Source organism: Rhodopirellula islandica (genome assembly GCF_001027925.1).
Lineage (GTDB): Bacteria > Planctomycetota > Planctomycetia > Pirellulales > Pirellulaceae > Rhodopirellula > Rhodopirellula islandica.
Window position 1 is genome coordinate 173,015 of sequence record NZ_LECT01000031.1, and the last position, 57,671, is coordinate 230,685.

Here is a 57,671-nt window from a genome sequence, read left to right on the forward strand (position 1 = left end):
AGCAGCGACCAAATTCCCGCGGGAGTGGTCGGACCCAAGCGGCTCGTTCACGATCCAAGCGATGTTGCAATCGGTCGATCAGGCATCGGTTTCGCTGTTGCGGTTGGACACTCGACAAGTGATTTCGGTGCCGCTGGAGAAACTCAGTGACGAGGACGTTGAGTTCGCTCGCACCTTTGGTGTGCGGGATCAGGGATCTTGATCGCGGTGTCACCTGGTTTGTCTTCTCGCACGCCCTGCCATTGTTCACGGTTTGTCTTTGATTCCCAAACCGTGCTGCAGCACCATTTTTCGGGAATAGGCCAGGATTTCAACACCGATCTCGGTGACGATGACGCGGCCTTTGGCGAGCCAAGAACTGGCGAAGGCCCACACCGCGATCCATTCGGCCCAGAACAAAAAGTTGTACCCGTTCAGCCAGTCCTTCCAGTCTTGTGGGAGCAGCACCATGTAACCGCCCATGGCAAACGTGATGAACAGAATCACCAAGCCGCTGGTTCGAAAAGCGAACGATCGTTCGAACAAATGGGACTCCGCTTCTCGCTGGGAATCACGGGGAAAGTGGTACAGGGAATAGAACGCCAGGGTGACAAAGAAAACACCGCCACTGATGGTGTGAACGTAGCCCACCAGTGATTTCTGAATCAACGGATCGCTGCCATAGTCCAGAGGAAAGAGTGCGATGCCAATGGCGGCAGCCGAACCGATGTTGGCAGTCCAGTTTTCAATTCGGTCGTACCCGCGATAGCAGAAAAGGAAAATGCCGATCGCACAGAGCGTTCCCACGAACACGTCTCGTAGCGGCGTGTGATAGTAGCTGCTCATGTTCTCTTGGATATCGATGCCCAACAGCATCCCTCCAGGACCAAGCAGCAATGGCAGCAGCAAACCGCTCCATCCAATCGCCCGGCGGATGTCCAGGTACGACAGGACCAAGTGATCCATCATGGTGCCGGATGAGTCGCCCGGGTGGGACGTTGAGTTGGGAAGGCTCATTGGTCTGATGTCGCCATTTGGGCGGTCGTTGAGGGGACATGGAGTCATCGGCGGTTGTCCCAATCTCTTGGCAACCGCGATTTGTTTCCAGGGGACGATTGTGAGCATGCATTCGGTGAATGGGAGGATCGGAAACCAAACCGTCATCAATTTTGCTTACAATGTTGAACCACGATGCATCCGGCTCACCAGTCAAACGTTGGCGGATGCCTCGCCGAGTCGGCTTGAAGGCTGATTCTGGTTTCCCACCCAACCCGCCCGCCTCTTTGATCGATTGATCCTGGACGCTTCGAAATCGAAGCATCCAAGACCGCCCACCGATCGTCACTGCCCCCGCTTTCGTTTCGCATGCTCGTTTGCGGTGTGATTTGGAAAGTGTTGTGTGATGAAAGGATGGGAGATTCGATCCAACCAAGGATTTCGCCATGAATAAGCGTTCTCAGCATCCTGATGTGCAGTCTTCTTTGCCCGCGCAACCAAACCTTCGGAGGCGTGATCGTCGTTTGTTTTTGAAGGCGGGGGCGGCCCTGGGGGCGACCGTCGCGGCTCGTCCTGTGCTCGCCGAAACATCGGCCAAGAAGTCGCCCAACGAAGTCATCCGAGTTGGGATCATGGGGGTCAACAATCGCGGTGCCGCGTTGGCCAAAGGGTTCATCAAAGACCCCGGATCTGATGTGGTCGCGATTTGCGACGTGGATTCGAGGGCGTCCGAGAAGGTGGCGGCTTCCGCTGCAGACAGCCAAGGCCATCGCCCCCAGACTTTCGTTGACGTTCGAAAGATGCTCGATGAAGGCAACATCGATGCCTTGGTGGTGGCCGCGCCCAACCACTGGCACGCGCCCGCGACGATTTTAGGATGTGCGGCGGGGAAGCATGTCTATGTTGAAAAACCATGCAGCCAGACTGCGGAAGAAGGCGTCTTGGCGGTGCAGGCGGCACGGAAGCACAACCGAGTGGTCCAGATGGGGTCACAGCGTCGCAGTTGGCCGGCCGTCATGCAGGCCATTGATCTCGTCCATTCGGGAGGCATCGGCAAGGTTTCCTATTCACGCAGTTGGTACAACAACCGACGTCCATCGATCGGGCATGGCAAGACGGCCGCTGCACCGGATTGGTTGAACTGGGATCTGTGGCAAGGGCCCGCTCCGCGACGCGAATACGTGGACAATCTGATTCACTACAACTGGCACTGGCGTTGGCACTGGGGCAACGGTGAACTGGGGAACAATGGCATCCATGTCTTGGATTTGGCTCGTTGGGGATTGGATGTCACCACACCCAGTCGAGTGCGGGCGGGCGGAGGCAAGTACCGTCATGACGACGATCAAGAAACACCCGACACGATGATGGTGACGTACGATTTTCCCGAAGGAAAAACGGCCACCTGGGAAGGGCTCAGTTGGTCGCCCTTGGGGCCTCATGACGCAGCGGTGGGAGTCAGTTTTCACGGCAGCGAAGGTTCCATCATCGTCCGGGGCAACGGTTTCACTCGGTTCGATGACCGCAATAAAGAAATCGAAACCGTTAACGGTGAAGGTGGCGACACCAGCCACCTTGCCGATTTCTTGGACGCCATCCGCACCGGGCGACGCCCCAATGCGGACATTCAGGAAGCCCATCGGAGCACGTTGCTTTGTCACCTTGGCAACATGGCCTACCGCAGTTCGTCGGAGTTGGAAATTGACCCGGCCAGCGGCAAACCGCTCGGCAACCCCGAGGCATTGGCGTTGTGGGGACGAGAGTATGAACCCGGCTGGGAGCCAAAGGTCTGAGTCGCTGCGGTTGGCTCGGCTTCGTCAATTCAACTGGTTTTTCTTCTTTGTTTTCTGAGTGGTTCTATGCGTGCTGGTGTGGTTGGTTTTGCAATGTTTCTTTGCTTGAGTGCTTTGTCTTCTGTCTCGGTGGTGTCGGCGGAGGAACCGGTTCGAATTGGCATCATTGGTTTGGACACGTCCCATTCGCCAGCGTTTGCGAAAGAGTTCAACGCCGAACGCTCGGGCGATGATCCGTTGGCTGGTTTTCGCGTCGTTGCCGCCTATCCCTACGGAAGCAAAACGATCGAGTCCAGCAGCAGCCGAATCCCCGGCTACACCGAGCAGCTGAAGTCGATGGGAATTGAGATTGTTGATTCAATCAGCGATCTGTTGTCCAAGGTGGACTGCGTGTTGCTCGAAACCAACGACGGGACGCTGCATCACGAACAAGCGTTGCAGGTCTTCGCGGCCGGGAAGCCGGTGTTCATCGACAAACCCGTTGGGGCGAACCTGGCCGAAACGATTGCCATTTACGAAGCGGCGAAGCACTACAAGGTGCCGATGTTCTCGAGTTCTTCGCTGCGTTACAGCCACGGCGCCCAAGCCATCCGTGGTGGTTCCGTGGGCAAGGTGCTGGGGTGCAGCGCACACAGCCCGTGCAAGATCGAGCCGTCACACGTGGACTTGTATTGGTATGGGATCCATGGCGTCGAAACCCTTTACACCTGCATGGGCGTGGGGTGCGAGACGGTTTCCCACACTTCGACGGAGGACTTTGAATTTGCAGTCGGCCGTTGGAATGACGGACGAATCGGAACGTTTCGAGGGATCCGAGCCGGCAGCTCCGGCTACGGCGGAATGGTCTACGGAGAAAAGGCCATTCAGGAAATTGGAAAGTACGACGGTTACCGCCCCTTGCTCGTCGAGATCGCCAAATTCTTCCGCACCGGCGAATCGCCGATCGAATCCGCGGAAACGATCGAGCTGTACGCCTTCATGCAAGCCGCTTTCGAAAGCAAACGCCAAGGTGGCATTCCGGTCGCGATTGAGACCGTGATGCAAGCGGCCCAAGTCAAAGCCGGCGAGCTGAACCAGTCGCTCTCTGAGTGAAGCGGATGGACGCCTCCTAAGCCTGGCATCGCTGGGATCGATCACTGGCGTCTGGAATGAGAGTAGAACATTTGTCCCCAAATGTTTGCGTGGTCGGTCGCTGTCGTCGAGCCATGTGACGCGAACGGTTGGAGATGGGCTTGGTTGCCATGAGGCTTGGCGTTTGAGAGTTGCCCGAAGGAACAGTTGAGGACAACGGTTCGACTCTGACGTCGCTCACCCACCTGTCGCCAAACGAAGTGCCGTGCAGTTCTTACGTGCTGTTCCAGTAACGTCTTAAGAACCCCGCCCGACGAAGGAGTTCGCGCGGTTAGATTTCACCCTCCCTTTGGGAGGGTCGGCCCACTTCGGGCCGGGGAGGGGCACGCGCTGGATCCAATGCTGAGCCCTCCCCTCGCCTCGCTCGACCCTCCCAGAGGGAGGGTGATGATAAACGCTTGGCAACACAGCACTTAAGAGCTGCACCGCCTCCAGTGTTCCGAGGAGGTCCAGTGACTCGCTCTGCCCTCGCGAATTCGCAGGCGGCACTCGCCACAACGGCAAGTCGTGGTGCCCGGAAACCCGTGACAAGAAAAGTTATGCCGTTTGGGTGGTGATCAGGCTCCTCATGCAGGGATTTGTTTAAAAGTGTCTCTTGTCCCGGGGGCCCCTTTGTGGGTGGCTTACCTCAAGAGGGGTTTGGCCCCTTCTTTTAGGTGTTTTTGGCAAAACAATCGACACCAAGGTTTGATAGTGGTGTTCAAGTGAATATAAACTATGTGAAAAATTCGCATATGCAAACGGCGAGAATTGTTTCGCTCGGTTGATAATATTTCCAAACAGCACTATTGAACCCAAGGAATGTTTACATGTTAAGTAAAAGCCCTTCTCGCCGCGGCTTCACGCTGGTCGAGTTGCTCGTCGTGATCGCCATCATCGGCGTTCTGGTCGGGTTGTTGTTGCCTGCCGTTCAGGCCGCTCGCGAAGCCGCACGACGGATGAGTTGCAGCAACAATTTCAAGCAACTCGGTCTGGCGATGCACAATTACCACAGCGCCTACAACGGGGCTCCGATGCATGGTGTGGGAACCGACGCCGGGGATGGCAGCCACAACTGGTGGACCAGCTACACGACCCACAACTACTGGCGATTGAACGCTTTGGTGGGGATGACCCCTTTCATGGAGCAGCAAGCTTTGTGGGAGCAGATCACCAACCCGAACTCGGAGCGAACCGACGGCAACACGGGAGCAGCGATTGGCGTGGTAACCAATCCTTGGCCTCCGATGGGACCAGCCCCTGACAATGTCCAGTACAAACCTTGGGCCACGGAGCTCCCGACTCTGCGTTGTCCGAGCGATCCAGGCGAAGGTTTGCCCAGCCTTGGTCGGACGAACTATGCGATGTCGATGGGTGACTCGTTTTGGTGGTCGATGGAAGGAAAGTTGCGTCCAGCCAATCCAGGCAATGCCAGCACCTATGCCCAAAATTCACGTGCTGCCAACCGCGGTTTCTTTGTAATGCATTCGCAAACGAAGTTCCGTGATGTGCTGGATGGCCTGTCCAACACGATCGCAATGGCTGAGATCGCGACGGACTTGGGGGACGGCGACAATCGGACCCGTGGGAAAGTGCATACCGGCGGTCAGGGTGCTCAAGCGTCGATGCGTGACAATCCCAAGCTTTGCATCGAAGACACGTCGCCGATGATTGATCCAACCCGTCCACAGTTTTGGGTCAACAGCGGGTTGGAAAGCGTTCTCAAGGGCCGTGGTTACCGTTGGGCAGATTCCCAGAACGCTCAATCGAACGTTCACACCATCTTGCCACCCAACGCACCACTGTGTGTCGCTCATGACTCCAATGGTGCCTCGCTGATGACCGCCTCTAGTCGTCACCAGGGTGGGGTGCATGTGTTGATGGGCGACGGTGCCGTGAAGTTCATCACTTCTTCAATCGAAGCCGGGAACCAGAACAGTCCAGTGGTTCACCTCGGCGGCAACGCTGCCAACCTCAATCAGCCTGGGTCAAAAAGCCCATTCGGATTGTGGGGCTCATTGGGATCCCGTGCATCACGCGAAGTGATCGACGGCGAATTCTAAGGTCGTTCGACACCCATCATTGAATTGCTGCAAACGCCACGTTGAGTTCCAACGTGGCGTTTTCTTTTGGGACAACTCGGTTGTGAGCGGGTTACTGAGTGGCTTCCATGCCTTCATTCGCAGACTTTTCTTCTTCAGCGATCATTCGTTCGTACTCGGCAATGGCGTCGAGGTCCGTGGAATCCACGACCGAGGCTGGTTCGTCGGAGCCACAACCGGGCAATGCACAGGCGCCGAAGGCGACCAAAGAGGCAAAGCAAACGCCTTGAAAAACTTGTTTCATCGATTTGTACCGAAAGGTTGAATGGGGAGATCAATCGATGACCAACTTAGCAGAGTCAATTGAAATTGAGAATTGTCCTCACCCGCTCGGAGGTAGTGCCGTTTTCTGGTGCTGGGTTTTGGGCCGTTTCTGCAGCAACCACCAATCACAACCCGAAGCATGAGCGAGGGACGCCCCCAACTCCCACGACGGCCCCATCCGGGGCGACCGTTTGTTTTCCGGCATCGGTCTCTCGGGGCTTCCGCCCCGAGCTAAGCACGACGGCCCCATCCGGGGCGAAACCCAGACGCCAGCCATCATTTATTTTTCGAACGTCCCATGCAGCAACCCCCGGCTACCATCTGGAATCCCTGCCGGGATGAAGAAAGTAGAAGTCGGAAGAAAAATTGCATTCGCTATCAGAACGCCAATAGCAAACATTTCGCAGCCCAGGCTAACGCCCGAACGGCGCACGGGATTGATCCCACACATTCCTACTCAAGCCCGGATGGAGTCAATCTGGCGAGCATCTCGCTTCTTCGGACCGAGTCGATCCCGAGTCCCAAAGGCTTCGAGCATGGTGTTGTAAACGTCGATTCCCTCGGCCCCGACATCCATGATTTGACCGGTTTTGAATCGACCATTGGCACCGGTGATGCAGTGGAAGACGCCAGACAGCTCTCGCTTCACATCATTGTGACGCCCATCACCTGACTCCGTCGAAATCGTGATCAGTGAATTCTCCAGGATGGTGCGTCCGTTTGGTTCTCGGCAATCCTCCCTGTCCAAAGCACTCAGGAAGTAAGCGACCTCCCGCATCTTCATATGAGCGTGGGCACGGAGGGCCTCGTTTTGTTTCTTCTCATTGAACTTGTGCCACCATTCGTGGCTGCAACCTCGGTCCCCGCTGGCGTTCTGCTGCCCAGCGTCGTCAAATTCCCACCGTTTTTCACCGTCGTACTCATAATCGCCGGTGAGCCGAATGCGTTCGCCAGCGGCGAGGAATGTCAGGGCTCCAAAGCGAACGCGATCCATTTGCACGGCCAACGCATAAACGTCGGACAGCAGCCGCCATTCGGAGGACAGCTCCTCCAGCGTGATGTCGATGCCCTGCCCGCCAGGATCAGCAGGCCCGCCGTGTGGAATGGCCGAACGCGGTGGCACCTGCAGACCATTCTCTTGCTGGTGCTGCATCGCAAAAGCTCGCTGCTCAAACTCCCGGATCCGGTCCAAGTGGTCCGCCACACGTGATCGGGAGGAGACCCCCAGCGGCGAGTTCGCACCCGTGTAATGTCGATAGTCTTCGACGACGGTGTCCAGCACACTTCGCTTCAATCTCTCACTTCGATCACTGCCGCCCACGGCGACGCCACCGAACACTCGATCAAACAATTCGCGAGGCTTTTCCTGGATCGTCGCGGCAACAGTGCCGTCCATGTTGTAACTGTGCACATAGCGTCCGACGCGAGACCTGCGAAAGAAGGTTCCTCCGACCAAGGTTGGCACCATTCCCTTTGGCAACCCATCGGGATAGTGCGTTCGACGGATCACTTGGTCAATCGATGGACCGCCCGACTTCGCTTCGCCGTCCGGCGGTTCAGCGGTGAACGCGGCAGTGGCACCGTCGTAGTGAGCGTTGATGCCTTTCTCATCACAGCGGACTTGGTCGACACCACGCATGATGAGCAACTTTTTGCTGAGCGGCTGCAGCGGTTCGAGAACGCCTTGAAAACCTTCCGTTTGCAGGGGCGCCGGGATGCCGAGACCGAAGAACACGTTGAATGCACGAACTGGAGTCTCTGGCGTTGCCGTCGCCGCCCTGGCGGTCGAGGCCAGCATCTCCTCCAACAGAGGCAGTCCGACCGTCGCCGCCCCAACGCTACGAAGCATCGTGCGGCGATGAATGAGCTTGTTCTTCATGACGGTTCCGATTGAAAACGAGGGAACGAGGTGGGGCGGAGATTCCCTGGTCACAGCTGTTCGTGACCGGGGTGACAGTTGTGTCATGGCTCGTCTGGCGATCGAGCTTCCTGAACCAGATCACTCATCACCACAGCCGTGATCAAATCGGTGTAACGCCCGCCAGCGGTGGAGGCGGCCTGATGAATCCGCTGAACTTCAGTTGCGTCTCGGGCTCCCAATGGCCGCCCCAAAGCGAACTGCGTCACCTTCCAAGTCAGCGTCTGGCGAACACGGTCGCTGCTCGACAAGAGTTTCATCAACTCGGCCGGAGTCTCGTATTTTTGCGGCTTGGCCTTGCCGGGGATTACCAGTTGCCCGTCCGAACGCAGAGCGTTGCCAAATTCATCTTGGCGATGAAATGCCCCCAGGCCATCAAACGGTTCCAAGCCAAATGCCAGGGGCTCGAACTTGATGTGGCAGCCTCCGCACGATTCGCTGCGAATGCGATCTTCCGCCACATCGCGGTGAGTCACGCCGGGCTTGGGAGGAACTGGCGTCGTATCGACACCCGGCGGGGGAGCCCCCATCACGCCTCGGAGCAGGTCTCTCATCACAAACAAGCCGCGTGTGACCATCGATGCATCATCGCCACCGATCGTCAGCACACTGCCTTGCGTCAGCAATCCACCGCGAGCAGGCTGGTCCGAGAGATCGTAGCGACGCAGGCCATCGCCCTGAGGCTTCAACCCATAGTGCTTTGCCAATCGAGGCGTGGCGTAGGTGAACTGAGCGTCGAACAGTTCGTTCAGCGGCCGCCCCTGCTTCCAGACAACCTCTTCAAAATACGCCAGTGTTTCGTCTCGCATGTCGCGGCCCAACTCAGCCGTCCACTGAGGGTACCGCTTCTGGTTGGGCTGCAAATGAGCGAGCCGATTGAGGTTCAACCAGTCCGTCGCAAACTGCTTGGACCGCTCGACCGCTCGGCGGTCCTGCAACATCCTCTCAACTTCCTTGCGGCAGCGTCCTTCGTCTGCCAGCCGACCTTCGCGAGCAGCTTTCAGCAGTTCCGAATCTGGGGGCCCACCCCACAGGATGTAACTCATTCGCGACGCCAATTCGAAATCGCTGACACGTTGACTGCCGCCTCCGCTGGGCTGCTGTTCGATGCGGTAGATGAAGCGTGGCGACTGCAGCATCGCTTCCAGCATCAACCCCACGCCTTGCTCGAAGCTGCCTCCCGCACTCGCCACAGCCGTCAGAACCCCGCTGTAATTGGACACCTCCCGCTCATCCAACGGGCCACGGAACAACCATTCCCCCGTCTTCGCGACCAAGTCTCGTGCAGTCGCATCGGTGTTCAGACTCTGCGATTTGGAAAAACGCTTTGAAAACTCCAGGATGTCCATTTGCTGAACGATCTTTTCCGCCAATTGCGAATAGGCTTCGATGTGCTTCAAATCGACATTCAAGTTGTAGGCCGTGTTGCTGAATCCATCAGCTCGCAGATCCGGAGGCAACATCTGCTTCGCTTCCTTCGAGATATCGACCCCGACCGCACTGCGAACCGTTTCGATGTATTCGGAAGTTGTCAGTCGCTGAACCCAACTGTCACTCGCACCGGGATTGGAGGCGTAGACGGCAGGATCAATCCTGTCGATCGACCAAACCGCTCCACCATCGATCCATCCCTTGACCGACGCCCGCTCGGCGGCAGACAACCCCGGACCCTGCGGCGGCATATCGCCTGATTCAATCTGGTCCCACAGCAAACTCGACTCAGCACTCCCGGGAACGATCACCCTCCCGCTCTCGCCCCCGGCTAACGCGGCGAGTTTGTGCGACAAATCCAGATCGCCTTTTTTCAACGTCGAATCGTGACATTCCAAACACCTGCGTGCCAGCAGTGGGGCGACCTTGGTCGCAAATGTCTGCTCAGCTCGAGCCATTGCCAGTCGCTGAGTTTCGTGTGGATCAACCCCGGCGTTTGGGCCAGCGCGAAAATTTTGCGACACATCGGAACCGCTGAGCGCCCGTGAATAAATCGCAACGAGGTGAAGCTCACCCAGCCAAGGGCGTCCCAAACTTCGCTCATTCACCAGGACCAGCGGGAAGTCACCATCCCAATTGGCAAGCGTTCCGGACACCTTTTTGGAAGCGGTTTGCCTGCCGTCGACATAGAAACGAACGCTTCCGTCACTGGCACGAGTAAAAACGACATGGGCGAGCTTTGTCTCCGCCTTGCCCGTGCCGCTATTCGTTTCAGGAAGCCCGTTGTCACTGGTTGCAGTCGTTCGCAAACGAACCTGGTAGTGATCCGCTTCCTGCCCGAGCGTGAGGTTCCGCTGGACCGAATTGTTTGACAGCGAAACAATGCGAGCCGGCCCTTTTTGAGAGGTGTTGCGGGGTTTGATCCACGCTTCGACTGTCAAAGCGTTGGCACGCTTCGCCTGGCCAACCAACTTCCCAGCCGAGCCGATGGACTCGATTTTGGTCGCTGAACGCACCTCGAGAACACCTTCGCCCCAAGCCACCGCCGAAGCCTTTTCAATCTTCAAGTCCAACGGCTTTCCATTCCCGCTGCGATCCTTGATCGTGTCGCCACGTTCCGCTTCAAAGGTATAGAACGCGGTCAGGCCATTGCTAACTCGAAACGCATCGGCCGCGTGCGATGGCGGTGGATGCATCAGCACAAACACCCCACACACCAACATCACGAAACTCGGTCGTCTCCACTGCATCGCGTTTGCTCATTTGCCATGGGTGCCTGGAACAATTCTCTGGAAGCAACGGAGACACCCAGGTGGATTGCACCCCCTACTGTACAGCGCCACCGAACGGCATGCAGATTGTGCCAATCCCCCCATGGCCGTTGCCTCAATCCATTGTCTTGATCCACTGCCTCACGCAATCCGCTGGATCCCCACCGAACCACGTCATCAACGAGCAAACAGGGCAACTAAGCAGGTACGCAGGGATGATTGGGTTTCACCTTGTGAGCCGTTTGGGCGTTAGCCCCGGTTTTGCGTGGGAACCGTGGCTAACGCCAAACGGCTCACATACCCGATGACACCTGCGTACCTGCTTAGTCGCAGAGCACGACATAAGCGATTGCCTGAGTGCGACATCCGCCCAGGCTTAAATGAATGGCATCAATCTCAGCTTCCTCCGCCAGTTCCGCTGCGATGCCGTGCAGCGTGATCGCCGGCCCCTCACTGGCGTGCGTCGCGATCTCGATCTCCGTCCAACTGACGCCACGCCGGTGGCAACGCAGGGCTTTGAAGACAGCTTGCTTGGCGGCCCAACGACGAGAAAAGTGCCCCGTCGCATCGGGCCGTTGGGCACAGTGGTCAATTTCCGCAGCCGTGAAAACTCGCTCCAGAAATTGCTCCCCGTGCTGCTGAATCATTTGAGCGATTCGAGCGCACTGAACAATCTCGGTCCCGACTGCCACGATTGCCATGACTAACGCAACCCACAATTGCGTCGAGCTCGCTCGACCACGCTGGCTGCAACCTCACGAGCCCGCTTGGCACCTTCGGCCAAAACGTCTCGCACGGTGTCCAGGTCGGCTTCCAACTCTTCCCGCTTGGCTCGTGCCGGGGCGAAGTATTCCTCGCTGACTTCCGCCACGGCTTTTTTGATCTCGCCGTATCCGAAACCGCCCGCGCGATACTTCGCCGCCATCGCTTCGACTTCCGCTGGCGCGGCGAACAATTGATAGAGCTGAAACAGGTGGTCGTCCGTCGGGTCCTTGGGATCTTCCATCGGACGGCTGTCGGTCACGATTCGCATGATTTGCTTGCGAATCTTCTTCACGTCACCGAACAACGGCAGAGTGTTGTTGTAACTCTTGCTCATCTTTTGACCGTCGGTCCCCGGGACCTTTGCCCCGATGTCCAAGGTCTTCGCCTTCGGCAACACAAACGTTTCACCAAACGCGTGATGGAACGAACCCGCCAAGTCACGGCAGACTTCGATGTGCTGAACTTGGTCAACACCAACCGGCACAATCTGCGAATCGTAGGCGAGAATGTCAGCGGCCATCAAAACGGGGTAAGTGAACAACCCAGCGTCAGCGGCCAGCCCCTTGGCTTTCTTTTCTTTGTAGGCGTGACAGCGTTCCAGCAATCCCATCGATGTCCCGGTCATCAGCAACCAAGTCAGTTCGGTCACCTCGGGAATCTCCGACTGCACGAACAGATTGGCTTTCGCCGGATCCAAACCCAACGCCAGCAAATCCAACGCGGCGTTGAGCACGTTTTCACGCAGCACGTCCGGTTCGCGAACCGTGGTCAACGCATGCAAGTCAGCAATGAAGTAAAAGCCCTCATTGGCCTCTTGCAAATCAATGTATTGGCGAATCGCACCAAAGTAGTTTCCCCAGTGGGGCCGACCAGTTGGCTGGATTCCCGAGAGCACTCGCATAAGTCAGTCAAACAAAGAAGAAAATTTGATCAAAGAAAGCAACGTGGAACCTCTCAACTTAACCGAATCCAGCCGATTCGGGAGATCACCCCCCAACAAAGAGTCCTCCGAGACACAAAATTCAAACTCGGTCGGTGCGGTTTGTAGCAGTCGTCGCTGGGCGCACTCCCCTCTCGGACCTCATAAACCTCATTTAAAAAACGGCCCGTCTTGCCAGGTCCAAGATCATTCTGGGGCGCTGTTTTCAGGTGACTCGGTTTCCGGTGACTCGGGTTTCGACCCCGTGCCTGTTTCCAACACAGCCTCCAGCGATTTCAGCATCATCAAACGCGGTTCTGGATCGTCCGTTGGAAAGCCCAACCCGCGCGGGATGAATCCGATTTTGGGATGCAGGGAGTTCGGATTCAGGCCAATCTCATCCAGCGGCCTGTGCTTGAGAATCATGATGGTGGCGGCAGCCAGGTCACGGACCTCGGCACGGACCTGTTTCCCACCGATGAACTCCAATTCCGTCACCGCCCGATCGTCTTCCAGCATCGACCGAACGGCCGCAACGTTGCTTTCGTTGCCAAACCGACTGATCAGCTGCAGCGCCAGGACGGTCTCGTCCATGGATGCATCCGGAAGCCCCAACACGCGTTCCGCCAAAGGCAATGTCCGCTCAAGGCTCTGTTGCATCGACAACCAAAACACCTCCGGCCAACTCGCTCGATCACACCGCTGGATCCACCCCGCCAACAATGTGCGAAACGGCCCGGCAAGCTGTTCGTCTCGAACCAGCTCCGCCGTGACGCTCATCCGCAGCATTCGCAGCAACGCTTCTTCGTGGATATTGGACAACCTCAAGTCGTGATCGTTGAAACACAGCAACATCGCAAACACGTCCGCTCCGGAGGGAAGCTGCGATTCCAGCAATTGACGGTGCTGGATCCTGGCGATCACTTTTTCCAGTGCCTTCATCCGTGCCTCGGTCCCAACGTCGAGCGACTGGACCAAATCCTGATGTCGCAACATCATTTCGATGAACACCTCCCGTAGCCGTGGACCGTCGCCCAAGATTTCCTGGAAGACATCCCACCCTTCGAACGAACCTGGCTGGCCATCCAGAAAAGAATCGATTCGCCCGGCCACGGCACTGCTGACGATTCCCGAGGCCACATTTTCGGCTCGCAAACGAACCTCCAAATCGTCGTGTTCGACGGCAGCGTTTCGCAGTGCCGGCAGAGCATCGTCGCCTAGCATCCTCAAGCCCGCCGTTGCCTGTTCACGAATGGCAAATTCGGGAGCACCGAGTTGAGCGATCAACCCCGCTATCTTGGCTTGCCGAATCGTTTCGTCGTCCACCTCAGGCTCTGCGTCGTTCGGATCCGCCGCGGGGCCTTGGGACTCCTCTTCGGCAAACTCCGCTTCAGCCGGTAAAGCTGCATTGGGAAACACCGCCTGAGCCCGAAACACTTGGGCGATCTTTTCGGGATCCAGCGGGGCTTTTCGAAACGACTTGGTCGACACCGAATCGGTGGTCGTGTCGTTTGGATCGGTGTTCGCGGGCGGAGTCTTCGGGAGCGAGTCCTGGCCTTCGTCGGCTTGGCCCCATGCCCCCACCGGCGACAGCATCAACGCAGCCACCAGTGTCGCAAAAAGGCGAATCCAATCGGTTGTAGCGGGGGCTGAAAACAAAACGTTTGCCTAACGGGAAAGGTTTGCACAAAGAGGAAAGCGAACGACCATCGGGTACCTCGAAGTGTACCAAGAACCTCGTTCCGACAGCAGCGATCCAAGATTTGATTGGGCCACTGCCAAAGCCAACAGGCGGGCCCATTCAAAAGCGTCCCAGGTCGGCAAAAAAATCAGTTGCCCAAAACCTCCCCCGTGGCTAGGCTGAATGCACGTCGTGGAGAAATCGCATCCCCTCCACTCTGACGTTTGTTTAGGGATTTGCGGCCGCTTGCAGCCTCACTGCTAAAAAGCCAACACATGAAACCGATCGCCATCGATCCGGTCGAAATGATCGACCAAACGTCCCGTGCCGCGGGACCTTCTCCCACGGGCTTGTCGCCATCGGGTCTCTCGACTCAGTGCGTGCACGGGAACATTGCCCCGGATGCCCCCTCGCGTCAGCACGCCGAAGGGGCCATCACAACCCCCATTTACTCGGCCTCCACCTTCACCTTTGAATCCACCGACAAACTGTTGGATTTCGTTGAAGGTCGCGACCAGCGCGAAGAATACGGACGCTACGGCAACCCCAACGAACGGCTGGTCGAACAGAAACTGGCAGCACTCGACAACGCCGAAGACGCGGTGGTTTACTCCAGCGGCATGGCGGCAATCGTCGGGTTGCTGATGAGCCGCTTGTCCTCCGGCGACGAAATCATTTTCTTCGATCAGTGCTATCACCGCAGCCGGGAATTCTGTGGCAAGCACCTGGCAAAGTTTGGAGTCGTCACTCGACAGGTTCCCACCGGCGACTTCGCTGCCATGGAAGCCGCGATCACGCCACGCACCAAAATGCTGGTCAGTGAATCGCCCACCAACCCGCACTTGACCTGCGTCGATCTGGAACAGTTTGTCGCGCTCGGCAAAGCCCGTGAAATCGAAACGCTGATCGACGCGACCTTGGCAACTCCAATGAACGTGCGACCGCTTGATCATGGCGTCGACTACGTTTGGCACTCCGCGACCAAGTATTTGGGCGGGCACAACGACTTGCTGGCGGGAGTCATCTCGGGCCGCAAGGAATTGCTCGATCCCATCCGGGCTCTTCGTGGATGTTTGGGCAGCGTCTCCTCTCCTCACAGCATGTACTTGCTGGAACGCGGATTGAAGACGTTCTCACTGCGGATGCAGCGTCACAACGAAAACGGCCAAGCCGTGGCTGAATTTCTTCATCAACATCCCAAGATCGAACGCGTCTATTACCCGGGCCTGCCAAGTCATCCTTCTCACGCGATCGCGAAAAAACAGATGCTGGGCTACGGCGGCTTGATCACCTTCACAGTCAAGGATGCGGACTGGAAAACAACGTCACGCGTCGTCGATGGAGCGAAAATTGCTCGGATCGCCCCCAGCTTGGGCGGCACCGAATCGTTGATCGAACAACCGCTTGTGATGAGCTATTTCAATTACTCACCGGAAGAACGAGCCAGCTTTGGAATCGCCGACAGTATGATTCGTTACTCCTGTGGCATCGAAGATTCAGCGGATTTGATCGCGGATCTGGACCAAGCTTTGGCGGTGATCTGAGATGAACCCATCCAAACCAAACGCCGAATTTCGAACGCGTGCCATCCACGTTGGCAACGAAGTTGATCCATCGACCGGCGCCGTCGTCCCACCCATCCACTTTGCCAGCACATTCCGCCAACCCGGTGCAGGCGAGTGGGGCCAATACGACTACTCACGCAGCGGCAACCCAACTCGAACGGGCCTGCAAACCACACTTGCGTCGCTCGAAAACGCCTGCGGGACACTGGCGTTTTCATCCGGCATGGCTGCCATCCACGCGGTCACCATGCTGTTGGAATCCGGCGACCACGTCGTCGCGGGAACGGACATCTATGGCGGTGCCTACCGGTTGCTGCACCAAATTTGCAATCGCAGCGGCATCGAAGTCTGCCTGGTGGATGTCACCGATTTGAGTGCGATTGAAAACGCCATCACCAATCGGACCAAACTGATTTGGACCGAATCGATCGGAAATCCTCGGATGACGATCTCCGACTTGCCGGCGATCGCTCGGCTGGCCAAATCCAAGGGAATCCTCTCCGGCGTCGACAACACGTTCGGCACCCCGGCGCTGTTGCGCCCTTTGGATTTCGGCATCGACATCGTGATGCACTCCGCGACGAAGTACCTCGGCGGCCACAGCGACTGCCTCGGTGGAACGCTGGCCGTCTCCGATTCTGAACTTCACGACCAACTCTATTTCATTCAGAACGCGACCGGTGCGGTGCTCGATCCAATGAGCAGCTTTCTGATCTCGCGTGGCTTGAAAACATTGGACTTGCGAATTCGCGAGCAGTCGCGAACGGCACTCCGATTGGCAAAGTGGCTGGAAGCTCACCCGCTGGTCCGATCAGTGCTGTATCCCGGCCTGACTTCGCATGACCAGCACAATTTGGCCAGCCAATTGTTCGGGCAGCAGCAACCCGACGAGGAAGAAACTCACTTCGGTGCGATGATCACGTTCGAACTGAACGCATCGCTGAAACAGGTTTCCAAGGTCTGCCAGTCGACCGAATTGTTTCACCTCGCGGTCAGTCTGGGCGCAGTGGAATCCTTGATCGAGCAACCCGCCACAATGTCCCATGCGTCTTACGCTCCTGAAGCACGTGCTGCACATGGAATCACGGATTCGCTGATCCGCCTCTCCGTCGGTCTGGAATCGCCCCGCGATTTGGAAACGGACCTGGAACGGGCGTTCGCCGCGATTTCCTAACCCCCTCCATGGCCGGAGGCGACCTGCCAAGGACCGGATCGACTCGTCCGGAGAAGGAGACGCCAAGCGGGGAAGAGTTCGCTTTGCTCAGCGACTTTCGGCTCCCGTTGCATTAGGATAGGGGGACGATTTCGCCTCCGCTTGCCGCCTTCCTGCCCCAGCCCACCATGCGTTTCCCCGATCTGTTCACCGCGCGTGATGCGTCGCGTGCCGCCGCGTTGCAGTGGATCGCGAGACAGGCTGTCGAGGGACTGACCGCGGGTCGCCACCGATCTCCGCACAAAGGGTCCAGCGTCGAGTTCAAAGAGCACCGCCCCTACGTTCCCGGCGATGAACTGCGGAACATCGATTGGCGTGCGTTCGGCAAAAGCGATCGTCTCTACATTCGCGAATTCGAAGAAGAGACCAATCTACGGTGCACGCTGCTGGTCGACCGCAGCGGCAGCATGCAATACGCCGGCAGCCGAGCGTTGCAACTGACAGACTCCCGGGCCTCCCTGGGCAATCGCAAGCAAGATTATGCGACCGCGATCGCCGCGGCGATCGCTTACATGATGCTCTCCAGCCAAGATGCGGTTGGATTGATGACGTTTGACGACAAGATCAGTGACTCGCTGCCACCGCGAACCATGCCGTCGCACCTCCAAGCCTTGCTTGCGATCTTGGCCAGTGATTCTGGTGGCGGTGAAACGGACTTGGGCACCGTCATCCGCCAAGCGATGCTGAAACTGCCACGACGTTCGCTGGTGGTTCTGATCTCCGATGGCCTTGGTGATCCTGAATCACTCGGCAAATCACTCGCGTCCTTGCGAGCTCAACGACAAGAGGTCGTGTTTCTACAAATCCTCGATCCGGATGAAGTCGACTTCCCCTTCCATGACCGAATCGAATTTCGCGATTTAGAGAACGGCGATCATCGTGAGATCATCGATTCGCGACAGATTCGTTCACGCTACATTGAGTCCCTGAATCGTCACAACGCGACGATCGAAGCAGCCTGCCGTCGCAACCGTGTCGACCATGCCATGATCACCACCGATGTTCCCGTCGTCGACGCGCTCGCGAGGTTCGTGACGCTGCGGCGTGGTGGTGGCATCAGCGGTTCACTGACCTTCCCCGGTTCCGTCTTGGCAAGCTCCCAACCGAATGCCTCGGCGGAGGGCGATTCTTCGAGATGAATTTCCTCAACCTCGGACTCCTCGCCGGCGCACTCGCATTTGTCGTTCCCCTGGCAATCCACTTGTTGTTCCGCAGTCGCTATCGATCGATGGATTGGGGAGCGATGTTCTTGCTTCAGGACGTCGTTGCGAAAAACCGCCGACGCATGCAGTGGCATCAATGGATCCTGCTGGCACTTCGATGTGCGATTCCGATTTTGCTGGCGCTCGCGATGGCTCGTCCATTGCTCTCGTCGGCTCGCGCCTTGCCTGGGTCCGAACCGCTGACGCTGATCCTGTGTGTCGACGACAGTCGCTCCATGCAGGCTGCCGGACGTCACGATCGCGTTCGAAAAGCAGCCACCGGACTGATTGAAAATCTATCACGCGGTGACGAGGTGATTGTGATTCGGGCCAGTCAGCTCACGGCGGCGTTCCAGCGATCCGCCCCTCGCGATGCTTTGGTCGGCTTGTCCGAACTTCCATTCGACGGTCCTCCATCGGACTACGTCCAAGCGTTGGACACTTGCCTGGACGCATGCAAGGAGGCCTCGCATCCGAATCGTCGAATTGTGCTTTGCGGCGACTTTCAATCCAACTGTTTGGCTGCTGGGAATCAATGGATCGATGCGGTCGAAGACGCTCGCGTTCAACTGGATCGCATGACACCGCCACCGCGAGTCGACTTCCTCAACGTTGCTCAAGCCGACGCCATGCTCGACAACTTGGTGGTGGAATCACTCGACGCCAATGCCCCAGCGGTTTTGAAAGATCGATTGGTCAACTTCACCGCAAAGATCCGGAATGATTCAGATCGCTCCGTCAGTCGATTGACCGGACGATGGTTCTACGACGGGCAGACCGTGCAAACCGCAACCCTCGACATCGCTCCTCGCAGTTCATCCACTCTCTCGTTCACGCACACCCCGGAAACAGGTGGCGACCATTCGCTGGCATTCGCCGTCGAACACACGGACGCAATCGCGGCGGACAATCGTCGCAGACTTGCCATCCACGTCCTGCCCCAAATCCGGGTGTGGTTGGTCGATGGAAATCCATCCAACGAACCGTTGCAAAGCGAAACGGACTTCTTGCGTTTGGCACTCAGTCCCTTTGCCTTCGCGAGCGTCAATGAGAGTGCACGAGCAGACCAGAATGCTCGTTCGGATTTGGTTAGCAGCCGAGTCTTTTCGGGTTCGCGATGGTCCCCTGAACTGGCAACCCAAATGGACACCGCCGAACGTCCCGACGTCATCATCTTTGCCAACGTCAAACAGATCGACTCGCGAGATGACTCTGACAACAAGTTGCTCGAACAGTTTCTTGCTCACAATGGAAAGCTCGTCTTCTTCGACGGCGATCAAGTGGCCGCAGACCAGTGGAACAACGTCCCATGGTTGCCAGCCAAACTGGATCGACTCATCACCGCTTCGGACGTCGAAGCCGTCTTGGAGAGCGAGAACTCCGTCACGACGGAAGAACAAGACCGCCTTGGATTCACCATCCAACCGCCGCGTGGCAGACAGAGTGTTTGGGGATCACTGCAAGAGGCCGGCGATGGCATCTGGGAAGAAGTTCGAGTTGGACGGTATCGTCGGTTGCTGATCGAGGATTCTGCCACGGAGTCCACCCAGGTCTTGTTGCGAACATCGGATCAAGCCGTTTTAGCAGTTCGTCGATCCAACGTGATTCAGTTTGCCATTGGCTGCGATACAGAATGGTCCACGCTGCCACTGCGTGCGGTTTACTTGCCGATGATGCAGCAGCTGATACTGGACTTGGTAGGCAGCCAAGAATCCATGAACGTGGTGGCAGGCCAACCGATGCTGGTTCCAGGCCCGACAGCCTCTTGGACGGTGACGTCGCCGGATGGTTCCAGTTCCGAACTCCAATTTCCTCTCGATCCAGCTCCTGAAAACGACGCTCCGAACATCTCATCGGGCGTTTTCAGCGACACCCAAATCGCTGGCATCTATCGTTTTCGGCCGAAGGCCCCAACCACAGAGTCCAGCGATGGCCCCGCCACGACTCTTCTTCGCGTCGCAGAAATCCCCGCCTTTGAATCGGATCTCCGAACGTTGGAACCCAGCCAAATCGAAACCTTCGCGGACCGTCTGCAAGCACGTTTGTTTGACACACCAGAAGACGTGGTGGAGGCGACCGCAACCGATCGATTTGGCCAAGAAATCTGGCGACCGCTGATGTTCTTGGTGCTGCTTGTCCTGATCGCGGAACTCCTCTGGCAACAATTTGCCGGGCGTCCCAAATCGGCCGCCACCGCTTGGAACGCTCCCGCCGCTTCCGCAGGGAGTCATCGATGATGACTGATTGTCCTCGATCGAACCTTGCCAGTTTGCGGTTTTCGTGGGATCTCCCGACTTGGGCAATCCTTGCCATCGCGATCCTCACCGGACTGGCTGCGGCATGGTTGTACCTGAAAGAAACCAGGCAACTGGCAGGCACTGCCGCCTGGGTGCTTCCTGCCCTGCGTTCGACCGCGATCATCCTCACCATTCTGCTCTTGGCTGGCCCGATTTGGCACCACCGCCAAGTCATCGGCCAGCCCGCCAGACTCATTTTCGCGGTTGACCAGTCGTTGAGCATGAGTGAACGAGACTCATCGGACCGTGAGTCCCCTGATCGCTTGCGCCGTTCTGTTGAAATGCTGTTCGGCAAAAATGAAAGCGAGGGTTGGATTCAAACGCTGCAATCGACTCACTTGATCGACGTGATGAGTTTTGACGCCACCGCTCAACCACGATGGAAGTCTTACGATCTCGACTCTGAGAGCGAACGCGAATCGACCGAAATCATCCTGGGTGAAGCCAACGGATCCACCACGAATTTGGCAGCTGCGTTGCGCCCCATGCTGCCGCGGTCAGGCAACAGGGATCCGGCCCAATCCTTCGTCCAGCCCGATGAACCGGCTGGCACCGCGGCCTCCCCACTGGCAGTGGTGCTGATGACCGACGGACGCGACTCCGCCGGCGTGGACGATGCCTCCGATTTGGCTTGGCAACTTTCGCAGTCGGGGTGGCAAGTTCACACGGTTGGTCTGGGCAGCGTCGACGAACCGACCGACATCGGCATCACCAACGTCCTGCATCCCGAGCGAATTGCTGCGGATGGTCGCCTGACGGGAACCATTGTGGCCAAGCACTATGGGGTAACCAACGACACGCTTCAAATCGAACTTCGATCGGGTGAGACGCTGGTTTGGTCCGACAGTTTTGTGGCCACCCAGGACGGACAAACCGAAATCGACTTTGACCTTCCCGTGGAGCCACTCACGAACCGTCTCGCCAACCAAGAAGCCCGAGGCGTGGACCGCGATAGCCTTGTCTTGCCCTTCACCGCATCCATTCGCAGGGCCGATCCCACCGTCCCAACCACCTTGGGCCAACCCGAAAACGATTCCTGGGATTTTCGAATTGCAGCGGCCAGTCGTGACCGTCGGCTATTGATCCTCGACGGCTCATCGCGGTGGGAAACACGTTATCTGCGGAACCTGTTCGCTCGGGATCCCGCTTGGCAAGTGAACACGGTTCTGTTCGGCCCGGGCACGGACTCCCCCCAAATTTCACGGGGGGACAACGACGGAGAGGTGCCGGCCACAACCGAAGACTGGAACCGATTCGACGCAATCGTGTTGGGCGAAGTTCCACCAGAACAATGGACCGAGGCGGACTCCGTTGGCTTGCGAGAATTCGTTCGTCGCGGTGGCGGACTCATCATGCTCAATGGTCGTTACAACCGTCTGTCACGAATCGAGTCGCTGAACGACCTGTTGCCCGTCGAATTCGTCGACCCTGCGGGCTCCTCCGAAAACAACGACCTGCTTCGATACCAACGACAACAACCATCCGTTCAGTCCATTGGCCCCACAGCGACGGGACGTTCTCAACCGGTGATGTTGCTGAGTTCTGAGATCGCGTCCAACGAGCAACTCTGGCGCAGCATGCCGGTCCCGGGCGTGATTCCCGTCACAACGGCTCGGGCGGATGCCGAAGTCTGGGCAGATGCTTTGGTAGAAGCAACTGAGACATCTTCTCCAACCGACAGCCGCGTCCCTTGGTTGGTCACCCGTCTGTTTGGTGCAGGGCGTGTGTTCTTTCTGGCAACGGATCAAACTTGGCGTTGGCGTTACAAGATCGAGAGTCAACTGCACGGCCGTTTCTGGAATCAGATGCTGACCGCCGCGATGCAACCGCCGTACGCCGTGCGGGACGACTATGTTGCGATCGGAACCGACAAAATCGATTACGACTCCGGCCAATCAGCGCTGATCCGGGTCCGGCTGCTCGACAATGAAACACCGTTCGGCGAGGGAGCGTCCCCCAACACCCCGGCGACGGTGGATGCCTTGTTGATTCGCGACGACCAAATCGTTGCCACCCTTCCGATGAACCTTGACGACGAGTCTCGTCGAACGTACTTGGCCCAAACCGATTCTCTGCCGCCCGGTGCCTATCACGTGCGAGTTCGCGCCAGTGGCTATGACGCTTCCGCCTTGAAAGCAACCGCACCGATTTGGGTGGAACCGTCCCGCAAGGGTGAACTGGATCGTGTGGCGGTGGACGAGGACACTCTGAAAGAGATTGCGAGCGCCGGCGGTGGCACCTACGTCCACGAGTCGTCCGCAGAAGAGATGCTGAGCCAGCTGCTGCCGTTGTCTCGCGGCCAAATCATTGAAACCGACACGTTGATGTGGGAATCATGGTGGCTGTTTGTGGCCATCCTGGGACTTCTAGCCGCCGAATGGTGGATGCGTAAAAAGGTGGGATTGGTATGAGCGAACTGCCCTACGGAATGCTGGGCGAACTGCCCAGAACGAACCACCAGGCCCCCAGCGAACTGCTGCCCGCAACTCGCGATGCGCTGCGTGCCTTCGCCAGACGGCGTGCCACACTGCAAGCGTGTCGTGGTGTCGCCGTGGGCGTGACCATGCTGATCACCGCCATGATTGCCCTGGCGTTGATCGACCATTTTGTGCGTCCAAGCACCCTGCCACGCGTCTTGCTGAGTCTGCTTGCGTATGTTGCCGCAGGCTGGGCAGCCTACCGAAACGGAATCGCTTCCGCATTTCAAAGTTCCCCCGCCGAAGTCGCCGGAAGCTTTGAAATCGCTCAAAGCAAACTTCGCGGTCAAATCCTGTCCGCCGTCGAACTCAGTGAAGTCGACCATCTCAATGGCTCGCCTGACTTCAGACGGAAACTGCAATCGCATGTCGCCGATCAGATGGGCGATGTCGAAGTGCGACGCTTGTTGCCCTGGAAACTGATCCAACAAGCCTTGTGGGTGCTGTTCTCCCTGCTCGTCGCCATCACGGCGTTGGGATTGATCCCGACCCTGGAATTGCCACGGCGCTTCGCGCGCGTCCTGCTGCCAATCGCCCCCATCCAACGAGCCTCCCTGACCAAAATCCATTTGCTCCAACCCGCCCCACCATCCGCCATGGTTGCCGAAGGGGATCTCGTCGGCGTGATGGTGGAAGTGGACCGTTTGGGCCGGTCCGATGTCTGGCTTGAAATCCGCGACGAACTGGGACAAGAACGTCAGCGCATGGTCCGACGTTCACACGAAGCCCTCGCGAATCAAACACACGATCAGGCAGCCTTGGACGCACCTCGGCTGCCAACCTATTCGGCAAATCTTCCGGTCCAGCAAACTTCGGTTGAATATCGAATTCTTGCAGGAGATGCGGAGACCCTGTGGTACACGCTGACCCCGCAACCTCGCCCGCGTGCGACTTCGTTTGTCAAAGAGTATCAGTACCCGTCGCACACCAAACTGCCAAACAAAACCGTCACCGAGAACCATGGTGACCTCACCGCGTTCGTCGGAACCAAGGTCACGATGCGAGTGGAATTCGATCAACCCGTTCGAGACGCGGAGATGCGTTTCTCTTCGCGCGGTTCTGGGTTTGCCTTGGCATCCGTTTCCCCCGAGGATCAGCAGTTCGAAATCACCGTTCCGATCTCAACCCCCGGCAGCTATCGCCTGGACGCAACGGGTTCCGACACGGGACTGAACAACCCCTTTTCGCCGAGATACACGATTGACCCCGTGATCGACCGCAGCCCCATCGCGGCGTGGGACGAATCGATTCCGCGTCGACAAATTGCCTCGCCAGCGGCGGTGCTTTCGTTGGTCGGACATTTGGAGGACGACATTCCGATGGACTATGCGATCCAGCAAATCTTGTTGGAAGGTGAAGGGCTGACAGAAACCAAGATTGATTTGAAAGATCCCAGTTCAGTCGTTCGCGTGGATCTGAACTGGGACCTGGCTCGTTTTGATGGACGCGAAAATGCGGATGCAAAATTGCCGTCCGGCAGTCGCTTGAAGACTCGACTGATCGCCGTGGATCGAGCAGGCCACCGCGGTCAATCCAATTGGATTGATATTTTCATTGCGCAGTTGGATTTTGATCCCGATCGACATCACGATCTGTTGGCTCACCAAGAACTCACACAACAAATCACGCCTTGGTTCGAAGAACTGAACCAGATCAGTCAAGGCATGCAAAACAGCATGAAAGCCGCGATTGAGTCCCCGGACACTGAGTCGTTCCAGTTGAATCCCAATCTTCCCGCTCAATTGCAACAGCTTCGTGTCCGGTGGGAATCGATTTCTGGATTCAATGCCTCGGCCGATGAAATCTCACCCGCGCCGGACGAAGCAGCGCCGACCTCCATTCGCAAACTTCTGGCCTCGATGGACGATCCGATACGAATCGACCAATGGTCGCGTCTGGATTCGGCTGCCACTTTTGCCCTCGAACAGACGTCGCTTCAATACAAAACTTGGCAGCAGATTGGCGAGCAATTCCCCAACGACGATTCCGTGGACCAACGCAAACGGCTTTCGAGCTCGCATGTTGGCAAACTAGGCATGCTCACTCGATTGACGTCGCGGTCGATCGAGTTCACGAAAGCGATCCTGGCCATCGAGCTCGCCATGGGACTTTCCCAGGACATGGAAACGATTCAAACCAGCGCCGCGATGCTCGGTGACGCGGATGCCAACATCCCCATCACCAGGCTGCCGGGACAAAGCGAGCTGCTTCATCAGCAACTGCAACAAATCAGTGACCTCCTGAAGTCGATGGAACCGGATCTTCCCGAAGAAGTGCAGCGACACCATGAGCAAATCCATCGCTTCGTGGATCAACGCACCCAGGTCATCTCGGACGCTCGTGACAAACTTCGCACGTCGCAAGATGGGAATGCGGAGCGTCCCTTCCGCGAAACCATGCAGCAAATTGCAGAGGAAGTCAAAGCGTTGCGAGTTCATAGTTTGTTGCACGGCAACGTGGCCAACCGAATCGCCGCCGCGATGAAGGAGTTCACCGCGGAATCCATGGGATGGGCTGGACAGCTCGCAACGCTGAATCGAATCGGCAAGCAATGGCACGACCAACAACGCAAATCGAAATCACTCGCCGAACGCGGCGACTCCAATGAATTGGCTGAATCCAAATCCGTGGAACGACTGCACCAGGAATCCTTTCAAGGACTTCGCGACACCATCCTGAACCGCCTGCAACAAGCGGAACGTTTTGAAGAAGCGAGAAGCGATTCCCAGGTGACCGCCAGCTCGGACCTCGACCTCATCGCCCGGACCCTGGACGCCATCACTGCCGATGGATTCGTCTCGCCGGAAAGTTCGGACCTCGACGAGGTCGCATTTCATGACCAAGTCTCGAAAGCGGTGATGACGCTGGATGCAGGAAACCAATTGCATCGCTTCGAGAAACAGTGGCAGTTCGTGGCCGACCGAGAACGGTACCCAGTCAATTCTGCTGACGGGATCATCCATCAACCCATCCGACTCGAACACATCCAAGTCGCCAACGAAATCCCGATGGCGCAAGTTCGGCATCTCGGCCTGGATCCCCGTGTCGCCGACCCGCTGCGGGACACTCGTTGGAATCAAGACGCCAGCCAAGCCCGTGATCGATTGAACCGTCGTCGCTGGGAAAGCGAAACGCCAGTGTCAGCGGCCATCCCGATTGAGTCGATCCTGAAAACCTATCAATCCAGCTGGAATGATCTCGACCCGATGATGGAAGAGGCTCGTGAATTCCTTCGCAGACTCACACCGAGCTTGTCCGACCAGGCACGTGAGGCAGCGGAAGAAGCCAAGCAACAGAGCGATGCCATTGAAGAAGACCAGTCCAAACGTCCCGAATCCCCCGAACAGGTCGCGACCGAGGCGGAATCCAAGTTCGACGATTTGAAGGAGCAAGTCAGCGCGATCGCCGAACAATTGGCGGACCGAGCCAACAACGCGGACTACTCCCAAGCGGACGACGCGCAGGCTGCCCGCGATGCTGACCAGGCCATCGCAGCGATGGAACAACAGACCGAACAAGTTGCCAGCCAGCTCCGTGAAAACCAACCGGAAGAGGCTTCGCAATCACTTGCTGACCTTTCGAAAACATTGGAGACCATTGCGGACCACTTCGAAGCCATCGACGAAGGTGAAGATGCCTCCGAGACTCGGGACGCCCTCAATGAACTGACGCCCTCTTCGGAAGCAAACCCGTCCATGGACAACCAGTTCGACGCAGCGGAAGCGGTCGCCAAAGCCAACCAGATGACTCCCGAGCAATTGCTCGAACAACTTGAAAAGAAGCTGCCCACCGACCAACCGATGCAAGAATCGCTGCAGGACATCACGAAGCAGACGGTCCGTGCCGCCGAACAAATGATTCGCGAAGCGGCCAACGAAGAAACGTCGCTGCGTCGCAACTTGGAACGTTCTGACGCAGAGTTCTCGGAACAGAAACGAATCGCTCGGGACGAGTTGCGTTCCATCTCGGATCGCGCCGACGCCGTCGAGAAACACTTGCTGGCAATGGCAGAGCAAGCCAGTGGGTGGTCCAACGAAAATGCGACACAGCGAGCAATCGAACAGATTCGCGATGATCTCTCCCAAGCAACGCAAGCCAGCAAACAGGCACAGAACGACGCGGCCCTGTTGGACGACCTGCAAGACGCCAACCAATCCCTTCGCGAGGCGGTTCAGGATGCCGCGAAACAAACCGCAGCGATCAACGAGAAGGCTCGCCAGATGCAGAAACAATCCCTGCACAACAACGAGCAATCACGTGCCAAAGCGGCTCGACAACTGGAAGCAATGCAACGACGGGGAAAAAACCAATACCTGCAATCGCTTCAGAACGAGAACCAACAGTGGCACCGCAATGTCGATGAGGCGGGCCGCCGAATCCAACAAGCTCAAAACCAAGAACGCAATGCTCAGCGAAGCCTCGACCAGGCCAAGCAACAACAGAAAAAGCACCCTGGGGAAGAGTGGGCAGAAAAAAACGTGGCAGACAAACAAGCCCAAGTCGAAAACGCAGCAACCGCGGCGGCAGCCGCCAAGCAAACTCGCGATTTGGCTCGCGAATCGGAGCGTCAGGCGAAACAACGGTATGAAGATGCTCGCAATCGAGCGGTTGCCAACCTCGATGCTGCCAATCCCGCTGCTGAATTGCTCTCGCGTGTCACTCAGCAGGCCACCGAAGAACTGCAGGACCTCGCCGAATCACTCGATTCCAACCAAGAATCGCTCGCGATCGACGAATCGCTCGAACCGCCCGCGTCCTCGAATCAACCCCTTGCCGAGCAACAACAGCGACTTCAACACTCTGTCGCGATGGCAGCGGAAGAACTTCGCAGAGCAGCACGCCACGAAGCACGACTGGGCAACAGGACTTCCGCTGAAAAACTTGACGAGGTTGCCACGGAAATCGAAGCCGTCAGTCAACAACCGATGAACGTAGCCCAAGAATCCTTGCAGTCCGGTGAAGCCAGCCAAGCCAATCAGCAGCTCGCTCAAGCGGCCGAGCAACTGCAAGCGAAAGCAGATGCACTCGCCCAACAAGCAAGCAGCGATCCAGCCAACAGAGAAGGCGACTCCTCCACTGCTTCGGATGACGCCCCGTCTTCCTCGCAGAGTCAAAAACTCGCAAAAACACTGGATGAACTGGACCGAGCCCTCCATTCACCGCCCCCGGATCCGGCAGGCAGTGACGCCCAATCCGATCCCTCTCAGACATCGCAATCGCAGCAAACGCCTGAGAACCAAACCTCAGATCAATCGGCGGATGGTTCCGCGGGAGAATCCTCCTCCGAGGCGTCAGGCAGCCAGCAGGCCAATCAGCCCAACTCGCCGGCCAGCCCCGGTCAGCAGCAAACGTCGGGACAGGCATCCTCGACACTGGCGGAAGCGGCTCAGCAAGCCATCCGCAACCTGGCTCAACAACGCCAACGACAGTTGCAACAGATTGCACAAGCCGGCGATCCATCCCAGCCATCGGATCAAGATTCCTCGCAACCAAGCAGTCCCCAAGCGAACCATCCAGCCCGCGGCGAAGGGCAAGCACGTGACAACTCTCTGATCGATGCAAGCGATTGGAACATTGCGGACGGGGATTGGGGCGACCTACGAGAACGTCAAACCGAAGAGGTCATCCAAGACCGTAAAGTGCGTCTTCCGATGACGTACCGCAAAGCGGTCCAGGCGTACTTCGAAGCTGTTTCCGCCGAAGCGGCCAAGTCCAGTGAATCCAAACCACGATCGGACAGGTGATTCCTGTGAAAGTTCCTCAGCACGCCCCACTCGACCGCCGATCCTGGCTCGCCCGAGCCATGTTTGGTACCGGCATAACGTGTGCAAGCGCACTTGGGCCGGGGGCAAACCGGTTCCTCACTTCAGCCTCCGCAGAAGAGGACCTGACAGATCTCTATGTTGATGACGCCATTGACCATTCCGTGAACCAGGGCATCCAGTTCCTGTTGCGATTACAGAAGGAGGACGGATCGATCGCCGATCGCGGCAATGCAACGGCGATGACATCGCTGGTGATCATGGCGTTCGCATCCATCGGAACGATTCCGGAACCAGCGACTCTCGAGGGTCGCGTGATGAGCCGAGCCATCGAGTTTGTGTTGCAACCTCGCAATCAAACGCAGGGGTACTTTGGCCATCACGATGGGTCTCGCATGTATGGGCACGGCATCACCACGCTGATGCTGACCGAGATATTGGGCATGGGGGCAACCATCGACCAAAACGAACGGATTCACAACGCTCTGGTGCAAGCGATCCAGGTCATCCTCCAATCGCAAGCCGTCTCCAAACCACAACGCCTTCAGGGCGGGTGGCGATACAAACCCGATTCCAGAGACTCCGATCTATCCGTTTCGGTTTGGCAAGTCATGGCCTTGCGATCCGCCAAGAATGATGGCCTGGACGTCCCCTCCGAAGCGATCGATTTGGCAGTGGAGTACCTGAAAGAATCGTACACGTCGCCATTGGACGAAAACGGACAACCAAGAGAAAAGGCCAGCGGCTTTGCCTACACTCCGGGAACACATCATCCCGCATTCACAATGACCGCGGCCGGTTTGCTCGCCATGCAAACCTGTGGCCAATACGACTCCCCCTTGGTTGCTGGGGCGGCAGCGTGGTTGCTCGAACACCCTCCTCGAACAAACGAGCGGTTCTTTTTCTACGGCATGTATTACTACGCTCAGGGCATGCACCAAATCGGGGGAGAAGCCGCGACCACAGCAGCCAAAATGGTTCCTGAGCTGTTGCTGCGATTGCAAGCCGACAACGGATCTTGGGTCAGTCACCAGGGCGAAGAACGCAATGTGGGGGTCGCCTACGCCACCGCCTTGGCCATTCTCAGCCTCAGCGTTCGCTACCATTACTTGCCGATTTATCAAAGATAATCGACCGCCATGGGGGTGCATTCCCACCGTGAATCGCGACAGATTTGCCAATCACTCAATCCCCACGAAACGAATTGGATTGACAACCGGAACGGACCTGGGAATACTACCGGCAACGTTGCGTGGTGCCTTTGATCCAAGGCTTGGATCCTAGGAAACAGGGAACTTCGGTGAGATTCCGAGACGGCCCGGCCGCTGTATCCGACGCGAAGTTGCTGACTCAGTGACTTCCAAGCAAACACTCCTCTTGTGCCATTGTCATTGATCGGAATTTTCCGTGACAGACGAGAAGGCGAGCGTTTGCGAGTTTGCGTCGGGAGTCAGAAGACCTACCACGAAACGGACGCTAAGTGATCTTCTTGGGCGAGATCGGCGTCGGGGCGAAATCCAATTTCGCTTGGCTGTTTCGTTGAATTCCAGTCCGAATGATCAAGGCGACTTCCGCGCGGGTATTTCCCGAGCGATGGGTCCGCATTCGAACTGACTCGATCGCTTTGCATGCTCCCGTCTCCTCGTTCGCATTGCCGCCGCTACCGAAGCGTTTTCGCGATGGGTTTCACCTTGGTGGAATTGCTGGTCGTGATCGCCATCATCGGCGTCTTGGTCGGTTTGCTTCTGCCCGCCGTCCAGGCCGCTCGTGAAGCCATGCGGCGTGCGTCTTGCCAAAACAATTTGCACCAAATTGGTTTGGCGTTGCACAACTACCATGCCGCCCACAACAAGTTTCCACCGGGTGCGATTGAGGTGCGACCTCAGTATCCCAATGGAAAACAATTGGCTTGGTCTGCGTTTGTGTTGCCGTTTCTGGAGCAATCAGGACTGCACGAACAAATCGACTTTCGGCTCGCGTTTGATGCTCCGGAAAATGAAGTCGCCGCGGCAACCGCCTTGCCGACCTTCCTGTGCCCCAGCACGCCGCGGACCGATGGACAGATCCAAGGTCGCGGGGCGTCCGACTACGGCGGGATCTACGGTCAGCGAATCACGGGCCGAAACGATCCCCCCAACGGGATGATGCTGCACGACCGAGCTCTCGCGATGCGCGACATCTTGGACGGCAGTTCGAACACCGTGATGGTCTCGGAGGATGCCGCGTTTCCGGATGGGCAATGGATCAACGGACGCAACTTGTTTGATCAAGCCTTCCCGATCAACCAAGCCCCCGCATTTGAAAACGACATGCGTAGCTTTCACGTCGGTGGCGTGATGGTCCTTCGCGCGGACAGCTCGGTCACATTTTTGACCGAGCAACTCGACCTAGAGATCCTGGCGGCGCTCTGCACGCGAGCCGGACATGACGACGCCACCCTGTAACACATCATTGAATCAAACACTCCCTGGATCTGCCGTGAACCCGCTCAAGCCAAGTCGTTTCGCTCGTCGCCGACAGTTGCATCTGACCATCGAACAATTGGAATCGCGTCAGCTCCTTGCCGCGGGCCCTTACGCCCCAGCCGCGAACGAAGTGGGCTCATCCGCAATCGATCGCGAATCGCCCGCCATCGTGGGATGGGCCACCGGCGTGGAAGACTACACCCCGGGAGCCGCGGTGGATGAAGTTTGGCAGGAATCCTCTCGAGCTCTCGGTCCCGCTGAAGGACAATCCGGCAGCATCGTCTCGCTAGGACGAGCGGGAACACTCACGCTGACCTTTGAGGATCCCATTCGAGATGGGTTGGGATTCGACTTTGCTGTGTTTGAGAATTCCTTTTCAGACACATTTCTCGAACTTGGCTACGTGGAAGTCTCTTCCGACGGAGTCAACTTCGTCCGCTTTGAAAGCGATTCTCGCACCGACTCGGCTGTCGCTGCGTTCGGGTCCATTGATCCAACCAATTTGAACAACTTGGCGGGCAAGTACCGCGGTGGATTTGGCACGCCGTTCGATCTGCAAGAACTTCGCGGCACCGCCGGACTGGACGTCACCGCCATCACGCACGTTCGGTTGGTCGACATTTTTGGTGACGGCACCTCGTTGGATGGACAAGGCGACCCGATCTACGACCCCACTCCCACCACCGGCAGTGCGGGACTGGATGTCGATGGCGTCGCCGTGTTGCACGCCAAACAAACGGGTCCCGCGATCATCGATTTCGAAACGCTCGGTTCCGAACTCGGTGCCTCCACTTTTTCCAACCAAGCCCCCAACGGTTTCGAGCAAGAAGAACTGTCACTGAACAACGACTACAACTCGCTGTACGGAAGCTGGCAGGGCTGGTCGATTTCCAAGACAACCGATTCCACCACCGCTGATTTTTCCAATCAATACAGTGCCTTCCCCGGTGAGGGCCATGATGGCTCCGACACCTACGCCGTCGGCTTCTATTCCGAGTATGCCAGCCCCGAAAACCGCCCCACACTCGAACTGGATCCTGAAGTCGGTTCCCAGTTTGATTCGCTTTGGATCACCAACACAACTTACGCCGCACTTTCGATGACCGAAGGTGACCAATTTGCGAAGCAGTTTGGTGGCGACAGCGGCACGGACCCAGACTTCTACGAAGTCGACATCCATGGGCTCGACGACGCGGGAACATCCATCGGCACCGTGACCGTCGTGCTTGCCGATTTCCGGTTTGAGAACTCGGAGGATGATTTCATCGTGGATGAATGGATCCAGGTCGATCTGTCATCGCTTGAAAGCGCTCAAGCATTGCAGTTCCAAGTGCGATCTTCGGACATCGGCGACTTTGGAATCAACACTCCAACCTACTTTGCGGTCGATGACGTGGTCGTCAAACGCCCACAGGTCGCCTTGGATTTCGAAGACACATCGCTCTTGGAATCCGAATCGATGATCGGGCGAGTCTCACGGCCTGCTCTCGATAGCAGTTCGCTGATGACCGTCTCGATCAGCAACTCGAACAGTTCGTTGGTGAACCTGCCAACTCAGGTCACCATTGCAGCAGGCGCTGACTACGCCGAATTCACCGTTTCCACCTCGGACGATGACTTGGCTGGCCCAAATCAAATGGTTGAGTTCACTGCCACAGCTGAACTGCAGGCCCCACGAACTCGAGAACTGAGCGTGCTCGATGACGATGCAACGGGACTCGTCTTTTCAAGCAGTTCTTTGCAACAAACAGAAGGGGCCTCCGCCACCACGCTGACGCTTCGCCGCAATGACTTCGACATCTCATCCCCGTTGGCCGTTTCTGTTTCTGCCCAGCCCGATTCACGGTTGAACTACCCTGCATCGCTCACCTTTCCAGCGGGCCAACGCGAAGTTTCGCTGGTCATCTCGATCACGGATGACGAAAAGTTCTCGCCGGCACAGTCTGTTCAATTGGTCGCCACCGCTGAAGGACACGCTGAATCGGTTGCAACAGTCGAACTCCTGGATGACGACTCGCGTGCGTTGACCGCCACCAACCCAGCGTCTCCCTTGGAAGAATCCAATCCAAGTCAAACCGTCACCGCGATCATCCATCGCAATGATGCGTCGCTCGACCAACCCATGACAATCGGGCTCACCAACCCGAATCCAGAGTTGCTGACGATGCCGGCCTCGATTGTGATTCCGTCTGGATTTGATTCCGTCGAAGTCACCATTGGTTTGATCGACAACGACGTCGCAAACACCAGTCACACGTTCACGGTGGTCGCATCCAATCCGAACGCCGCCACTGCTGAATTCGATGTCACGGTGATCGACGACGAAGCCCCCACCTTCGTGTTGGCTCTGCTTGACTCGCAGGGCGTCGCCTTGAACGAAGTGACAGAAGGACAGTCGGTTCGTTTGTCGGTCACTCGCCCCGCATCCAGCGTGTCTGAATCGGTCACTGTCACGCTGGAACAGTCACTCACCGAACGCATCGATGGGCCCTTGGAAGTCACAATCCCCGCGGGAGCAACCGCCGCGGAATTGACTTGGCTGATCGAACCCGATGAGACATTGACTGGAAGTCTGGACTGGGTGATCGAAGCCAGCACGCCAGGCTTCGAAACCGCACGACTTGAAACCACTGTCTTGGATTCTGATTCGCCAGCACTGACGATCAGCGGGCCAACCGAACCACTGCTGGAATCTGATTCCACCTCGATCGGCGATTTCGAATCGTTCGGGCAAACCTTGGTCGCGGATGAATTCAACAACAACGCCGGACAAGCAGGTGTCTTCGTCGATGGTGAACTGACATTCGGCAATTCGTTTAGCAACGCGTACGGCTTTGACAGTTGGTCTGGGTTCTCGATCAGTCGCGAGTCGGACACAACCACCTCCGGTTTCTTCAACCAGTACGCTGCCATCACCGGCGAGGGCGTTCGCGATTCGAACACCTATGCCATCGGATACAACGGTGCCGATGCCATCATCCGGCGTTCCAATGATTCTCAACCGTTCGAATCCATCGCCGTCACCAACACAACTTACGCCGCACTCTCAATGCTCAACGGCGACGCTTTCGCAAAGCAATTTGGCGGTGAGTCAGGCGATGATCCCGACACATTCGTCTTGACGATCATCGGCAAGAATGAAAATGGCGAGTCGATTGGCGAAGTTGGATTCCATCTTGCCGACTATCGTTTTGAAGACAACTCGCTGGACTACATCGTTGATGAATGGACCACCGTTGACCTCACACCGATCGGCCAAGCAACCCAACTGCACTTTGGATTGTCGTCCACTGACGTGGGCCAATTCGGCATGAACACGCCGGGCTACTTCGCACTGGACGACGTCCAGCTTGCCGCTCCAGGCGAAGGGCTGCCGCAACTCACCCTCCACCGGCAAACACTCGACAACAGCGAACCGTTGGAAGTGAGCTTGGTTGCTGACCGAACCGACATCCGGATCCCTGAAACGATCGTCATCCCTTCTGGGCAAGACAGCGTGTCAGTCCCAGTTCGTTTGATCGACAATCTGCTGGCAGAAGACAATCGAGAGGTCGCGATCACTGCCACGGCAAACGGGTTTGCCCCTCAAGTCATCTCGTTGACCATCGAAGACAACGACACCCAATCGCTCACGGTGACTCACGATTCAAATGAAACGTTGAATGAGTCACAAATCATCGTCATCAACGTGGAAGACACAGGCTCGAGCCTCGATGCCGAATCGTTCCACAACGGCTCTGATCTGTCGGGAGCCATCGTTGCCGGGCCACTTGAATTCCCGAACGTCTACAACGAGCAGTACGACTTCTGGAGCGGTTGGGCGGCGTCCAACGTGACGGACGTGGCAACGCCCGGCTATTCCAACCAGTACGCTGCGTATTCCAACCTCTCTGGGGACCAACCCGGTGGTGGCGATTCTTCTGAGACCTTCTTGATCGGTGCAGGCAGCGGCGACTCCGCTCCCACCCTGACTCTGCCCGAAACAATGTCCGACGCCCGATTCGCGTCCATTTCATTGACGAACAGCACCTACGCGGCACTCTCAATGCAGCAAGGCGACTCCTTCGCGAAGCAGTTTGGTGGAGAAACCGGTGACGACCCGGACTACTTCTTGCTGACAATCGTCGGCCTGGATTTGTCTGGTGAGACCGTCGGAAGCGTTGACTTCTACCTTGCTGACTACCGTTTCGAGAACAACTCACTGGACTACATCGTCGGTGAGTGGACCACCATTGACTTGACCTCCTTGGACGGAGCCTCCCAGCTTCGATTTGACCTTTCTTCATCGGATGTCGGTGACTTCGGGATGAACACTCCCGCCTATTTCGCGGCAGACAACGTGATCCTGGACCAAGTGTCCGCGGAGCCAACGTCGGTGGTGATCCATCGAAATGCAGCCGATTTGAGTTCAGCACTACCGCTCACTTTCGAATCGGACGACCCACGTTTCGCGATCGATGCACCGATCGAGATCCCCGCGGGAGCTGACTCCGTTCGAATCCCGGTCTCGATACTGAACGACCGCACGGTCAACACCGACGGCAGCGCCCGCTGGACAGTGTCCGCAGACGGCCACATTGCCGGTGACGCCAATGTTTCGATCCAAGACGACGAAACCCCAGGCATCGAGTTGCACCGGTTGCTTCAGCCGTTGGAGGTCATCGAGGGCGAAGCAGCCAATTTGTACGAGGTTCGTTTATCGCAACGCCCTGCATCAAGTGTCACCGTTTCAGTGGAAGCTTTGATTGAATCCATGGATGCAGGTGAGCAACTCTCCCTCAGTGCAAACACATTGACATTCACCCCCGACAATTGGTCTGAACCTCAAACGATCACCGTCTCGGCCAACGTGGACACCCTGCAGGAACCCAATCAAACAGTTCAGCTAACACTGCAAATTGTCAGCGACCTCAGTGACCCCGGCTATGCCTCCGCGGAATCCCAACAGGACTTCTTCACACTCGTCGACTACCAACCAACCGACCTGAGTTTGGCGTTGGAAGCGGAGCAATTGGTCCTGCGTGATCTTCGCAATGATTCGGTTTGGACATCCAACAATCGCGACGAACGTTTCGTCGTTGTCCTGAATGGTCAAGCTCAATCGTTGTCGGTCGCCTCGCTCGCAGAGGCGACCGGCTTGGTCACCATTGAAATGGGTGCCGGTGACGATCACGTCTTGCTCGACACCACTTGGTTCACATCGATCGACGGCGGAGAAGGATTCGATCGCTTGATCCTTCAACCATCCGACGGGCTCGCAAATGAAAGCGGCGGATCCACCATCGACCTGGCGGCCTGGCTACAAAATCGGGTGGTTGGATTTGAAGAACTGGTGCTGGGTGCATCCAATCCTGACGAGCCCCTGACCTATCGGCTGGACTCGGCTCGCCTGACCACCTTGCTGGGAACCAATGCTCCCACCATCACCAGCATCGGCAGCCAAAATCTAGAGTTGACCGGAAGCTGGCAACTGGGAGCGCCCCTCGTCGCGGACGGATTGATTCGCCAACGCCTGGTGTCCGAGACGATCGAAGTTCAAGTGATCACCAGCACCCCCTGGCAAAACGCGATTCGCAGCGAAGATGTCAACGCCAATGGCGAAGTCACTGCGTTGGATGCATTGACCGTCATCAACCGGCTCAACTCAGGCGAGTCCGATGAATTGCTGACGCCCAATGACCCCAATGAACTGATTGGCCGTTTCTACGATGTCTCTGGTGATGGGCGGGTTTCCGCCCTGGATGCGTTGCAAGTGATCAATTATCTGAATGGAGAAACCGCCTCAGGCGAACCAGTCACCAGCTCCCCTGATGCTCGATCCATTCAGATCTCGCCGGAATCTTCACGCATCGAAGCGATCACGACGAATCAGCTAAACCAAGCTCAAGCATCGGCACTGGATGGCCCTCAGACGCTCGCGTCGATCGTTCCAGAATCGTTGAGGCTTTCCGATCCAGGCGGTTTATCCACGGAGCTGATTGATCAGCTGTGGAGTGAATCGGGGCGTGAATCCGACGATGATTCCGACTCGTCCGAAAACGGCGAGTGGATCGATTCCCTCGAGTTGCTGGGTGACTCCGCATGATCCCACCCACCGACACGCCCAAGTCGCCCTGCGTTGGGGTTTGCCAAGTGAATCACCAGCAAATGTGCATCGGATGTTCACGAACTTTGGGCGAGATTGGCAAATGGTCGATTGCATCCCCAGCAGAAAAACGTTCCATTCTTGAGTTGGTACGCCAGCGGCGGGCCGCTCAAGCTCCACCGGTCCAAACAGCGCCAGGCGAGACCAACTCGTGACGTCTCGTCATCCGACGAACATGGCCTGTTGGCCCCTCCTAGTTTCCGTACCTTTGAATTTCCCGCCGTACCTTTGATTTTTTTGATTGAGTGTTCCTGTGAATCCAAGTAACAATCTGCAACGTTTTGCAATCGTTTTGGCCATGATCGGCATCGCTGTCGCTTCCCGCCTGCTCCCGCACCCACCGAACTTCACACCTTTGGCAGCGATGTGCTTGTTTGCCGGTGCGATGACGGTCTCTCCCCGAATCATGGCCGTGTCGGTGATCATCGCGATGTTGATCAGCGATGCTGTGCTCGGATTCCATTCTTTGATGCCAGTTGTCTACGGTTGCCTGTTGGCGAACTTTGTCATCGGTCGCAAACTGGTCGGTGCCAACACCAGCGCGCTCACGGTCTTCGCAGGTTCGCTTGCCGGCAGCGTGCTGTTTTTCCTGGCCACCAACTTTGCCGTCTGGGTCGCGTTCTACCCTTCGACTTGGACCGGACTGACCGCATGCTTCGCAGCAGCCGCCCCATTCTTCCAGTACACCTTGGCGGGTGATTTGGTTTACAGCGGTTTGTTCTTCGGCGTCTACGCACTGGCAACCAGTGGCGTCGTCTCAACACACGGCAATCTTCAACGAGCTACAGTTCCTGCACGAGCTGGCGAATAGTCTCGTCCAGTCTGGATAGCCCGCCAAATTGAAAGCCAAGTGACTCCAGCTTGGCCGATGACATTTCTCGGCCAGAAGATTTGGGATCACCGGTGAGCATCGCTTTCGAGTTCGTGATTTCCATCACGCGGCTGGCAATTTCATGCTCCGAGAAAAATCGATCGCAGCAATTGTAGGTTTCTCCCGCGATCGGTGATTCTGTTTCGAGCAAGGTTGCAATCGCAGCGGCAACGTCTTTGACATGCACGACTTTTCCGCCGCCATCCGCTGGAACGGACTCCCCACGAGCGACAGCTCGCATCAAGTCAAACCACTTCGAATTCTCTAGCGGAGTGTCGACACCGTAGATGGCGACCGGGCGAAGGCTGGCGGCGTTGATTCGGCCTGAACTGCCGTACGCGTGCACCATCGTTTCCATCGATGCTTTGCACGCGCCGTACAGAGATCCGGGCCGCAGCGGATGCTGTTCATCCAGTGCAATGCCCTCCACGACGTGCTGGTGAACGGCCCCCGACGAAACAAAGACGAACCGCCCAACTGAATGGGCGGCGGCTGTTTCGAGCAGAGCAATCGATCCCATCAAATTGGTCTGGATGTAGTCCAGCGGCTGCTGCGGGACATCCATGAAGCCGGCCCCTTCACGCGCCAAAGCGGTGTGGACGACCGCATCGCAGCCGGCGACCAAGCCTTCCACCGAGCCTCGATCGTCCAGCTCACCACGGACCCAATCGACCCCCTCTAACTCTGGGGGAGCCGCTTTCCGGGTCCATCCGCGAACGGAGTGGCCGCCCTGCAACAGATTCGAAACGACGTGTCGACCCAAAAAACCGGTTGCACCGGTGACAGCAACGAGCATCGAAAACCTCTAAATGCAAAAATAAACCCACTTAGACACGCCTAGCGTTGCCGCAGGGCGCACAAAACGATTTTTGACTGGTTGACTTTCCAATGGGCCGTTAGAACGTGGGCTTCCGCCTGAAACGTTTATCCATTGAAAGTTGTCCTTTGTCTTCCACCGCATCCCCTTCTCAAGACGCCGGCACTGAAATCTCGAGCAACACCGCTGTTCGAGAAGAGATCCGAAATGTCGTCATCATCGCACACGTCGACCACGGAAAAACCACGCTGGTGGATTGTCTGCTGCGACAAAGTGGTCAGTACCGTGACGCAGAGCTCAAGGGCGAACGGATTCTGGATTCCAATGATATCGAAAAAGAACGCGGAATCACGATTCTGTCCAAGAACATCGCGGTTCACTACCGCGGCGTGAAGATCAACTTGATCGACACCCCGGGTCACGCGGACTTCGGCGGCGAAGTCGAACGCGTCGTCCAAATGGCGGACGGTGCCCTGGTGTTGGTCGATGCAGCTGAAGGCCCGATGCCACAAACACGATTTGTGCTTGAAAAGGCACTGCAAGCCGGCGTCAAACCGATCGTCGTGGTGAACAAGGTCGACCGTCCTGATGGACGTCCTCCCGAAGCACTCGACGAAGCACTCGAATTGTTGGCCGACCTCGGTGGCGAAGAACAACTCGACAGTGCCGCTTACGTTTTCGCGAGTGCCAAAGAAGGCTACGCCACCGACGATCCCACCAAAGTCACCAAAGACATGACTGCTTTGTTGGATCTGTTGGTCGATCACCTGCCCGGTCCAACCGTCGATACCAAGTCCGACTTTCAAATGATGGTCACCACGTTGGACTGGAGTGAATACGTTGGACGAATCGCGGTGGGTCGAGTCAACGCAGGAACAATTGAAACAGGACAGGCAGTCGACGTTCACACCATCGATTCCTCAGGCAATCCAATCGTCCGAAGAGTCAAAGCATCGTGCTTGCACGTGTTTGACAAATTGGGACGTGTCCCCGCGGAGAGCGCCGGCGCAGGCGACCTGATCGCACTGGAAGGCCTCGATGACGTCGAAATCGGTGACACCATCACCGCCTGCGACACAGGAAAGGCGTTGCCACGACTGAAAGTCGATGAGCCGACCTTGGAAATGGTCTTCAGCGTCAACTCGTCACCGCTGGCTGGCCGCGAAGGCAAGTACGTCACGACGCGTCAAATCAAAGCCCGCTTGGAAAAAGAACTGGAACGCAACGTTGCACTTCGTGTCTCCATGATCGAAGGCACCGAAGCCTACGCCGTTGCCGGCCGAGGCGTGCTTCACTTGGCCGTCTTGATCGAAACCATGCGTCGCGAAGGCTATGAGCTGAGCGTTGGAAAACCACGTGTGGTTTTCAAAGAGATCGACGGCAAAAAGCACGAACCATTCGAAACCCTGCGTGTGGAAGTCCCCACCGAAGCGATGGGTCCCGTCATGGAACTGGTCGGTTTGCGCCGTGGTCAACTGGAAGAAATGAAGCAACGTGGCGACTACAGCCTGCTCCGTTTCATTGTTCCCTCGCGTGGTTTGATCGGATTGCGAACTCGATTGCTCAACGCGACTCGCGGAACCGCCATCATTCACCACCGATTTGAAAGCTACCGCGTGGTCGAGGGCGATGTGCCCCGCCGTGCCAACGGTGTTCTGATTTCGATGGTCGGCGGCAAAACCATGCCGTTTGCCTTGTTTGCATTGCAAGATCGTGCAGAACTGTTCATTCCACCGGGCACCGAAGTGTACGAGGGGATGATCGTCGGCGAAAACGCTCGCGAAAGTGACATGACCGTGAATCCATGTCGCGAGAAGAAGTTGACCAACATGCGTGCCAGCGGCAGCGATGAAAACGTCATCCTGAAGCCACCACGCGACATGTCCCTGGAAGCGGCCCTCGAGTACATCGAGGACGATGAATTGGTTGAGGTCACGCCTGAATCCATTCGCCTGCGAAAAATCCTGTTGAAGGAATCAGACCGCCGTCGCCAAGGCCGCAACATCTGATCCTGACCGATGCAGTTGCTACTCATTCGACACGCCGAAAGCGAGAACAACGCCAAACCGGTGCACGCTCGCGTTTGTGATCCAAGCATCACGGCGCGAGGTCGACTGCAAGCGGACTGCCTTGGAAAATGGATGTCGGGACTGGCCATCGATCAGCTGATCACCAGCCCGTTTCTTCGCACGTTGGAAACGACTCGATTCGTTCTGCAACACGCACACACCGCCCCGCGACGGTACCCGATCGCGGTTTGGCACGATGTGTTTGAAAATGGTGGCTGCTACCATGGTCATCATGAAAAGAACTTCCGTGGTGCGGAAGGCTTGGGCCGAGAGGCGATTCACTCGTTCTTTCGAGACATCAGCGATCAACTTCCAGATCGCGAACCGCCTCCTCTCACGGTGGACTCCGAGATCCAAAGCGACGGATGGTGGGGCGGCAGAGATCCCGAATCTCCTGACCAGATGCGAGCTCGTTCCCGCTCGGTGATCGAACGTTTTGAGAACACGTTCCCACAACGACCGAGTCATGAGCCTCGCAGTCTTTCCACCGATCCGGTGGTGGTCTTGATCGCGCACGCCGATTTCTTGCGTGAGATGTTGTCGCTGATGCTGGCAGGAACCGTCGCAATGGAGTCGGTTGGTCCCATCCCCAACACATCCGTCACTTCCCTACAATGGTCAACGACGGGCTGGAAATTGGATTCGCTCAACAGCGTGACCCACTTGCCTCCGCGATTGGTGACGGGACATCAAGCGATGCTTTCCTAATCCATTGTTTTGGAGGTGGAAGCAGACCCGATGCGTTGTCAGCAACGTAGCAGTTCGTTGCAACGGCAACTTTCCTTGCTGCTTTCTTCTCCGCCAAGTCCGTTCTCAACCATGCTTTTGATCGATTCGCTGACCAAACGATTCTCGATCGAAGGCGGAACTGTATTCGCGGTCGACAGGCTGTCGATGCGAGTCTCCCCCGGAGAGGTATTCGGCCTGTTGGGCCCCAACGGAGCAGGCAAGACAACCACGTTGCGAATGGTGCTTGGGTTGCTCGAACCAGACGAAGGATATGCGGAAGTCGCTGGCATTCGAACCGCTGAAAACCCGTTCGCAGCCAAGGCCAAACTAGGTTTTGTCTCCGCCAGCGACGGAGTCTATCCCTGGCTATCGGTTCGCGAGATGCTTCTATATTTCGCAGATCTTTATGGCGTGGCTCCCAAGAAAGCAGCGGATCGACTGAAAGAACTCGCCAACGTGATGCAAATCGAAGCGTTGCTGGATCGTCGGGCGGGTTCTCTCAGCACCGGGCAGCGGCAACGAGTGACCTTGGTTCGGGGGCTGATTCATGACCCGCCCGTGATGTTGCTCGATGAACCGACGCGTGGGTTGGATGTCGTCGGGGTCCAAACCATCTTTGAATACATCGCCCACCTTCGGTCTGCGGGGAAAGCGGTGGTTGTCTGCACTCACCGATTGGATGAAGCCGAACGGCTTTGTGACCAATTCGGACTGCTTCATCAGGGCCGCATTCGCTACCGCGGCACACTGAATGATCTTCGCCAAGAAACCGGACGCGAACATCTCGTGGAGATGTTTGTTGACTTGATGCAATCCACTGAACCGGCGCTGACCGAGGACCACGCGTGAATCTTTCCTGGTCTCGGCTTGGCCGACTCACACTCAAAGAACTTCGGGAAACTCTGCGAGATCGACGGACAATGCTGACATTGGTGATGATGCCATTGTTGGTTTACCCGTTGCTGAGCATGGCCCTGAATCGCTTCTTGCTCTCGTCTGGGATGCCGGCCGAGCAAGCCTTTCTGGTCGGTGTCTCGTCGCCCGCCGAACGCGATTTTCTGCAGGCGCTGATTGAAGATCCGCGAAGCGCGCCTCCGGAGCCCATCCTGAAGGTCAACGGAGGCCAACTGGCACAGTTCAAGGTCGTTGTGCCCGAGGAGATGTCCGCCGAAGACGCGTTGTCTCAGAACCGACTCGACATCGCGGTCAAGTTTCAAAACGGCCCTGACTCCGTTCACTCCGTCGAAATTGTCTCGTACAACAACGATCAAGCCAGCAGCACGGCCCAAAGGATCCTGACGGAGCGTTTGCAATGGCTGCAGTTGGCCGAGACCATGAAGATCGCTCAGAGGATCGATCCAAACTACCGAGCCATTGATTTGCGAATCCGGTCGATCGGCGAGAAGGCATCGGGCTCGATTCTTGGGACGGTGATTCCCCTGGTTCTGGTCTTGATGACAATCACGGGAGCGGTCTACCCAGCCATCGACCTGACTGCGGGTGAGCGAGAGCGGGGCACGATGGAGGCCTTGATGGCCTCTCCGGTTCCGCGCTGGTGGGTGCTGCTCGCGAAATACCTTGCGGTGGTCAGCGTGGCGTTTCTCACCGCCATGGCGAACTTGCTAGCGATGTTTGTGACCATGAAGGTGACCGGACTGGTCAGCATGCTGGCTGGGGAAGATTCCGCGATTGGCCTACTACAGATTTTGCAGATCCTCGGACTGTTGATGCTCTTCAGTTGCTTCTTCTCTGCATTGCTGCTCTCGCTCACCAGTTTCGCCAAGTCATTCAAGGAGGCCCAGGCTTATCTGATCCCTGTGATGCTGCTGTCACTCGGTCCCGCCATGCTGTCCTTGATGCCGGGCGTGAACCTGGAGGGACCGCTGGCCGTTGCCCCGCTTCTCAACATCGTATTGCTCGCACGCGACATTCTTTCAGGCTCGGCATCCACTGCCGGTGCTTTGATTGCCGTCACGAGCACGCTGTTTTATGCAGCGGCAACGCTGGGCATCGCCGCCAAATTGTTTGGCAGTGACGCAGTGGAGCGGACCAGTCAAAAATCGTTTGGTTCGCTTCTTCAGCGTCCCGAATCGATGACGAACCATCCCAGCGTGAGCCAAGCGGGGTTGGTCGTTGCGTTGCTTCTACCAGCCTCCTTCCTGATTTCGAATGGCTTGATGCAGTGGCTGCGTGTTCTTTCCGAAAGCATCTCGATCAGCTCCCAGTTGCTGCTCAATGCACTGAGCTTGATCCTGGTATTCGGTCTGATTCCTCTGATTGCAACCATCATTGGGAAGCATCGCTTTCGGTCCACCTACCGGTTTGCAAAGCCGCCGATGGCCTCTTTTTTAGGCGCCATCGTGCTTGCCGGAGGCGCGTGGGCATTTGCTCATGAAGCGTTGGCACTCGCCGATCAGTTCGGAATCGCTTTGTTATCCGATGACCAAATCGAGCGCACCCGGTCCTTGTTGGACAAATGGAAAACCGTCCCGCCTTGGATCCTGCTGCTGACCATGGCAGCGACTCCCGCACTCATCGAAGAACTCTGTTTTCGCGGGTATTTATTCTCCGCGTTCTCGGCCGTTCTTCGTCCCTGGCAAACGATCGTCGTCACCGCGGTGCTCTTTGGGCTTTTCCATGTGTTCGTGGGCAGCACGCTCCTCGTCGAACGGTTCCTTCCCACGATGCTGCTGGGACTGCTACTGGGCTGGGTGGCTTACCGAACGGGAAGCGTTTGGCCGGGCGTCTTGCTCCACTTCGTCCACAACGGGATGCTGGAAATGGCCGCTCGTTATCACGAACGACTGGATTTCTTGGGGCTCAGCGATGCGGATGGCTCCAAACACTTGCCACCAGCCTGGATTGCCATTTCAGCGATCCTCGTCCTTGTTGGCCTTTCCATCGTTGCGTGGTCAACACGTAGCAAAACCGTCGTGAACCAGGCATCGACCTAGCTGGTCGGAGCCGTCTCGACCTCTTCTGTTCCGACCGCCGGCTCTTCGCTCTCAGGCTTCGAGAGCTTGCTCGCTGCGTTCAGTCGCGCGGCGGCTGTCTTTTTATCCAAGTTCGCGACCAAGTATCGGACTTGCGTCTGCAGTTCTTCAGCGTGCTCGAGGAAATAGCTCAGGTGAGCCAGCGATTCTTGCGACGAATTCGCAATCACTTCCACCTTGCCGATTGGAACCGCTTCCTCTTCGCCGGGTCGGGTCGCATACAATGGGATCCGCACCACACTCTGAACCGACTTTTCTGGCAACCGAACGCTTTGCCACGTCGCGTGATAGCCTTCATGCAACCAAGCCATGTTCGCGTCGATTTGCACCTTGGCAAAATCATGACGCTTCGCGAATTCGACCAAAGGTTCCCAGACGGGCTCCCAGCAACCTTCGCCTTGAATTTGAACACTCCGCAAATGCTTGGAGGATTCGCAGTCTTGGGGACGAACAACGAACGAGTGAGCGAAGTGATACAGACGCCCTAACAGAAGCCTGCACTCCGAATGCCCAAACGTTCGCGTCAGCACCAAGAAACCGAGAACCACAACGGCCCCGACGAGGACCAACCAATCTTGGTTGAACCGCACCGAAAGAATCGCGATTGCGGAACTGAAGCTGCAAAGTCCTGCCACGACCAACAACATGCCGTTCGGGCCAAACTTCTCGTTCAACAGGTGGTGCAAGTGACCGCGGTCGGTCGCATACATGCTGCGTCCGGTCATCCATCGTCGAATGATGGCGGCGGTCGAGTCGAACAGCGGCAGCACCAAAATGGCGACCGGCGCGGCAACCACAACAGCGGACTCCTTCAGCGAACACCACATCGCCAACACGCCAACGATCAACCCGATCATCATGCTTCCGGCGTCGCCCAAAAAGATGCTTGCCGGCGGACGGTTGAACACCAAGAACCCGAGCAAAGCACCACACAAGGCGGTGGCAGCAATGACGGTGGAGGCCGAATGCCCACTGGATGCACTGAGCAGTGCCAACCCGCCGCAAACGAACGCTCCCACAGTGGTCGCCATCCCATCGGCACCGTCAAGCAGGTTGAGCGCATTGATTGCAAGCAACAACCACAAAACGCTGACAGGCAGAGCAAAGATCCCCAAGGGGATTTCGAATCCGAACAGTGAAATCGATCGCATGACGGTTCCACTTGCGACGACGATCATGGCGATCACGCACTGAGCCAGCAACTTCTGCCGGCCTCGAAGGGCCCATTTGTCGTCGATCAATCCGACAACCAGAATCGCAGTGGAGGCTCCCAGCAAGACAAACCATCGTGACGACAACTCCGTCATCTTGCTGAACTCCCCCCAGCCGCTTTCATACGCGATGCCGACAACAAAAGCGATTCCTGTGGCAAGGAAAACCGCCAATCCGCCGGCCAAGGCGATGGGTCTGTCGTGAAGCTTCCGCTCAGCATCAGGGTTGTCAACCAAACCGATTCGAATTGCAAACGCACGCACAACCGGCACCAACACCAACATCGTGACGAAGGCAGCTGCAAGAGTGACGAGGATGAATGGTGTCATTGCTAGTTGATTGGATCAGAGGAGGGCAGTTTGACACGGATGCATCGAAAAGTACCACCAAGGCAGGCTTGGCGGGCCGTTCATCAGTCAGCAAGGCCGACCGGCAAACCCTGTGTGACAAGACTACCTCATCATTTTAGTACAACGGTTCCGCGTTGCATCATCTTACGCGTCAGACCGGAATCCACCCCCAGGGGTCACAAAAAGTTCAATGATCTTCGTCGGGATTGCGGTCAACAATCGTTGTAACCGAAAGATCTCCCCAAATCCTGCAACTCAAAAGGGGTCGTGGCACCCCTCTTGCGTAGCGAAAACACTGGGGTTTTCGCGATGAACGCGCCGGGACACCTGAGATTTTCTCGCCTCCCGGAACAGCTTCACTAACCCGACCGACTGCTAGCACCCCCAATTCGTGCACATTTGGCTAAACCAGAATCCCCGAAGCGGCGATAAAGAATGCGGGGACATCGCTCGCTAGCACAATCGCTACAAGCGGTGCGACCCAGATTCCGAGAGCCGTTGCAGCCAGTTTTGGGGGCAAGATGGCGACTGGAAATGTTGCACGCACGAGTCGTGTGATCCAGATAGATCCGCCGCTAGGGGAGCCGGCATTATGACCCAGCTTAATCGACATGACGCGTCCGTCCGCCCGAAGCAATCGAGGCGAAACATCATTCGCCAACGAGCTCAACGAGCCTTCTTGGCGAGTCTTGCGGCAGGCCTTTTGACAACGGGAATGACTGGCTGCACCATCATGGGCGGCCTGTCATCCAAAATGACCCGAAGCGAGTGCGTTGATGACTTCATGGTCTCGCACCGCAACAAGGTCATGGCTTCCAAGGCTTGGTTGCGAAACTCACATTGTCACAAAAACCATCGGCACATGAAGGACCTTCGCAAGGGCTTCATCGAAGGCTACATGGAAGTTGCCACCGGTGGATCGGGATGCACGCCCGCTGTGGTGTCTCCTGACTACTGGGGTTGGAAGCACCAGTCCGGTGATGGTCAAAGTGCCGTGAACGCTTGGTTTGAAGGCTTTCCACTCGGTGTGAAAGCAGCGGAACAAGACGGGATTGGATATTACAACCAAATTCGTATCCAAACGCCGACACGTCCCGCACCTGCCGCGATGACTGGCTCGATGGCGCCCACGCCGGCCGCCGCTGCTCCGCCCGTCGCAACGACCAACGCCCTGCCACCCGGCATCCAACTCGGTGCAGGCGAGACACTCGTGCCAGGCCGAGTCACGTTTGAAGACCCGAATGAACCAGCGGTTGGCTTCCCAGAAGAAGCCCCCGCCAACTTGCCGGTTCCAGTCAAGCAAGCCAGCGAGAAGATGTCGGATCCCAAATCAGACGCCCTGGATGATCCATTCTCTCAAATGACGCCCACTCAACGTCCTTCGGATCACTTTCCGGAAGCGACCGAGTCATTCTTGAGTGATCTTCCCGAGCAAGATACCTCGACGCCGGTTGACCTCGTTCCGAAAGAATTTCAGACACCGGTCAGCACGAACGTCGCCGAACCAACGCAAGACGAAATCGACTCGGTGATCGAGGAGATTTTTGGACGGCCAGATCGTCAGGCCCAATCAAACGAAGCAGTCGAATCGCCTGCAAACAATCAATCGATGCAATTCTTGTTCGATTGATTTCAGACCGTTCCTCAACCACAGACCAGTCCGGGCGGCTTTGCACCCGATTGCACTTTCAGAGAGTTCAAGGATGAACATCAACCTCTTTCAAACCCGAGTGTGGAAACACATTCGCTACACGGTTGGACTTGGCGTTGCCGCGTCGCTGGTCGCTTCATTGACCGGCTGCTCGTCGTTGACCCAGCCAATCGATGGCGTGCCGGCTCACCGCTTGCCACCCGAATTCTTCCCGGCTCCCAAGAACAATCTGGTGCCGGTGGATATCGCGTTGCTATCGCTCGAACCGCCACGTGACTATCAACTGGGCCCGGATGACATCCTCGGCGTCTACATCGAAGGTGTTCTGCCCTTCAACCCGCCGAACACGCCGCCCGAGCCACCTCCGGTCAACTTCCCAGAACAAGACAGCACTCTGCCGCCATCGATCGGTTACCCCATCGCGGTTCAGGATGACGGCACGCTGTCGCTGCCACTGATTGAACCCCTGGAGGTCGAAGGGCTGACGCTCGATCAAGTTCGCGAAAAAATTCGTGAGGCTTACATCGACAATGACATCCTGCGAGAAGAAAAAGCTCGCCCGATTGTCACACTCATCAAAGAGCGAACCTACGACGTGATCGTGGTCCGCGAAGATGGACTGGGCGAAAGCAACCAACGTTCACTTCAGGCTCAGTCCAGCGAGTTCATTCGTGGCCGTGACAACTCGGCCAGCGGTGGCTTGGTCAAACTCCCTGCCTACAAGAACGACATTCTGCACGCTCTTGTCGAAACAGGTGGTTTGCCGGGGCTCAATGCCAAAAACGAAGTGCGAGTGTTGCGAGCCAGCGAAGCTGACAAACGCAAGCGAGCTCAGTTCGTCCGAGACTTTTACGCGTCTCAACGCAACGCCATGCTCGATCCCTGTGTCTGCCCGCCTGAACTGCCGCCAGACCCATCGATCCTTCGCATCCCATTGCGATTGCCACCAGGAGTCATTCCCAACATCTCACCGGAAGATGTGGAACTGCAAGACGGTGACATTGTTTACATCGAAAACCGCGAAACGGAAGTCTTCTACACCGGTGGCCAGTTGCCCGGCGGCGAATTCCCGCTCCCTCGTGACTATGACTTGGACGTCCTGGGAGCGATGGCTCTCGCTGGAGGAGGCATCGGACAAACGACCGGTGGCAGTGGATTCGGAGGAGCACGATCGGTTGGCGGAGTCCCACCAGGAATGCTGTATATCTTGCGTCAAACACCTTGCAACGGACAAGTTGCGATCGAGGTGGACCTTGCGAGAGCAGTCAACGACCCGCGAAGCCGTCCACTGGTTCAACCTGGCGACACTTTGATCTTGCAATACAAGTGTGAAGAAGAACTGCTGAACTTCGGCCTCGGTACTTTCTTCACCTACGGTATCCAAGAACTCCTGCGGAACTGATCCTCGATCACCCTTGAGTCAAACGAACGAAACGTCGTCTTCAAGTTGGAGACGACGTTTTTTCGTTGCTGGCCCCAGCGACGCTCGATCTCAACGCCCACCCAGCAAACTCGAATCGAGCTTGCTCTTCCAGACCTCTGGAACGGGTGCTTCAAAGGTCAGGCGTTCTTTTTTTGTTGGATGCATGATCGAGAGCCGCCAACTATGAAGCGCGATCCCGGTCGGCCAAGACCGTTCGCTTCCATACTTCGTGTCACCCAAAATGGGAAAGCCGGCCTCCGACCACTGCAGGCGAATTTGGTGCTTCCGGCCAGTCAGCGGTTTGACCTTCAACAGCGTTGAATCGCGTTCGTACCCGGACACGTCAAATTCCAAACGAGCCTCCTTCGCGTCCGCTCTCGGATGATGAGCCACTCGCATGCGATGGGCGGCATCGTCTTTGTAGACATCATCGACTAACACGCCCTGCTGCTGCTCGACCCGTCCCGCCACCACCGCAAGGTAGGTTTTCTTGGCTCCCTCGCCAGAATGGTTCGCGAACTGGGGCGTGAGTCGACTGGCTGCTTTGCTCGTCCGCGCCAAGACGATCACCCCTGAGGTCATCGAATCCAGTCGACTGACAATGCCAAGGTAGACCTTCCCGGGTTTGCTGCAAGTTCGCCGGATGTAGTCACACCCCAACGAATGCAAGGTCGGCTGCCCAGTCGCTCCCATCGTCGCTAACTTAGTGGGCTTGTTCACCACGAGCAAATGATTGTCTTCGTAAATGACATCGACTTCGCTCATGATCTTCGAATCCTCAAATTAGAAAGTTGCGTCGCCGATGGATGGTCCCGCCAACGCGAATTTGAAATCGGACAAGCGTTCGCTTGAGCAAGCCCAACCCATTCTGCGGGATGTATTCGGGCACGAGTCGTTTCGCCCCAGTCAGTCGGCCGTCATCCAACACATTCTCGCGGCAGAGCACGCCATGGTGATCATGCCCACGGGGCGTGGCAAGTCACTGTGCTTTCAAATCCCCGCCTTGCTCGGATCGGACGACGATCTGACGCTGGTGCTTTCACCACTGATTGCGTTGATGCAAGATCAAGTGGATGGGCTGGTCGCGAAAGGCATCGATGCCACTCTCATCAATTCCTCACTGGATCGGATGGAGCGAGAAAAGCGACAGGAGAAACTGCGTCAGAATCGCTACCGGTTGCTCTACGTCACGCCTGAACGATTCCGGAAGCCTGAGTTCCTCGACGCTATCTCAGGACGAAACATTCAGCTGCTTGCGATCGACGAAGCTCACTGCGTCAGCCAATGGGGGCACGACTTCCGGCCAGACTACAGCCGAATTGCCGACATTCGAAAACAACTTGGATCTCCGACGACCATCGCCCTCACCGCAACCGCCACGGCAGAATGTCGCGCCGACATCGTCGATCAGATCGGACTCGAAGATGGCGACATGCGACTGTTCCACGAAGGAATTGATCGCCCCAACTTGCGAATCGATGTCGAAACAGTGATGGGTGACGACGAAAAGCTCGAACAGATCCTGAAAGCTCTCTCTGAACCGCTGCTTCCGTCACCAACCCCTCAGGCCAGCGGTGGGACGATCCTCTACTTCTCGTTGATCAAGACGTTGACGCGTTTCAGCGACCTGCTCTTGGCGAGATCCATTGATCATGTCTGCTATCACGGCGATCAATCACGCAAGGATCGACGTCGGATCCAAAACCAATTCATGTCGGGCGAACGAGATCTCGTCCTGGCCACGCCTGCTTTTGGCATGGGAGTCGACAAGGAAGACATTCGGCTGGTCGTCCACGTCGAAACCCCAGGTTCCATTGAGTCCTATTACCAAGAGATTGGACGGGCGGGCCGCGACGATCTGCCGAGTCGTTGCCTTTGGCTCTACGATCAAGATGACCTGATGACACAAATGCAGTTCATCGAGTGGGCCAATCCGGATGCCGATTTCTACGATCGCCTGATGTTCTCACTCGAGAACCACGCGGATCGTTGCATCGCGTATGGCCTGGACTGGCTTCGCAACGAACTGCAACGGGTCAGCCCGCATGACCACCGGGTCGACACTGCCCTCGCCATGCTCGACCGGCATGGCGTGGTCGCAGGCCCGCGGGAACCAGAATGCTTCCAATTGATCGGCCCGTTGCCAGAACAATTCCGAAACAACTCGTGGCTCTCAGAGAAACGGCAACGCGATCAAAAACGCCTGTATGCGATGGTTCAGTTTGCTGCGACACCGAGTGATGAACGCCAAGCTTTTTTAAACCGCTACTTCTTAGAAGATGCGTCGATCCAATGAACCGTCCATCACGATGCAGCAGCTCTGGCATCCAAGCCACCCGCTGCTTCAAACAAGTCCAAAGCCTGAACGGTTTCCGCCACGTCATGCACACGAATGACATGAGCACCAGCCGCAGCGACTGCCATCGACACCCCCAGCGTGCCAGCCATCGGGTCGTAGTCGTCGCCTGAAAAACGCTCCTTGCTCTGCAACAGCTTCTTAATGAATCCCTTCCGGGAATGCCCAATCAAAATGGGCGTTCCGTGCGAAGCGAAGCGTTGGGTTGCGGTTAACAAGGTGAGATTGTGCTCGTGGGTCTTCCCAAACCCGATTCCGGGATCCAGACAAATACGCTCTGAATCAATCCCAGCGTCCAGGCAAGCTTGCCGGCGAGCCAACAAATACCGTTCGATCTCCGCCACGACATCGTCGTAACGAGGATCGTCCTGCATCGTTTGCGGGTTGCCTCGCATGTGCATCACGCAGACGCCTGCCGATGTTTCAACGGCGACCGCAGGCATCATGGAATCACCTTCCAAACCCGTCACATCGTTGATGATCTCTGCGCCGGCGTGGATTGCGGCTCGCGCAACGGAGGCTTTGCTGGTATCGATGCTGATGGGGATGGTCAACTGACTCGCCAACCGCTCAATCACTGGCACAACACGGCGTACTTCGGTCTCCGCATTCACCGGATCGCTGTAGGGACGCGTGCTCTCACCGCCGATGTCAATCAAGTCGGCTCCCGCGGATTGCATTTCCAACGCAACGTTGACCGCATCCGCCAAAGTCTTCTCACTCGCAAGTTGCTCACCTGCAGAAACGAAGCGGCCACCGTCTGAAAAGCTATCCGGCGTGACGTTCAAAATCCCCATCACGAGCGGACGTCGGCCGATTTCCAAGCAACGCCGAGACGTCCGCCACACCGCGCGTCGGATCATGTGTAGCGAACGTTCTGGTGCTCAGGCTCAAAGAATGCCGGCAGCAATGAATCCACTCGCAGCAACCCCTCACGAGTCAAACGAACCTCATCGGGATGCACTTCTGCCAGGCCTTCTTCCACGTAACCATCCCAAACCGATTTCCAATCCTCCACGATATCAACGCCAAACTTGGATTGGAAATAGTCCCGTTCGAGGAAACCGCGTTTCAGCAACAAAATCATTTCGCGAATCAACGCTTGGTGCTCGGTCGGAACAAATCCGCGGCCGAGCGGCAACTTCCCTTCCTCAATCGCGCCGAGGTACTGCTCCATGTGGGGCAGGTTTTGGTAGTGAGCGCCCGCTGCGTGGCCAAAGCTAGCGATGCCAGTTGCTAACAGGTCGGCACCTCGCCAGAGATTGTCACGGTAAGAGAAGTTCACTTTCCCGGTGTCTTTGACCAACGTGTAAGCGCTGCTGACTTTGTATCCTGCTGATGTCATCTCATCGAAGGCGTAGCTGACCCAGTCGCGTTTGGTCTGCCAGTCAGCCACCGGGCTGTCAATTTTGTTGCCCAAGATATCGGCGCTGTAAACCGTGTTGAACGGCAGTTCCATTTGGTAGATCGTCACGCTTTCTGGCGACATGTCGATCGTGCGACGAATGTTGTCTCGCCAGTTCTCCCATGTCTCACCCACCATTCCCGAGATCAGGTCAATGTTCACATTGGGGAACTGAGCCGCTTCAATCCACTCCCAAGCCGCGAAAACTTGTTTTGAGAGGTGAGCCCGACCGTTCTCTTCCAACAACTTGTCGGAGAAGTTTTCAATTCCCAAGCTCAACCGGGTCACACCCAATTGCTCACGCAATGTCTTGACTTTGGTCTCACTCAGCGTGCCTGGTTCACATTCAAAGGTGACTTCTTCGGCACCATCCCAAGTGATGTGCTCGCGCAAACGATCGGCGAGTTTGGTCAATTGTTTGGGCGAAAGAAAACTGGGCGTCCCACCGCCGAAGTAAACAAACCGAAACGGGCGATCACCCATCACCGGCAGTTGACTGACCATCGAAATCTCGTTGCACAACGCATCGACGTAGCGTTGAACTTCTTGAGCTTTCACGTCCGTGAAAACTTTGAAGTAACAAAACTTACAACGCTTTCGACAAAACGGGATGTGCAGATACAGCCCCAACGGATTCTCGCTGGTCGGTGCGGAATCCATGCGTTGCTTCACGTCATCGAGCGAATCCGCTTTCCACTGGCTGTAGGGCGGGTAATTGCTGATGAAGTAGCTGCCGACTTCCGTCTTGCTACCTTCCGGCTTTTTTTCGCGAGACTCGTCCTGGGTCGATGCAGTCGTCATAAAATTCCCGTTTGCGTGCGAATGATCAGTTTCAGAATAGTCGATTCGCTGCTCACACCGAACCGGTGAGCCTCGAATCCTGGCCAAAAACGCTTCGGTAAAGAAGCCTTACTTGGGCCCAAAGCTGCGTACCATGCCTTCATCGTCCGCGATGACCAAACGCCCCCCCACAATGGCAGGCTCACCGATGAAGGCACCGCGAATTTCGAAATCCCACTTTTCTCGTCCGTCAAGGAGCGCCAAACGCACGAGTCGGCCGTCCGTCGATGCGATCCAAACATCCTCGCCCGCAATCACAGGGGAAGCGTCCGCACGCCGTTTCAAAGTCACCCTCCATCGAAGTTGGCCAGTTTCGCGTTCAATCGCATCCACCGTTTTGTTGCGACTGGTCACGACAACCACTTCGTCGGTGACCGCGACGCTGCCGCGGTATTCCTGGCTTCGATCGGGATCACTGTATTCCCAAGTCGGCTCGACGGGAGCATCCGAATCGTTTGATGGTGAGAACGCGTACAGCACGCCATCCATGATCGGAACAAACAATTCCCCTCCCTGAATCGCGGGTGTGCTGCCCGTTGGGCCTCCCAATGGAATCGCTTCCCGTGAGGCCTTGCCGGTGCTCAGGTCCACCACATGCAACCCGCCATCGCATCCGCCCAGGTAAGTCTTCCCATCGCCGATGGTCGCGCCACAGCGGATTTGGTCGCCAGTTTCATACTTCCAAATCAGCTCGCCCGAATCCAAAGCAAAACAATACAAACTGCCATCCTGGCTGGTGACCAACACCCGCGGCTGCAATTCAATCTCCCCTGCTGAATCAGGCCGGCGCAACACGTAGAAAGAAGGCGACGCGCTGATTTCGCCACCGGTCAAGCTTTTCCAAAGCTGCTCCCCTGAGACAGGATCCCAAGCGACAACATTGCCTTCGACATCTCCCGAAACCAAAACAGGCGACAGGTTTTCGGCCCACGATTGAATTCCTGCCGGTTGCAAAGGACTGGTATTCGCCGGCAGGTCGCTCGCATCCAGAACATTCACAGCTCCCACAGACGGGCGAACGTCCAGGGGCAAAAACAGGGCAGGGGAAGCGACGAACCCCGTCTCCAACTCGTGCCGCCACATCGACTTTCCCGTTGAAAGCGAGATGGCTTCGAGACCGCCCATCACATCCACCACGAAAACGTGGTTGCCATCGCTCACGGGAGCGGACTCAATCGCTTCCGCGGTCTTGGTTTCCCATTGCAGCACCAACTCTTCCGCCAATCCGGTCGCTCGTGCTCCGGTCCCGGCGAAGTTCCCACGTGCCGTTGGCCAAACCGGCGAAACAACATCTTCTGCGAATGCCGCAGGCAAAACGCATCCGCCTAGTAACACAGCGAGACAACAACCGACTCGAATCATGGCGGGAACCTTTTTTGCGGATGCGGTGTCTTGAAAGCAGTGAATCATCGTCCATTCAGCACATTTTGTGTGTTTCTGGTTGGCCTCCCGTACTGCCCAGCAGAACGCTGCCGACTATTATAACGACCAGGCGAAGTCTCGCCCCCATCTGCCCTCATTCACGACCACCGAAGTTTTATGATTTGTGTCAGTCTCGGCCGTGCCCGCCACAAACGCATGATCGCCGAACACCAGTACTTGGTCGAACAAGGCGCCCAGCTCGTTGAATTGCGTCTGGATTACATTTCGCGCGCAGTGGACCTGAAACGATTACTCAATGACCGTCCCGGGCCCGTGGTCGCCACGGTTCGTCGCAAAGAGGACGGCGGGCGATGGGAACGATCCGAGCAAGATCGCCTCATGCTGCTACGCAGTGTCATTGCAGCGGGAGCCGAATACGTCGACATCGAAGCCGATATCGCCTCGCAAATCCCACGATACGGCAACACTAAGCGAATCATCAGCTACCACGACTTCAGTGGCACACCAGAAAATCTCGACGAACTGCACGAGGCGATGGCAGCCGAAGACGCCGACATCGTCAAAATCGCCTGCATGGCAAATTCATTTTCGGACAACATCCGAATGATCAACCTCTGCAAGAACGCCAAGATCCCAACAATCGGGATCTGCATGGGCGAGATCGGCATGCTGACCCGGATCCTCGCCAACCGCGTCGGATCACCCTTCACCTACGCGACGTTCAGCTCGGACAAAAAACTTGCTCCGGGCCAATTGAACTGGAAGGAAATGAACAGCGTCTATCACTACGAAACAATCAAAGAAGACACCGCGTTGTTCGGCGTGATCGCAGACCCCGTCGCCCATAGCCACAGCCCACTGATTCACAACGCAGCCTTTGTCGACGCGGGGCTGAATGCTCGCTACCTGCCTTTGCGGGTGCCCAAGGATGACCTGCCTTCGTTCATGAACACCTGCACGGACCTCGGCATCCAAGGCATCAGCATCACGATTCCCCACAAGGAATCAGCTCTCCAGTACTGCACACAAGCCGAATCGGCCGCCACTGGCATCGGTGCGATCAACACGATGGTCTTCAACGGGGACGATCGCCTCGGATACAACACCGACTATCGAGCTGCGATGGATTGCATCGAAGAAGCATTCAATATCGAACGGGGCACCGAGAATTCCCTGCAAGGAAAAACGGCACTGATCCTAGGAGCCGGCGGCGTTTCGCGAGCCATCGCGTGGGGACTGCGGCAACGCAAGTGCGACGTCACCATCAGCTCTCGAACCCGGGAACGCGCTGAGATGTTGGCCGCTGACATCGGTTGCCATGTCGTCGACTGGGAAGAACGCCACGACACGAAAGTCCAACTGCTCATCAATGGGACTCCAATCGGCATGCACCCAGATGTCGACAACACCCCGTTCAACCAGTCCGCTCTGAACCAGTTCATGGTTGTCTTCGACACGGTTTACAACCCCGAAAACACGCTGCTGATCAAACAAGCGAAACAGAAACAATCTCGCGTGATCACTGGTGTGGACATGTTCGTCCGCCAAGCCGCGTATCAGTTCAAACTCTTCACCGGCCAAGAAGCTTCGATCGAACTGATGCGAAAGAAGATCAAAGAAGCCACGAACCCAGTCCAGCTGAACTAAGAGCCCTCACCTTCAGAGGTCGCGCCGGTTTTAAATGCTGAGCCTGTAGCGTCTTGAGAACCCCGCCCGACGAAGTTGGGAGGGGTCGGAAAGCGAGCGTTCAGCGAGCTTTTCGGGGGAGGGCGGTGCGAACCGCTTCCCGTGCCCGGACCCTTCCTCGCGTACGCCTGAACGGCGTCGCTCGCCCTCTCCCCCCAAACTTCGTTTCGGGAGAGGTGCATCGTGCGGAAACCCGCTGAAAAACCGTGTCAAAAAACGGCATGACCTCTTCCGTGAAAGTGGCAACGGTCGGTCGATCCGACGGTTAGATCGCCAGCTAAATCGTCAGCTTGCGATCGCGAGCCACCACCTTCCATTGCTCGCTCACACGATGATCCCGCACGCATTCCGCGTGCTGATGCAACGCGACCGTCGGACAAATGTGCACCGGGACGCCGTAGAGCACATCGCCACAGCGGAGCGAACAGCGTTCCTTGGTCTGCAAAACCAGGTGCTCTTCATTGTGACCAACCACCTCGTGCTCCTCCTCCCAGTTCAACCACTGGACGCGTGGAAGTGGCATCTCCGACG

General features: G+C 56.9%; 37 protein-coding genes and 1 riboswitch (2 of these 38 running past the window's edge). Of the genes, 23 read left to right on the forward strand and 14 right to left on the reverse strand.

Annotation, left to right across the window (positions count from 1 at the left end):
- Nucleotides 1-202, forward strand: the 3' end of a protein-coding gene (locus RISK_RS16920; RefSeq protein ID WP_102017614.1) for an SHD1 domain-containing protein. 1,262 nt of this gene lie to the left of the window's left edge; 202 of the gene's 1,464 nt are visible here — the last part of the coding sequence; the start codon falls outside the window, past its left edge; its stop codon occupies nt 200-202.
- A 44-nt stretch (nt 203-246) separates the two neighbouring features.
- Here the strand turns inward: RISK_RS16920 and RISK_RS16925 are convergent, their stop codons facing one another.
- Complete coding sequence (locus RISK_RS16925) at nt 247-996, reverse strand: hypothetical protein (protein ID WP_047815606.1); 750 nt, start codon at nt 994-996, stop codon at nt 247-249.
- A gap of 425 nt (nt 997-1,421) precedes the next feature.
- On the opposite strand from RISK_RS16925, the gene RISK_RS16930 reads away from it, so the two are divergent.
- The 3 genes from RISK_RS16930 to RISK_RS16940 all read left to right on the forward strand — a co-directional run bounded on the left by RISK_RS16930 (nt 1,422) and on the right by RISK_RS16940 (nt 5,941).
- A complete protein-coding gene (locus tag RISK_RS16930) occupies nt 1,422-2,768 on the forward strand; it encodes a Gfo/Idh/MocA family protein (protein ID WP_047815487.1) in 1,347 nt (448 codons plus the stop codon).
- Between the two features lie 66 nt (nt 2,769-2,834).
- A complete protein-coding gene (locus RISK_RS16935) occupies nt 2,835-3,860 on the forward strand; it encodes a Gfo/Idh/MocA family protein (RefSeq protein ID WP_047815488.1) in 1,026 nt (341 codons plus the stop codon).
- Between the two features lie 848 nt (nt 3,861-4,708).
- Nucleotides 4,709-5,941: a DUF1559 domain-containing protein gene (locus tag RISK_RS16940; protein WP_047815489.1), complete on the forward strand. Its 1,233-nt coding sequence runs from the start codon at nt 4,709-4,711 to the stop codon at nt 5,939-5,941.
- A gap of 91 nt (nt 5,942-6,032) precedes the next feature.
- On the opposite strand, the gene RISK_RS16945 is transcribed toward RISK_RS16940, so the two are convergent.
- From RISK_RS16945 to RISK_RS16970, 6 genes are all read right to left on the reverse strand, one after another.
- Entirely contained in the window at nt 6,033-6,224 is a 192-nt protein-coding gene (locus RISK_RS16945) for a hypothetical protein (RefSeq protein ID WP_047815490.1), read from the reverse strand.
- 477 nt (nt 6,225-6,701) lie between these two features.
- Nucleotides 6,702-8,123: a DUF1552 domain-containing protein gene (locus RISK_RS16950; protein WP_047815491.1), complete on the reverse strand. Its 1,422-nt coding sequence runs from the start codon at nt 8,121-8,123 to the stop codon at nt 6,702-6,704.
- Between the two features lie 83 nt (nt 8,124-8,206).
- The gene (locus RISK_RS16955) at nt 8,207-10,843 is read right to left on the reverse strand and encodes a DUF1592 domain-containing protein (protein ID WP_047815492.1); all 2,637 of its coding nucleotides are present in this window, start codon (nt 10,841-10,843) and stop codon (nt 8,207-8,209) included.
- A 344-nt stretch (nt 10,844-11,187) separates the two neighbouring features.
- On the reverse strand, nt 11,188-11,565 hold the full coding sequence (gene acpS / locus RISK_RS16960) for a holo-ACP synthase (protein WP_047815493.1): 378 nt from the start codon (nt 11,563-11,565) through the stop codon (nt 11,188-11,190).
- 2 nt (nt 11,566-11,567) lie between these two features.
- On the reverse strand, nt 11,568-12,530 hold the full coding sequence (gene trpS, locus RISK_RS16965) for a tryptophan--tRNA ligase (RefSeq protein ID WP_047815494.1): 963 nt from the start codon (nt 12,528-12,530) through the stop codon (nt 11,568-11,570).
- Between the two features lie 225 nt (nt 12,531-12,755).
- Nucleotides 12,756-14,156 carry a hypothetical protein gene (locus RISK_RS16970; protein WP_236696385.1) on the reverse strand — a complete coding sequence of 467 codons (1,401 nt, stop codon included), beginning with the start codon at nt 14,154-14,156 and terminating at the stop codon, nt 12,756-12,758.
- A 348-nt stretch (nt 14,157-14,504) separates the two neighbouring features.
- Here RISK_RS16970 and RISK_RS16975 point away from each other — a divergent pair, with 348 nt between their 5' ends.
- The 11 genes from RISK_RS16975 to RISK_RS17025 all read left to right on the forward strand — a co-directional run bounded on the left by RISK_RS16975 (nt 14,505) and on the right by RISK_RS17025 (nt 38,166).
- Entirely contained in the window at nt 14,505-15,773 is a 1,269-nt protein-coding gene (locus RISK_RS16975) for a trans-sulfuration enzyme family protein (protein WP_047815496.1), read from the forward strand.
- A 1-nt stretch (nt 15,774) separates the two neighbouring features.
- Complete coding sequence (locus RISK_RS16980) at nt 15,775-16,968, forward strand: trans-sulfuration enzyme family protein (RefSeq protein ID WP_047815497.1); 1,194 nt, start codon at nt 15,775-15,777, stop codon at nt 16,966-16,968.
- A gap of 167 nt (nt 16,969-17,135) precedes the next feature.
- The gene (locus RISK_RS16985; protein ID WP_047815498.1) at nt 17,136-18,146 is read left to right on the forward strand and encodes a DUF58 domain-containing protein; all 1,011 of its coding nucleotides are present in this window, start codon (nt 17,136-17,138) and stop codon (nt 18,144-18,146) included.
- Complete coding sequence (locus tag RISK_RS16990) at nt 18,143-20,446, forward strand: BatA domain-containing protein (protein WP_047815499.1); 2,304 nt, start codon at nt 18,143-18,145, stop codon at nt 20,444-20,446. Before RISK_RS16985 ends, RISK_RS16990 begins: the two co-directional genes overlap by 4 nt.
- Nucleotides 20,443-22,917, forward strand: a complete 2,475-nt coding sequence (locus RISK_RS16995) for an en/Spm transposon protein (protein ID WP_047815500.1) — start codon at nt 20,443-20,445, stop codon at nt 22,915-22,917. The genes RISK_RS16990 and RISK_RS16995 overlap by 4 nt, the downstream gene beginning before the upstream one ends.
- Entirely contained in the window at nt 22,914-28,727 is a 5,814-nt protein-coding gene (locus RISK_RS17000; RefSeq protein ID WP_047815501.1) for a peptidase, read from the forward strand. The genes RISK_RS16995 and RISK_RS17000 overlap by 4 nt, the downstream gene beginning before the upstream one ends.
- 59 nt (nt 28,728-28,786) lie before the next feature.
- A complete protein-coding gene (locus RISK_RS17005; protein WP_315852654.1) occupies nt 28,787-29,875 on the forward strand; it encodes a prenyltransferase/squalene oxidase repeat-containing protein in 1,089 nt (362 codons plus the stop codon).
- A gap of 106 nt (nt 29,876-29,981) precedes the next feature.
- A riboswitch (cobalamin riboswitch) is annotated at nt 29,982-30,226 on the forward strand.
- Nucleotides 30,227-30,373: 147 nt separating this feature from the next.
- A complete protein-coding gene (locus RISK_RS17010; protein ID WP_047815503.1) occupies nt 30,374-31,189 on the forward strand; it encodes a DUF1559 domain-containing protein in 816 nt (271 codons plus the stop codon).
- Nucleotides 31,190-31,223: 34 nt separating this feature from the next.
- Entirely contained in the window at nt 31,224-37,295 is a 6,072-nt protein-coding gene (locus tag RISK_RS17015) for a DUF4465 domain-containing protein (RefSeq protein ID WP_047815504.1), read from the forward strand.
- A gap of 62 nt (nt 37,296-37,357) precedes the next feature.
- Complete coding sequence (locus RISK_RS28680; protein ID WP_236696405.1) at nt 37,358-37,510, forward strand: DUF1289 domain-containing protein; 153 nt, start codon at nt 37,358-37,360, stop codon at nt 37,508-37,510.
- 98 nt (nt 37,511-37,608) lie between these two features.
- Nucleotides 37,609-38,166 carry a DUF6580 family putative transport protein gene (locus RISK_RS17025; protein WP_047815506.1) on the forward strand — a complete coding sequence of 186 codons (558 nt, stop codon included), beginning with the start codon at nt 37,609-37,611 and terminating at the stop codon, nt 38,164-38,166.
- Here RISK_RS17025 and RISK_RS17030 read toward each other — a convergent pair.
- Entirely contained in the window at nt 38,138-39,022 is an 885-nt protein-coding gene (locus RISK_RS17030; protein ID WP_047815507.1) for an NAD-dependent epimerase/dehydratase family protein, read from the reverse strand. The two genes, RISK_RS17025 and RISK_RS17030, sit on opposite strands and share 29 nt — an antisense overlap.
- A 149-nt stretch (nt 39,023-39,171) precedes the next feature.
- Between RISK_RS17030 and typA the strand changes: the two genes are divergently transcribed.
- The 4 genes from typA (at nt 39,172) to RISK_RS17050 (ending at nt 44,795) form a co-directional block, all read left to right on the forward strand.
- Nucleotides 39,172-41,052, forward strand: coding sequence for a translational GTPase TypA (gene typA / locus RISK_RS17035; protein ID WP_047815508.1), 1,881 nt, complete (start codon nt 39,172-39,174; stop codon nt 41,050-41,052).
- Between the two features lie 9 nt (nt 41,053-41,061).
- The gene (locus RISK_RS17040; RefSeq protein ID WP_047815509.1) at nt 41,062-41,820 is read left to right on the forward strand and encodes a histidine phosphatase family protein; all 759 of its coding nucleotides are present in this window, start codon (nt 41,062-41,064) and stop codon (nt 41,818-41,820) included.
- Between the two features lie 111 nt (nt 41,821-41,931).
- Nucleotides 41,932-42,690 carry an ATP-binding cassette domain-containing protein gene (locus RISK_RS17045; RefSeq protein ID WP_047815607.1) on the forward strand — a complete coding sequence of 253 codons (759 nt, stop codon included), beginning with the start codon at nt 41,932-41,934 and terminating at the stop codon, nt 42,688-42,690.
- Complete coding sequence (locus tag RISK_RS17050; protein WP_047815510.1) at nt 42,687-44,795, forward strand: ABC transporter permease subunit/CPBP intramembrane protease; 2,109 nt, start codon at nt 42,687-42,689, stop codon at nt 44,793-44,795. Before RISK_RS17045 ends, RISK_RS17050 begins: the two co-directional genes overlap by 4 nt.
- Here the strand turns inward: RISK_RS17050 and RISK_RS17055 are convergent.
- Nucleotides 44,792-46,375: an MraY family glycosyltransferase gene (locus tag RISK_RS17055; RefSeq protein WP_047815511.1), complete on the reverse strand. Its 1,584-nt coding sequence runs from the start codon at nt 46,373-46,375 to the stop codon at nt 44,792-44,794. The two genes, RISK_RS17050 and RISK_RS17055, sit on opposite strands and share 4 nt — an antisense overlap.
- Before the next feature lie 613 nt (nt 46,376-46,988).
- Between RISK_RS17055 and RISK_RS17060 the strand changes: the two genes are divergently transcribed.
- Together RISK_RS17060 and RISK_RS17065 are read left to right on the forward strand one after the other, a co-directional pair.
- Entirely contained in the window at nt 46,989-48,026 is a 1,038-nt protein-coding gene (locus tag RISK_RS17060) for a hypothetical protein (RefSeq protein ID WP_047815512.1), read from the forward strand.
- A gap of 73 nt (nt 48,027-48,099) precedes the next feature.
- The gene (locus tag RISK_RS17065; RefSeq protein WP_047815513.1) at nt 48,100-49,449 is read left to right on the forward strand and encodes a polysaccharide biosynthesis/export family protein; all 1,350 of its coding nucleotides are present in this window, start codon (nt 48,100-48,102) and stop codon (nt 49,447-49,449) included.
- A 90-nt stretch (nt 49,450-49,539) separates the two neighbouring features.
- On the opposite strand, the gene RISK_RS17070 is transcribed toward RISK_RS17065, so the two are convergent.
- Complete coding sequence (locus RISK_RS17070; protein ID WP_047815514.1) at nt 49,540-50,235, reverse strand: RluA family pseudouridine synthase; 696 nt, start codon at nt 50,233-50,235, stop codon at nt 49,540-49,542.
- A gap of 37 nt (nt 50,236-50,272) precedes the next feature.
- Here RISK_RS17070 and RISK_RS17075 point away from each other — a divergent pair, with 37 nt between their 5' ends.
- Nucleotides 50,273-51,766: a RecQ family ATP-dependent DNA helicase gene (locus RISK_RS17075; RefSeq protein WP_047815515.1), complete on the forward strand. Its 1,494-nt coding sequence runs from the start codon at nt 50,273-50,275 to the stop codon at nt 51,764-51,766.
- 8 nt (nt 51,767-51,774) lie between these two features.
- Here RISK_RS17075 and folP read toward each other — a convergent pair whose 3' ends face one another.
- From folP to RISK_RS17090, 3 genes are all read right to left on the reverse strand, one after another.
- Nucleotides 51,775-52,689: a dihydropteroate synthase gene (gene folP / locus RISK_RS17080; RefSeq protein WP_047815516.1), complete on the reverse strand. Its 915-nt coding sequence runs from the start codon at nt 52,687-52,689 to the stop codon at nt 51,775-51,777.
- Nucleotides 52,686-54,032, reverse strand: coding sequence for a coproporphyrinogen-III oxidase family protein (locus RISK_RS17085; protein WP_047815517.1), 1,347 nt, complete (start codon nt 54,030-54,032; stop codon nt 52,686-52,688). The genes folP and RISK_RS17085 overlap by 4 nt, the downstream gene beginning before the upstream one ends.
- A 108-nt stretch (nt 54,033-54,140) precedes the next feature.
- The gene (locus tag RISK_RS17090) at nt 54,141-55,481 is read right to left on the reverse strand and encodes an outer membrane protein assembly factor BamB family protein (RefSeq protein WP_047815518.1); all 1,341 of its coding nucleotides are present in this window, start codon (nt 55,479-55,481) and stop codon (nt 54,141-54,143) included.
- Nucleotides 55,482-55,610: 129 nt separating this feature from the next.
- Between RISK_RS17090 and aroE the strand changes: the two genes are divergently transcribed.
- Nucleotides 55,611-57,101, forward strand: coding sequence for a shikimate dehydrogenase (gene aroE / locus RISK_RS17095; RefSeq protein ID WP_047815519.1), 1,491 nt, complete (start codon nt 55,611-55,613; stop codon nt 57,099-57,101).
- A gap of 316 nt (nt 57,102-57,417) precedes the next feature.
- Here aroE and RISK_RS17100 read toward each other — a convergent pair whose 3' ends face one another.
- Nucleotides 57,418-57,671, reverse strand: partial view of a D-TA family PLP-dependent enzyme gene (locus RISK_RS17100; RefSeq protein ID WP_047815520.1) — the final stretch only. 874 nt of this gene lie beyond the right edge of the window; 254 of the gene's 1,128 nt are visible here — the last part of the coding sequence; its start codon lies off the right edge, out of view — the gene reads right to left on this strand; it ends in the stop codon at nt 57,418-57,420.

Coding starts and splice junctions, on each gene's coding strand:
- RISK_RS16925 (WP_047815606.1), bottom strand. CDS start 996: ATGAGCCTTCCCAACTCAACGTCCCACCCGGGCGACTCATCCGGCACC.
- RISK_RS16930 (WP_047815487.1), top strand. CDS start 1,422: ATGAATAAGCGTTCTCAGCATCCTGATGTGCAGTCTTCTTTGCCCGCG.
- RISK_RS16935 (WP_047815488.1), top strand. CDS start 2,835: ATGCGTGCTGGTGTGGTTGGTTTTGCAATGTTTCTTTGCTTGAGTGCT.
- RISK_RS16940 (WP_047815489.1), top strand. CDS start 4,709: ATGTTAAGTAAAAGCCCTTCTCGCCGCGGCTTCACGCTGGTCGAGTTG.
- RISK_RS16945 (WP_047815490.1), bottom strand. CDS start 6,224: ATGAAACAAGTTTTTCAAGGCGTTTGCTTTGCCTCTTTGGTCGCCTTC.
- RISK_RS16950 (WP_047815491.1), bottom strand. CDS start 8,123: ATGAAGAACAAGCTCATTCATCGCCGCACGATGCTTCGTAGCGTTGGG.
- RISK_RS16955 (WP_047815492.1), bottom strand. CDS start 10,843: ATGCAGTGGAGACGACCGAGTTTCGTGATGTTGGTGTGTGGGGTGTTT.
- acpS (WP_047815493.1), bottom strand. CDS start 11,565: ATGGCAATCGTGGCAGTCGGGACCGAGATTGTTCAGTGCGCTCGAATC.
- trpS (WP_047815494.1), bottom strand. CDS start 12,530: ATGCGAGTGCTCTCGGGAATCCAGCCAACTGGTCGGCCCCACTGGGGA.
- RISK_RS16975 (WP_047815496.1), top strand. CDS start 14,505: ATGAAACCGATCGCCATCGATCCGGTCGAAATGATCGACCAAACGTCC.
- RISK_RS16980 (WP_047815497.1), top strand. CDS start 15,775: ATGAACCCATCCAAACCAAACGCCGAATTTCGAACGCGTGCCATCCAC.
- RISK_RS16985 (WP_047815498.1), top strand. CDS start 17,136: ATGCGTTTCCCCGATCTGTTCACCGCGCGTGATGCGTCGCGTGCCGCC.
- RISK_RS16990 (WP_047815499.1), top strand. CDS start 18,143: ATGAATTTCCTCAACCTCGGACTCCTCGCCGGCGCACTCGCATTTGTC.
- RISK_RS16995 (WP_047815500.1), top strand. CDS start 20,443: ATGATGACTGATTGTCCTCGATCGAACCTTGCCAGTTTGCGGTTTTCG.
- RISK_RS17000 (WP_047815501.1), top strand. CDS start 22,914: ATGAGCGAACTGCCCTACGGAATGCTGGGCGAACTGCCCAGAACGAAC.
- RISK_RS17005 (WP_315852654.1), top strand. CDS start 28,787: ATGTTTGGTACCGGCATAACGTGTGCAAGCGCACTTGGGCCGGGGGCA.
- RISK_RS17010 (WP_047815503.1), top strand. CDS start 30,374: ATGCTCCCGTCTCCTCGTTCGCATTGCCGCCGCTACCGAAGCGTTTTC.
- RISK_RS28680 (WP_236696405.1), top strand. CDS start 37,358: ATGTGCATCGGATGTTCACGAACTTTGGGCGAGATTGGCAAATGGTCG.
- RISK_RS17030 (WP_047815507.1), bottom strand. CDS start 39,022: ATGCTCGTTGCTGTCACCGGTGCAACCGGTTTTTTGGGTCGACACGTC.
- RISK_RS17040 (WP_047815509.1), top strand. CDS start 41,062: ATGCAGTTGCTACTCATTCGACACGCCGAAAGCGAGAACAACGCCAAA.
- RISK_RS17045 (WP_047815607.1), top strand. CDS start 41,932: ATGCTTTTGATCGATTCGCTGACCAAACGATTCTCGATCGAAGGCGGA.
- RISK_RS17055 (WP_047815511.1), bottom strand. CDS start 46,375: ATGACACCATTCATCCTCGTCACTCTTGCAGCTGCCTTCGTCACGATG.
- RISK_RS17060 (WP_047815512.1), top strand. CDS start 46,989: ATGACCCAGCTTAATCGACATGACGCGTCCGTCCGCCCGAAGCAATCG.
- RISK_RS17065 (WP_047815513.1), top strand. CDS start 48,100: ATGAACATCAACCTCTTTCAAACCCGAGTGTGGAAACACATTCGCTAC.
- RISK_RS17070 (WP_047815514.1), bottom strand. CDS start 50,235: ATGAGCGAAGTCGATGTCATTTACGAAGACAATCATTTGCTCGTGGTG.
- RISK_RS17075 (WP_047815515.1), top strand. CDS start 50,273: ATGGATGGTCCCGCCAACGCGAATTTGAAATCGGACAAGCGTTCGCTT.
- folP (WP_047815516.1), bottom strand. CDS start 52,689: ATGATCCGACGCGCGGTGTGGCGGACGTCTCGGCGTTGCTTGGAAATC.
- RISK_RS17085 (WP_047815517.1), bottom strand. CDS start 54,032: ATGACGACTGCATCGACCCAGGACGAGTCTCGCGAAAAAAAGCCGGAA.
- RISK_RS17090 (WP_047815518.1), bottom strand. CDS start 55,481: ATGATTCACTGCTTTCAAGACACCGCATCCGCAAAAAAGGTTCCCGCC.
- aroE (WP_047815519.1), top strand. CDS start 55,611: ATGATTTGTGTCAGTCTCGGCCGTGCCCGCCACAAACGCATGATCGCC.